We start from the raw sequence: 56,055 nt of genomic DNA, 5'->3' as shown, positions 1-56,055 counted from the left end.
GGCGACTTCTTCTTCCGGTGCGCGGACGAGCTCCTCGACGGCGCGAAGATCCCGACGCCGCGCGGCCGGGACCGCGGGCACCAGATCTCGGTGCTCGACGACGACGCGGCCGAGACGATGGCGGCCTTGATCGACCGCGGGGTGATCGGCGACTTCCGCCCGCCCAACGTCCTCAGGTTCGGGCTCGCGCCGCTCTACACCACCTATGGCGAGGTGCTCCGCGCCGTCACGACGCTGCGGGAGCTGAGGGCGGAGTGATACCCGGTGTGGAGAAAATGGTGAACCGCATTCGGAAATGGGTGGCAAATAGGTGATCGCCTCGCCCCGGCGGGGGAGATCCGGAGATCCTCCGCGAATTCGCTGTTAGGCTCGTCATTCGCTCTCGCCGCGAGTGTGACGTAGATCCTTCCTCTGTGGCGTAAGGAAAAGCCGCGCCGCCCGTCTCACCGGCGAGGCGCGGGCCACGGCGCCTGGAGAAGGAGGGGATCGTGTCGTTCGCCTATGTCGTCGTCGCCGTTTTCGGTGTCGCCTCCGGTTTTCTGCTCAACGAATTCGGCTCCCGGTACCCGATGGAGACGGTTCTCGTCGCGATCCTGATCTGCGGGGTGGCGACGCTGTGCTGGGCGGGTGTCCGGATGCTGCGCGACGCGTCCGGACGGGTCGAGGCGCTCATCGACGACGAGCTCGGCCGCGCCGAGGAAGATCATTTCGCCGATTCCCCGGTGATAAGCGTCGGTAATTCTCGATTCCGTGGCGCGAAGGGTGTTACGACGGCGTTCCTCCGCGGTGATGTCGTTCGCAAACCGAACGGTATGTGGAGCCCTGGTCCGAAAGCGTGAGCGACGTCACGGCGAGTAGTTTTCGTCGACTTTTTCGCTGAGACGCGGACCTCGCGAGGGGTGACTTGATCGTGTCCGAAGAGCGTCGATCAAGCCCCTGCCTGCGCTAAACCGCCAGGTGATCTACTGGTGGGTCACTTAGCCGGGCGCCCTGTCCCACGTGGTGGACTTTCCTGGTCCGGCCGCCTCTTGTCAGCAGGTCACGGCCATACGCGACTACCCTTCGCGTCCGGACTTGACTCACCCGTTTGGGTCTCCTAGCGTCTTCGCGGGCGGAGCGGACCACGCTGTGTTGATCCGGCTATCGGATCCCGCGGGTATGAGATCCCCGGCGACCCGACACCAATAACTGCCGGAAGGAAAACGGACCACGGTGAAGCAGATTTCCCTTCGACGAGGCCGCGGCTCTTCGATTCGTTCGCGCGTTCTGACGATCGCGCTCATTCCGAGCATCGCGCTGATGCTGGTCGGTCTGGCGATCGGCGGGTACCTGATCTTCGACGCGGTCAATGGTCGTGACTACGCGCAGCGGATCCGTGACTCGGAAGCCCCCTCTCTTCCCTTCTTCGTCCAAGTACAGGAAGAGCGGCGGCTGGCGCTGCGCGAGCTCGCCGGCGACCGCTCGCAGCACGCCACCCTCACCGAGCAGCGCGCCAAAACCGACGCCGCCGCCCAGGGTGTCGCCGCGCATCTGCAGAAGTTCGTCGGCGACTCGCCCGACAGCGTGCAGCGCAACATCGCCACGCTGAACGGGCTCCTCCAGAAGATGCCGCAAATCCGGCAGTCGGCCGACTCCGGCCAGCTTCCGCTGCTGGACGCCTTCACCTTCTACAACCAGATCCTCGACCAGTTCGTCGACGGTCTCACCGGGCTGGCCCAGGACGCGCCGAACGCCGAGAACGCGTATCAGCGGATCACGGCGGTCCCGCTGTTCACCGCGATCGACCAGATGCAGCGCGCGAACGCCCTCGCCGCCGCGGCCGTCGCGGGCGGAGGCTTCACCGACGAGACCTACCGCGCGTACGTCACGGAGGTCGGTTCCTACCGTTCGCAGCTGGAGTCTTCGGTCTCGCGGATGCTCCCGGACGTCAAGGCGAAGTTCGACCAGCTCGTCGCGAGTGATCCGTGGAAGGCCGTCAACACGGTCGAGAACACCTTCCTGCAGAACAGCAAGGCCACGCTCCCCATCCCCGAGCAGACGTGGCTGCAGGCCGCGCGCGGCGTCAGCGACGCGATGATGCGCGGCTTCGTCGAGCAGAGTGGTACGGCCACGACGCAGGCGGTCGATGACGCCGACCGGACGCTGATCACCTCGGCCATCGCCGCGGCCATCGCGCTGCTGGTGGCGATCGGCGTGTTCGTCGTCGCCCTGCGGCTGTCCAACCGGCTCATCGGGCGGCTGGCACGGCTGCGCGAGGACACCCTCGACGTCGCCGAGATCCGGCTGCCGGAACTGGTGGACCGGGTGCGGGCGGGCGAACCCGTCGATCTCGACGACAAGGGTCACTTCCTCGACCACGGCGACGACGAGATCGGCCAGGTCGCCGAGGCCTTCAACAAGGCTCAGCAGACCGCCATCGCGGCCGCCGTCGAAGAGGCGAGGACCCGTGAGGGCACCAAGACGGTGTTCCTCAACATCGCGCACCGCAGCCAGGTCATCGTGCACCGCCAGCTCAAGGTGCTCGACCAGGCCGAGCGCAAGCAGGAGGACCCGGAGCAGCTGGACACGCTCTTCCAGCTGGACCACCTCTCCACCCGCGCCCGCCGCAACGCCGAGAACCTGATCATCCTCGGTGGCGGCCAGCCCGGCCGTCAGTGGCGCAAGCCGGTGACGCTCGCCGAGCTGACCCGCGGCGCCTCGGCCGAGACCGAGGACTTCGCCAGGGTGAAGACGGCGAAGATGCCCGCGATGGCGGTGCAGGGCCCGGTCGTCGGCGACCTCGTGCACCTGCTCGCGGAGCTGATCGACAACGCGACCTCCTTCTCGCCGCCGCAGTCGCGAGTCGAGTTGCGGGGCAACGTGGTCGGCAAGGGTGTCGTCATCGAGGTCGAGGACCAGGGCCTCGGTATCGAGGCCGAGCAGGCCGCCGAGCTGAACGCGATGTTGGCCGATCCGCCGGACTTCGGCATCATGGCCTTGTCAGCCGAGCCACGGCTGGGCCTGTTCGTGGTCGCGCGCCTCGCCGCACGGCACGGGATCTCCGTGCACCTGCGCGAATCCGCGTACGGCGGCACCAGGGCCATCGTGCTCGTCCGCACCGACCTGCTCGCGCCGGTCCCGTCTGATGAGCCGGAGGACGAGGTGGACCCCGAGAGCACCGAGGTGCCGGAGGCCGCGCCGCTGCTTCCGGGCCGCCGTGCCCGCCACCGCACCGAGTTCCCCGCGGAGCGGCCCGAGCTGCCCGTGCCCATGCCGGTCGCGCCGCAGCCCCAGCCGCAGGCGCAGCAGGGTCCGGAGCAGCCTGGAGGCGCGTTGCCGCCGCTGCCCCCGCGCCCGCCGCGCGTGCCCCGGCCGGAGACGCCGCGGCCTGAGCCGATCCGCCCGGAACCGGCGCGTGCCGAGGCCCGTCCGCAGCCGGTGCAGCCACCGGCGTGGCCGCCCGCCGACACCCGGCCCCAGGACGGCCGTCCGCCGCAGACCCGGCGGCCCGGCCCCGAGGCGCCCGGCAGGCCACCGCTGCCGCAGCGCCGTCGTCAGGCGAACCTGGTCCCCCAGCTGATGGAGGACCGGCCCGCCGCCCAGCGCGAGGAGGTCCGCGAGGACACCCCCGAGCTGGCCAGGAACCGGCTCGCCGCGTTCCAGCAGGGCACGCGCCGCGGCCGGGACGCCGAACCCACCGACGACTACACCGACCTCGACATGTACGGAGATCGTGACTAGATGGCCAACGCGGGAGTCAGTGAACTCGACTGGTTGCTGGACGACCTGGTCAAGCGCGTCAGCGGGGCCGACAGGGCGGTAGTCCTGTCCTCCGACGGCCTGCTCATCGGACGGTCCGGGAACCTGTCGGAGCAGGACGGCGAGCACCTGTCCGCGGTCGCGTCGGCGTTCCAGAGCCTCGCGCGGGGCACGGGACGGCACTTCGGCGGCGGCAACGTCCGCCAGACCATGGTCGAGATGGACCACGCCTTCCTGTTCGTCACCGCGGCGGGCCGCGGCGCGTGCCTCGCGCTGCTGGCGAAGGAGGACGCGGACATGGGCCTCGTGGCCTACGAGATGAACCTGATGGTCAAGCGGGTCGGCGCGGTGCTCACCTCGGCGCCCCGCGCCGCGACTCCCACTTCGCCATGAGCGGGCGGCACGAGTCGTGGTTCGAGGAGGAGGCCGGGCCGCTGGTCCGGTCGTACGCCGTCACGGGCGGGCGCACCCGCTCGGACACGCTCGGCCTCGACCTGATCACCCTGGTCGTCGCCATGCGCTCCTCGCACGAGGTCGCGGGCTTCGAACCGGAGTACGGGCGGATCCTCAACCTGTGCCAGAGACCGACGTCCGTCGCGGAGGTCGCCGCGCGCATCGATCTACCGTTGCCGGTGGTGAAGGTGCTGCTGAGCGACCTCATCGAGCAGAACCTCGTGCTGTTCCGCACCGCGACCCCGGTCACCGACACCCCCAACAAACACGTACTCCAGGCGGTTCTTGATGGCATCCGGAAACTCTGAGCCCCGGCGATCCTTGACCGCGAACGCGGTCAAGGTCCTCATCGCCGGCGGGTTCGGGGTCGGTAAGACCACGATGGTCGGTTCGGTCAGCGAGGTTCCCCCGCTGCGCACCGAGGAGGTCATCACCGCGGCGTCCGAGGGCGTCGACGACCTCACCGGTGTCGAGAAGAAGACGACCACCACGGTGGCCCTCGACTTCGGTCGCATCACCATCAACCCCGAGCTGATCCTGTACCTGTTCGGCACGCCCGGTCAGGACCGGTTCTGGTTCATGTGGGACGAGCTGGCCGAAGGCGCGCTCGGCGCCGTCGTGCTCGCCGACACCCGGCGGCTCGACAGCTGCTTCGCGGCCGTCGACTTCTTCGAACGCCGTGGGCTGCCGTTCGTCGTCGCCGTCAACTGCTTCGACAACGCGTACCGCTACGGCACCGAGGAGGTCCGGCAGGCGCTCGACGTCGGCATGGACGTCCCGCTGCTGTTGTGCGACGCGCGGGAACGCGAGTCGACGAAGCAGGTGCTGACGGTGCTGATGGAGCACGTGCTGGCGCTTTCGGACCTGGCGGCCGGGTTGCCGCAGGGCCGCTGACGTTTTGCGCGTGAAGGCCCCCTTCCCTCGACTCAGCCGAGGGAAGGGGGCCTTCACGCGTTTCAGGACTTGCGGCGGCGGCGCAGGGTGTCGAGCGCGTAGGTGCCCGGACCCACCACCGCGAACAGCAGGAAGATCCAGGAGTACAGCGCGGCCGTCTCGCCCTTGTTCTGCAACGGCAGCAGCGCGTCGGGCTGGTGCACGACGAAGTACGCGTACGCCATCGTGCCCGAGAGAAGCACCGCGACCGGGCGGGTGAACAGACCCGCCAGGACGAGCAGCGAACCGACCGTTTCGATCACCCCGGCGTACCAGCCCGGCCAGGTGGCGAACGGGACGGCGGGCTTGTCGAAGAGTCCCATCTTCTGCAGACCGTGGCAGAGGAAGAGGAACGAGACCACGACGCGGACCACTGAGAGGGCCAGTCCCTGCCACTTGGGAGCGGCCGGGCCGATCTCCGTGGTCGTGGCGGCGGCTGTCTGGGTCATGACGCATCCTTCCGGCTCAAGGTGGTCTAAACCATTGATGCGATAGAGGATGCCGGATACCCCCATCGGTAGGGAACTTTCTTTCGGGGGGTAATTCCATGTTATGCCCGCGTTTATTGACAGCGAATCGACAGGTACGCGATAAAAAGGCCCCTTTCCTGGAATGAATCCAGGAAAGGGGCCTCGCGATTTTCGTTCAGCGGCGGCGCAGGGTGTCGAGGGCGTAGGTGCCCGGGCCGATCGCGGCGATCAGCAGGAAGATCCAGCAGTAGAGGGTCGACAGCTCGCCCATGTTCTGCAGCGGCAGCAGGCCTTCCGGCGCGTGCACGGTGAAGTAGGCGTAGGCCATGACGCCGGAGAGGAGCACCGCGACCGGCCGGGTGAACAGGCCGACCAGTACGAACGCGGCGCCGACGAGCTCGATCACGCTGCCGTACCAGCCGGGCCAGGAACCGAGCTCGACCGAGCCGCCCGCGCCGTCGACGCCGCCGAAGAATCCGAATCCCTGCAAACCGTGGCAGAGGAAGAGGAACGAGACGACGATCCGGACGGCGGACTGGATCGCGCCCTGTGCCTTGGCGGCACGCGGGGTGGTGGCGGTGGTCTTGGCGGGGGCGGTGGTCTGCGTCATGGTTCCGGTCCTTCCGGGAGTGTCTGTCGGGGCGGCTTCTGACAACGCGTCGGACGGGCTCGACGCGAATCGACAGCCACGCGGAAACTTTTTTCGCGGGCCGGTCACATCACCCGTTCGGAGCAAGGCCAGACTGGACGGCATGGCGGGTAAGACGAGTGCCGGGATCCTGCTCTTCCGCAGGTCGGGCGAGACGACCGAGGTGCTTCTCGGGCATATGGGCGGGCCGTTCTGGGCGAAGAAGGACGCGGGCGGCTGGTCGGTGCCCAAGGGCGAGTACGAGCCGGACGAGACGCCGGAGGCCGCGGCGCGGCGCGAGTTCCAGGAGGAGCTGGGGCTGCCGGCGCCGGAGGGGGAGTACCTGCCACTCGGCGACGTGAAGCAGTCCGGCGGCAAGGTCGTGACGGTCTGGGCGGTGGAGGGCGACCTCGACCCGGCTCAGGTCGTGCCGGGCGTCTTCGAGATGGAGTGGCCGCCGCGGTCGGGCCGGACACAGGAGTTCCCGGAGGTCGACAGGGTCGCCTGGTTCGGGCTGGCCGAGGCCGAGGAGAAGTTGCTCAAGGGGCAGCGCCCGTTCCTCGTCCGGCTGGGCGACCTGCTCGACGGCTGAGCCCTGTGGGCCGGGGTGGCACCGCACTCACGTGATCGAAGGCGTGAATCGCGTGATTGAAGCCGGAACTCGCGTGTTTGAAGGCGTAACTCGTGTGATCAGCGGCGGAACACCGCGTGCGGTGCTCAGCGGTTGAGTAGTTCGCCGAGTGGTTTGTCGGCCAGCGAGCCCAGCACGAGGTCGGCGTGGTCGAAGTTCAGCACCGCGGTGATCGCGTTCGGCACGGCGACGCATTCGAGCCCGGCGGCCTTCGCCGCGGTGACGCCGTGCGGTGAGTCCTCGAACGCGATCGCCTCGGCCGCGGGCAGGTCCAGCGCGGCGAGCGCGGCCAGGTACAGGTCCGGGCTCGGCTTCGCCTGGTGGAGGTCGCCGGTGAGCACGGCCTCGAACGTGTCCGTCAGGCCCAGCCGCTCCAGATGTGTGGTGACCCAGTCGCCGGTCGAGCTGGACGCGATGGCCAGCCGCAGGCCCCGCTCCTTCGCGTCCGCGAGGTACTCCTCGACGCCAGGACGCGGTCCCACGGTTTCCAATAGTTCGGTGACCCTGGCGCGGACGCCGGTGCGGACCGCGACCCGGTCGAGGTTCTCGTCGTTCTTCTCCAGCAGCTCGAACATCGCGACGGCGGTGTTCTGCGTGCCGATCACGGTGTGCCAGACGTCGAGGGGGAGTTCGTCGCCGCGTGCGCGGAAGGTCTCCTGCCAGGCCACGAGGACGGCCGCCTCGGTGTCGACCAGCGTCCCGTCGAAGTCGAAGATCAATGCGCCGGTCATGGGACGAGTCTACGTCTTGACTCACTGAGTGGTACGGATTACCGTACGCATTCGTTAGGAAACTTACCAAACGAACACGTGTACTCGAAGTGAACGCCGCGCACCCGTCCCTCTCAACCCGCCGCCACGGATTCCCGGGGAGATCGATGTGAAGGCCCGAACCCGACTACTGCCACTAGGCGCGGCAGCCATCCTGTTGCCGACGCTGCTCAGCGGCAACGCGCAAGCCGCTGATGTCCTTCTGTCCCAAGGAAAACCCGTCCTCGTCTCCTCGGTGGAGTCGTCGTCCTACGGCGGCCCGCTCGCCGTCGACGGCAAGACGAGCACCCGCTGGGCGAGCGCGGAAGGCGTGGACCCGCAGTTCATCCGCATCGACCTCGGCGGCCCGTCGGCCATCAACCGGGTCAAGCTGAACTGGGAAGCCGCGTACGCCTCCGCGTATCGCCTGGAAGTCTCCAACGACGGCTCGGCGTGGACCCCGATCAAGTCCGTGACCAACGGAAACGGTGGGACCGACGACCTCACCGGGCTGTCCGGCCGCGGCCGGTACCTGCGCCTCGTCGGCACCAAACGGGCCACCAGCTACGGCTACTCCCTTTGGGAGATGCAGGTTTACGGAACGTCGGACTCCTCCGGCGACACGCAGGCGCCCACCGCGCCGACCAATCTCAAGGCCGGTTCGGTCACTTCGTCCACTGTGGACCTGACGTGGACCGGTTCGACGGACAACGTCGGCGTCAGCGGCTACGAGGTGCTGCGGAACGGCCAGGTCGTCGGCACCACGGAAAGCGCTTCCTACACCGACAGCGGGCTGAGCGCGTCGACCGCGTACACCTACACCGTCCGCGCGAAGGACGCCGCCGGCAACGTCTCGGCGGCCAGCAACCAGATCCAGGCGACCACACAGGCGGGCGGCTCGTCGTTCGTCCTCGCCGCCTCCGGTGACATCGCCGAACAGTGCACCGCCTCCTCGTCCTCGTGCGTCCACCCGAAGACCGCCGCGCTGGTCGGCCAGATGAACCCGGCCGCGGTGATCACCATGGGCGACAACCAGTACGACGACGCCCACATCGAGGACTTCACGAAGTACTTCGACAAGACCTGGGGCAAGTACAAGAGCATCATGCACCCGGTCCCCGGCAACCACGAGACCTACGACCACACTCCGCTGGGCGCCTACAAGCAGTACTTCGGCAAGATCGCGACGCCGAACGGGAAGACCTACTACAGCTGGGAAATGGGCAACTGGCACTTCGTCGCCATCGACAGCACGGAGTTCTCACCCGGCCTGGCCGCGAACGCGATCAGCGACGAGCAGCTGAACTGGATCAAGCAGGACCTGAAGAGCAACACCAAGCCCTGCGTCGCCGCGTACTACCACCACCCGCGCTACACCTCGGGTGACCACGGCGACAACGACAAGATGGCCACGCTCTGGGAGACCCTCGTCCAGAACAAGGTCGACCTGGTGCTCAACGGGCACGACCACCACTACGAGCGCTTCCACCCGCAGAACGCCGACGGTGACAAGGACCCGGCGGGTCCGGTACAGATCATCGGCGGTGGTGGCGGGGCGACCCTCTACCCGGTCAAGACCGAACACCCGGCCACCGCGAAGGCGATCTCGACCTACGGCGTGCTCAAGCTGAACATGTCGGACAACGCCTTCTCGACCCAGCTGATCGGTCTCGACGGCAAGACGATCGACTCCTCGCCCACCTACACCTGCCACTGAGTCCCGTGAGGAGGTGCCGCGTCGCGCCGCGGCACCTCCTTCCGGCGCTGGAGGTCTCCCATGTACATCGCGACCAGTAGGGGAGCGGACGCCGCGGCGGATGTCCCGAAGAGCGGCGTGAAACGGGCCGTCACCGGGAACGTCGTCGCGCTCGGCCTGGTCAGCCTCGTCACCGACATCTCGTCGGAGATGGTGACCGCGGTCCTCCCGCTCTACCTCGTCCTCGGTCTCGGCCTGAGCCCGCTGCAGTTCGGTGTGCTCGACGGCCTCTACTCCGGTGTCACCGCCGTCGTCCGGCTGGTCGGCGGCCATCTCGCGGACCGCTGGCAGAAGCTCAAGGCGGTCGCCTGCTTCGGTTACGGGATCTCGGCGCTGGGCAAGATCGGCCTGATGCTGGCGGGTTCGTCCACCGTGGCGATCGGCGCCGTGCTCGCGGCCGACCGCACCGGCAAAGGCGTCCGGACCGCTCCGCGCGACGCGCTGATCACCTTGAGCAGCGACCCCGAACACCTCGGTCGCGCGTTCGGCGTGCACCGCGCGATGGACACCTTCGGCGCGTTCCTCGGCCCGCTGGTCGCGATGGCGGTGCTCTGGCTCAGCCTCGGCAGCTACGACTCGGTGTTCTTCACGAGCTTCTGCATCGCCGCGATCGGCGTGATCATCCTGGTGGTGCTGGTCAAGGACCACCAGCCGAAGCCGCGAGCCGAACGGCCCAAGGTCTCCTTGCGGGAGACCGCGGGCCTGATCCGGCAGGCGTCGTTCCGGCGGATCTGCGTCTGGGCGGCGCTGCTGGGCCTGGTCACCCTCAGCGACTCGTTCCTCTACCTCGTGCTGCAGCGCCGCTGGGAACTCGGCGCGGTGTTCTTTCCCTTGCTGCCGCTGGGAACCGCGGGGGTGTACCTGCTGCTAGCCGTTCCGCTCGGCAGGCTTTCGGACCGGATCGGCCGCTGGAAGGTGTTCCTCGGCGGGCACGTCGCGCTGGTCGTCGCGCTGCTGGCGCTGCTCGGCCCGGTGGACGGCGGCATCCTCGCGGTGCTGGCGCTCGTGCTGCACGGTGTCTTCTACGCGGCCACCGACGGTGTCCTGATGGCCGCGGCCGGGCCGCTGCTGCCCGAACACCAGCGGGCCGGCGGGCTGGCGCTGGTGCAGACCGGGCAGGCGACCACGCGGATGCTCGCGTCCGTCCTTTTCGGACTCGCCTGGACCACCTGGGATCTGCACGCCGCGGTCTTGGTCGCCGCGGGTGCGCTGACCGTGGTGGTCGTGGCGGCCGCCGTCCTCCGTCCGTTGCGGACCTACGCATGAGGGCGCGGATCCTGGGCGTGGTGGCGGCGGTGGTCGTCCTGATCGCGGCGGCCGTCGGCTACGGCGTCCTGTCCCGGGACCGCGGGCCGGACGTCAACTCCGTCGCCGTGGTGACCGGGCAGCCGGTTTCGGTGCAGGCCAAGGGACAACTGCTGTTCCGCAACACCGCCGAAGGCCCCGACTTCGGCCATCTGGCCACCGTCCCGGCCGATCGTCCCGGTGAACCGCGGAAGGTCTCCGGCCTCAGCTGCGACCGGTTCGCCACCTCGGCGGGGACGGCGTTGTGCCTGTCCGCGCAGCCCGGGGTGCTGCCGCCGATGACCGACGTGATCGTGCTGGACAAGGACCTCAAGGAGATCCGCCGAATCGAACTGCCCGGCACCCCCAGCCGCGGCCGGGTCTCGCCGGACGGGAAGCTCGCCTACTGGACGCTGTTCGTCAACGGGGATTCCTACGCGGAGACCGGGTTTTCGACCAGGGCCGGGATCTTCAACCTGAAGACCGGGAAGCTGATGAAGAGCATCGAGGAGATGGGGCTCCTGCTCGACGGCAAGCCGTACTACTCGTCCGACGTGAACTACTGGGGGATCACCTTCGCCCCCGACGGCAAGAAGTTCTACGCGACCGTGGGGACGAAGGGGAAGACGTACCTGGTCGAGGCGGACTACGAAAAGCTCGTCGCGAGGATGATCCGGGAGAACGTCGAATGCCCGTCGCTCTCGCCGGACGCGAAGCGGATCGCGTTCAAGAAGAAGGTCTCCGCCGATCTCGCGGCGCCGTGGCGGCTGGCCGTCCTCGACCTGGCGTCCGGCAAGGAGACCTTGCTGGCCGAGACGCGGAGCGTGGACGACCAGGCGGCCTGGCTCGACGACCGGACCGTGGCGTACGGCGTGGACTCGGCGGTGTGGTCGGTGCCTGCGGACGGGAGCGGGGCGCCGCGGGAGCTGGTCTCGCAGGCTGCTTCACCTGCCGGTGTTTAGTGGGTCGAGCACCGCACTCACGTGATCGAAGCCGGAACTCGCGTGATCAGGGGCGGAACTCGCGAGTGCGGCTTCCAGTCACGCGAGTCACGTCCCTGATCACGCGAGTCCCGCCTCCGCTCACGCTGCGCCCTGCCTTCATGTACTTGGGGAAGGTGTGAAGGTCGAGTTTCCTCGGCTGAGCCGGGGGATGGGGGCCTTCACGCGCCGCCGTGGTGGTCGTTGTGGTTGCTGGTGGCGATCTTTGAAGGTAGTGAAGGCCTCCTTCACTACCTTCAGGGTAGGCAAGGAGGCCTTCACGGACCCGACGCGCGATCAGCCGCCGCCAAAGTCCAGCAGGTACTCAAGGCCCGGCCCGAAACGCCACTCACGACCCGCCCAGGCCCATCGCTTGCGCCTGCTCCCGGAAAACGTCGTAGGCGGCGGTTCCGAACAGCACGAACCGCACCAGTTCCACCGAGCAAGACCCGGCCGAGAGCGTGTTCGTCACGGTCTCGAGGGCGATTTCCGCCGCGGATTCGAGGGGCCACCGGTAGATCCCGGTCGAGATCGCGGGGAACGCCACGGAGTGCGCGCCGAGGTCGGCGGCGACGTGCAGCGAGTTGCGGTGGCACGCCGCCAGCAGCGCCGAGCGGTCTTCGGAATCGGACCACACCGGCCCGACGGTGTGCACCACCCAGCGCGCCGGAAGGCGGCCCGCCGTGGTGGCGACCGCCTCTCCGGTCTTCAGTCCCTTGCCGTAGTGCCCCGCGCGCAGGGCCCGGCATTCGGTGAGGATCTCCGGCCCGCCGCGGCGGTGGATCGCGCCGTCCACCCCGCCGCCGCCGAGCAGTGACGAGTTCGCGGCGTTGACCACGACGTCGACCTGCTGTTCGGTGATGTCGCCTTCGACCAGTTCGATCATCGTGATCGCTCCGTCAGTCGGTGAAGTACTCGATCAGTACCGGTGCCACGGCCTTCGGTTTGAGCATATGCGTCTGGCCCTCGATCGTGCGGTACTCGGCGCCGGGCACCGCCTTCGCCAGCGCGGCGACACCGTTGCGGATCCAGGCGGGGCTCTTGCCGCCGTCCATCACCAGCGTCGGCACGGAAACGCTCGCCCAGCGGCCTTCGGGCAGCGGGGTGCCGTCGTGCAGGCCGTCGAACAGGGCGGCGTCGTAGCGCAGGGTCGGCGCGACCTTCTTGAGCTTCGGCCACGCGGGCATGAACTGCATCATGAAGACGACCGGCGCCGGGACGCGGACACCTTCCCGCATGAAGGTCTTGATCGCGGTGCCGGGACGCCCGTCGGCGATGGCCTTCTCCAGCCGCTCGTCGTAGTCGGCCGGGACCGGCGGGCGGGTGTCGTCGACGACCAGCGGGAATTCGTAGACCGCCAGTTTCGTGATCGGCAGCCCGGCTTTCGCGGCTTCGAGGGCGAGCGCGGCGCCGGACGAGATCCCGTAGACGTGGGCCGTCCCACCCGCTTCCTTGATCAGTGCCGCGATGTCCTCGACTTCGCGGGCGACGGAGAACGGCGCGGTGTCCCCGCTCTCGCCGCGACCGCGGCGGTCGTAGGTGTAGACGGTGAAGTGCGCGGCCAGTTCGGCGGCCAGCGGCTTGGCCGGGCCGAACTCGCGATGGCACATCGCGCCGTCGACCAGGATGACGGCGGGGCCGGAGCCGGTGCGGGTGTAGGCGATGGTGGTGCCGTCTTGCGAGGTCACGGTGCTCATGGCGGGAATTCTCCTGTAGTCGTTCAGCGGGTGGTGCGGAGGATGACGGCGGTGACCCAGCCCCAGGCCAGCATCACGGCGGCCCAGAAGGCGAGCATCACGACGGCGTTCGCGTTGCCGGAGCTCATCGTGGCGAAGGCGGCGAAGAACGCGATGCCGGTGGCGCGGGAGTAGACGGCCCAGCCGCGGTGGCCCTCACGGGAGAAGCGGCTGGCGAACACGAAGGTCGCGACGATCAGCGAGAGGAAACCGACCGAGCCGGCGGCCATGTGCAGGACGCCCGCGGTGCTGATGGTGGCCGGACCGGAACCGGCCGGGAAGCCGTTGCCGGGGTCGGCCTTGAAGACCGCGGCGAAGAGCAGGCTGACGCCGAAGACGCACAGCAGCCGCGGCCCCCACGTGCTGCCTCTGCCCGGTTCGAGCGTCCGGCTCAGCCCGATCGCTCCCGCGATCATCAGGACGCCGGTGACCAGGAAGTTCGTCACCTGGATCCACCCGGCGTCGCCGTTGCTCAGCATGCTCGCCGGGTGCTTCGTCAGGTCGAAGCCGTCGCGCACGGCGGCCTGGCTGAGTGAGGTCAGGAAGTACAGCGGGCCCGATACGGCGCCGCAGGCGAGCAGGGCGCGGGCCGGGAGCGCGATGTGGGCGCGGGTGGCGGTGATGGTCATCGGTTTCTGCCTTTCGGGGCGGCGGGTGCGTTGGCACAACTCTCGCTCCGAAAGCCTCGATTGTCAAGACAAAAAAATTTGTCGGTGGCGCCGATGGGACACCGTGAGGTGTCGCATCGGGGTGACTACTTGCCGTTTCGCAAGGTCAGGAGGGTGATCTCGCTCGGCGCGAAGACGCGCAGCGGCGGCCCCCAGAAGCCGGTGCCGCGGCTCGTGTAGAGCTGCGTGCGCTCGCCGTGGCGCGAAAGGCCGGCCAGTACTGGCTGGTCGAGCCGGACCAGGAGGTGGAACGGCCAGATCTGGCCGCCGTGCGTATGCCCGGAGATCTGGAGGTCGATACCGGCCTCCGCGGCCTGCTTGACCTGCTTCGGCTGGTGGGCGAGCAGGACCACCGGCGTGCTCGCGGCGACGCCGTCGAGCGCGGCGGGGAGGTCGGGGCCGTGGCCGGGCAGGCCGGAGGCGGCGCCGGTCGGGTCGTCGATCCCGGCGAAGACCAGCGTGTCGCCGCCTTGGCTGACCGGCAGATGCCGGTTGTGCAGCGGCTCCCAGCCGAGGTCGCGCATGTGGTCGAGCCAGGCCTGTGCCTCGCCGAAGTACTCGTGGTTGCCGGTGATGTAGAACTTGCCGAGCTTCGCCCGCACCTTCCCGAGCGGTGCGACCTGCTCCCGCCGCTTGGCGACGGTGCCGTCGGCGAGGTCGCCCGCGTGGGCGACGACGTCGGCGTCGAGTTCGTTCACCACTTCGACGACCTTCCCCGACCACTTCGTCCGGTTCAGCGGACCGAAATGGGTGTCGGTGATGATCGCGAAGCGGAGACCGTCGAGTCCCGCGCCGAGGCGGGGGAGCACGACGTCGAGTTCCTTGAGCCTCGGCACACGCCGGGCTTCGACCATCCCGTACGCCGCCAGCGCCGCGAAGGCCACCACGACGACGCCGGACACGATGCCCGCCGCACTGTCCACTCCGGACACGGCGAGCCCGAGCCGCAGCACGTTTCCGAGTACGGACAACGAGAACAGCAGCCAGATCAGCCCGAGGGAGAGGTCGCCGATCTTCGCCGCGAGGTCGCGCTGCCACGGCCCGTGACCGAGGACCATGCACGCGGGCACGGCGAGTACCGCGACGGCGAACACGATCGTTCCGAGGACTTCGAGCGCGGCCGGGAGTTCGGGGGAGCCGACGATCGTCCACCACGGCACACCGAACAGGAGGGCAAGGACGGCGATCAGCGCGGCGACGCGGACAAGGATGCGGGGCATGATGTCGGCCAGAGTAACAGCCCATTGGTCTCTACCGCCGTCTTCGCTGAGGGGCGTCTCAGGTACGTAGGCGGACGTACGCGAGATGTCGCCTCACGGCCGACGCTTTCCGCGTCGCCGCGAAAGACACTCGACGGCATGATTCGGACGATCGAACGCGTCGCCTACGCGACCGGGGCGCTCCTGTTCCTCAGCGGTCTCGTGCACGCGGTCGTGCTGGTCGCGTCCGGCGGCTCGTGGACCGGGCCGCTGTCGATGCGGAAGGCGGTCACGTTCGGCTTGTCGTTCGGGCTGACGCTGGTCACCGTCGCCTGGGCGACGTCGTACGTCGCGGTGCGGCCACGCGTGCGGAACGTGCTGCTCGGCGTCTTCACGGCGGCGAGTGTCGTGGAGACGGCGCTGGTGAGCATGCAGGCCTGGCGTGGGGTGCCGTCGCATTTCAACTTCGAGACCGGCTTCGACAACGCCGTGTCGACGACGCTCGCGGCGGGCGGTGGCGTGATCATCCTGACGGCGGTGACGTTCACGGCCGCGGCGATGCGCGGCGAAGGGGAGACGACGGCGAGCATGCGGCTCGCGGTGCGGTTCGGGCTCGTCGCGCTGCTGGTGGCGCTGGGCGCGGGCGCGGCGATGATCGCGAGCGGCGTCGTCGAGGCGCGGGGCGGGAACCCGCAGCTCGCGTACACCACCGCCGGCGCGCTGAAGCCGCTTCACGCGGTGGCGATGCACGCGATCCTCATCGTGCCGGGGCTCGCCTGGCTGCTGCGGTTCGCGGACTGGACGGAACGGCGGCGCGTGCGGCTGGTGTGGACGGCGATCGGTGCCTACTCGGTGCTGACCGCGGTGGTGGGGGTGGAGTCGGTGACCGGGGTTTCGCCGCTGGCGGCCTCGCCGGTGGAGATGGTGACTTCGGGGCTGGCCTTGGTGGTGCTGGGGCTTATCGGTGCAGCCGCTTTCCGTGAAGCGATTCGACGTCGGTCCCGCGTGCGATGACGTGGCGGGGTGATTGGACGGACGACACGGGTGATCAGGCGGACGACACACGTGATTGGACGGACGACACGAGCGTGGCCGCGAGTCGGCCGCTCAGTCACGTGTGTCGTCCATCCAGTCACGCGAAACCGCCACTCGCGCACGACCCTCTGCACCGGCCGCTTTCCGCCTCCGACGAGGTTGCGAAAGCCACTTTCGCAACCTTCAACGTTGCGAAAGTGGCTTTCGCAACACGCCAACCTCGCCAGAGGCGATCACACGCGCTAGCGGCCGACGTAGGTGCGAAGGTGCCGCGCGGTGAGCGTGTCACCCGAAGCGACCAGATCGGCCGGAGTCCCCGTGAACACCACCTGACCCCCGTCCGAACCCGCGCCCGGCCCGAGATCGACGATCCAGTCCGCGTGCGCCATCACCGCCTGGTGGTGCTCGATGACCACCACCGTGTTCCCGTCGTCGACGAGCCGGTCGAGCAGGCCCAGCAGCTGGTCGACGTCGGCGAGGTGCAGGCCGGTGGTCGGCTCGTCGAGGACGTAGGTCGCCGACTTCTCCGCCATCCGGATGGCGAGTTTGATCCGTTGCCGCTCCCCGCCGGACAGCGTCGTGAGCGGCTGCCCGAGCCCGAGGTAGCCGAGGCCGACGTCGGAAAGCCGGTCCAGGATCGTCCGCGCCTGCCCCGACGGGAAGAACTCGCGCGCCTCGGCGACGGGCATGGCGAGCACCTCGCTGATGTCCTTGCCCCGCAGCTTGTAGGTCAGGACCTCGGCGGTGAACCGCTTACCCTCGCATTCCTCGCAGACCGTCGCCACCCCGGCCATCATCGCCAGGTCGGTGTAGATCAGCCCGATGCCCTTGCACTTCGGGCACGCGCCTTCGGAGTTCGCGCTGAACAGGGCCGCCTTGACGCCGTTGGCCTTGGCGAACGCGGTGCGGATCGGGTCGAGCAGGCCGGTGTAGGTCGCCGGATTGCTCCGCCGCGAGCCGCGGATGGCCGACTGGTCGAGCACCACCACATCGTCCCTCGTGGACAGTGAGCCGTGGATGAGCGAGCTCTTCCCCGAACCGGCGACCCCGGTGACCACGGTCAGCACGCCCAGCGGGATGTCGACGTCGACGCCGCGCAGGTTGTGCCGGGTCGCGTTGCGGATCTCGATCTGCCCGCGGGCCGTGCGGACGTCGGTGCGCAGCCGCGCCCGGTGGTCGAGGTGCCGTCCGGTGAGCGTGCCGGACGCCCGCAGGCCGGCGACGTCGCCGGTGTAGCAGATCCGCCCGCCGTTCGGTCCCGCGCCGGGCCCGAGGTCGACGACGTGGTCGGCGATCTCGATCGTCTCCGGTTTGTGTTCGACGACGAGCACCGTGTTCCCCTTGTCCTTCAACAGCAGCAGGAGACCGTTCATCCGCTGGATGTCGTGCGGGTGCAGCCCGACGGTCGGTTCGTCGAACACGTAGGTGACGTCGGTGAGGCTGGAACCCAGGTGCCGCACCATCTTCACGCGCTGTGCCTCGCCGCCCGAGAGCGTCCCGGACTCACGGTCGAGGCTCAGGTAGCCGAGCCCGATCTCCACGAGCGAGTCGAGGGTGCCGCGCAGGGTCTGCATCAGCGGCCCGACCGACGGATCGTCGATCTTGCGGAGGAAGTCGGCGAGATCGTTGATCTGCATCGACGAGCAGTCGGCGATGTTCAGCCCCTCGATCTTCGAGGACAACGCCGCCTGGTTGAGCCGCGCGCCGTCGCACGCCGGGCATCGCCGGAAGGTGATCGCCCGGTCCACGAAGGCCCGGATGTGCGGCTGCGTCGCTTCCTTGTCCTTCGACAGGAAGAGCCGCTGCACCTTCACCAGCAGGCCCTCGTAGGTGGTGTTCATCCCGCCGAGCTTCATCTTGGTGGCGGGTTTGTGCATGAAGTCTTCCCACTGCCGCGGGGTGTAGTCCTTCAGCTTGACCGCCGGATCGACGAAACCGGACTCCGCCAGTCCCTTCCAGTACCAGCTGCCCGGCGCGAAGTTCGGGACGGTGATCGCCCCTTCGTCGAGCGAGAGCTCTTTGTCGACGAGCTGGTCGATGTCGATGCTGGAGACCTTCCCCAGCCCCTCGCAGTCGGGGCACATCCCCTCGGGAAGGTTGAAGCTGAACGCGCCCGACGTCCCGATATGCGGCGTTCCCAGCCTGCTGAAGACGATCCGCAGCATGGTGTGCGCGTCGGTCGCGGTGCCGACCGTGGAGCGGGAGTTGGCCCCCATCCGCTCCTGGTCGACGACGATCGCGGCGCTCAGGTTCCGCAGCGCGTCCACGTCCGGCCGCCCGACGGGGGCCATGAAGGACTGGATGAACGCGGTGTAGGTCTCGTTGATCAGCCGCTGCGACTCGGCGGCGATGGTGCCGAACACCAAGGACGACTTCCCCGACCCCGAGACACCGGTGAAGACGGTGAGGCGGCGTTTGGGGATGTCGACCGAGACGTCGGCGAGGTTGTTCTCTCTGGCTCCGCGCACCTGGATCATGTCGTGGCTGTCGGCGGCCGAAGGCATGGCTCTCCCCTGGTTGGAACTCTTTAGCCTGTAAAGTGAGGGTAGCAGAGGTTAGTTTATGCTGTAAGGAGTTGGCAAGTGGTCGTCTACGCGGCGCAAGGAGACCCCCGGCGGTCGATGGCCCTGCTGTGGCGGACCGAGCCCCTGGACGCCGAGCGGCCCGGCCCCAAACCGGGGCTTTCGGTGGATCTGATCGTCGAGACCGCCATCACCATCGCGGACGCCGAAGGCATGGCGGGCCTCTCGATGCGTGCGGTCGGGGACAGGCTCGGCCGCACGGCCATGGCGCTCTACACCTATGTCCCGAGCAAGAGCGAACTGGTCGACCTCATGTACGACAAGGCGCTCGCCGAGCTTCCGGCCACTTACGACGGAGACGGGTGGCGTGCGGAAGCGGCTCGCTGGGCAGAGGATCTCTGGGACTTCTACCTCCGGCACCCCTGGGTCCTGCAGGTCTCGCAAGCGCGGCCGGTGCTCGGGCCGAACGAATACGTCGTGCTGGAGGCGCTGGTGAGGATCCTGCGCCGGACCGGATTGCGCCCGGCGGCGTTGCGGCGGCTGGTCAGCGCGCTGTATTCGTGCGTGCGCGAGCCCGCCAGGACGGCTTCGGAGGCCAGGCTGGCCGAAAAGGTGACAGGGCAGTCGGACGACGAGTGGTGGTACGCGAGGTCCGCGCATCTGAAGGAGGTCTCGCCCGACTTCGCCGAGCGCTTCCCGACGCTGACCTGGATGGAGGCCGAGCTGGCGTTCCGGATGGAGGACGAGACGGTGTCCTATCTGGAGCAGGAGGCGAGGGAGGCCTTCGAGTTCTCGCTGTCCGTCTTGCTGGACGGAATCGAAGTCGCGACCAAAGCGGAGTAGCCTTCTCCGCATGCCCTCCGATTTCGCCTTGAAGACCATGAACGCCGTCCACCGCGTCATCCAGAAGGTCAGCGGCGGCCGCGCCGGCTGGCAGGTCGCCGGGATGACCGTGCTGGAACTGACCACCATCGGCCGCAAATCCGGCCAGCCGCGCACCGTTCTGCTGACCTCGCCGCTGCGCGAGGGCGACGCGTACGTCATCGTCGCCTCCCGCGGCGGCGACGACCAGCACCCGGCGTGGTTCCTCAACCTCCGCGACAACCCCGAGGTCCAGGTCACGCTGAAGGGTGAGGCCGCGCAGCCGATGGTGGCGAGCGTCGCCGACGCCGATCTGCGTGCCCGCCTGTGGCCCAAGATCACCGCGGATTTCAAGAACTACGCGCAGTACCAGACCAAGACCGAGCGGGAGATCCCCGTCGTCCTGCTCTCGCCCAAGGCGTAGGCGCGTTTTCGGTCCGGTGGGTCGTGAGTNNTCTAACCCGAATCGCCACTCACGACCCACCGGACCGGCATCCCCCGCACGGGCCGGGTCCATCGGCCCTACCGGCGAGTCGGTAAGCCGGGGACCGTGGACCTCGACGCAGTGGACTACGAGAACGCGGGGATGCCGATGTCCGACTCCTTGGGTCTCGAGACGCTCGACCGCGAGCAGTGCCTGGCGTTGCTCGCGCGTGCCGGGCTCGGCCGGGTGGTGTTCACCTCCCGGGCCATGCCCGCCATCCAGCCGGCGCGGTTCGCGCTGCACCACGGCGCGATCGTGGTGCGGACGCCGTCGCAGAGCGCGTTGTTCGCCGGAGTGCTCGACAGTGTGGTGGCGTTCTCGGTCGACGAGTTCGCCAAGGACCTCGGGGCAGGCTGGTTCGTCACCGTCGTCGGCCGTGCCTCCGAGGTGCGCGATCCCCTGGTGATCGCCGAACTCGAGACGTTGCCGCTGGGCTGCTGGACCGGCCGGAAGGACTCCCGGTATCTCAGGATCCCCATCGAGTCGGTAACAGGTCGAAGGATCCTCGGCGCTTGCAGTAACGAAGCACTGTCCGTGATCGACGCACCAGATGAGCGATCCGGGCGCGTTTGTCATTCCTGACCCCACTGCCCGGGGAGTTACTCCAGGACGGTGACGGCGGTGCGGCGGGTGAGTGCGGCGAGTGACGCCAAGGCGCCGAGGATTCTGGACGCGGTGGCGGGGATCGCCCACGATCTCAGCCTGTCCGACGTCCTGCGGCGGATGGTCGAATCCGCCTGTGAGCTGACCGGTGCCCCGTTCGGCGCGCTCAGCGTGCTCGATTCGGACGAGTTCATCCGCTTCGGTGATGCCTGGGAGCGGCCGCCGTCCGACGACGAGGCCCGCGCGGTGCCCATCCGGATGCGCGGCCGCATCTTCGGGATGCTGTACCTGGCCCGCAAACCGGACGGCGAGGAGTTCACCGAATCCGAGGACGACCTGCTCGTCGCGCTCACCGCGGCGGCCGGTGTGGTGATCGAGAACGCCGCGCTGTTCGACCAGGTGCAGCGGCGCGAGCGCTGGCTCGAAGCGTCCTACCACGTCACCGGGGCGCTCCTGGCCGACCAGGATCTGACCGCGACCCTCCGCCTGATCGCCGAACGCGCCCGTGTCGTCGCCGGTGGTACCGCGGGCGCGGTGGCCCGGCCGCGCGGCGACGGGCAACTGGTCTTCGAGATCGTCGAACCGCCGGGCCCGGACTCGGACCGGCTCGCCGGGATCGTCGTGCCGACCGAGGGCACCGCGACCGGGATGGCGTTCACCACCGGAAAGCCCGTCGTGGTCCGGGATTACGGCGAGAAGGTGGTCGAGTACCAAGGCGGTCGTGGCGCCGTGATGCCCGCGGCGGTCAAGGACCTCGACTCGACGGTCGCCGTCCCGCTGATCGTCGGCGAGGAGAAGCTCGGTGTGCTGCTGGTGGCGAAGTTCCGCGACCGGACCCCGTTCTCCGCCTACGACGTCCAGCTGGCCGAGACCTTCGCCGCGCACGCCGCGCTCGCGGTCGAATTCGCCCGCGCGCAACAGGACAGGCAGCGGCTCGCCGTCTTCGAAGACCGCGACCGCATCGCCCGCGACCTGCACGACCTGGTGATCCAGCGGCTGTTCGCGATCGGGCTCGGGCTGGAGGGGCTCAGCAGGCTCGCCGGCGAGCCCGCCGTCGCCGACCGGGTGACCGGTTTCGCGCACGAGATCGACCGCACCATCCGCGAGATCCGCAACAGCATCTTCTCCCTGCAGGAACCGGCGGAGGCGCAGGGCAGTCTGCGGTCGGAGCTGCTGCGGGTCGCGCTGGACGCGGGCTGCGCGTCCGAACCCCGGGTCGGGTTCGACGGGCCGCTCGACTCGACCGTGCCGGACACGGTCCGCTCGGATCTCATCGCGACACTGCGCGAAGCACTGTCCAATGTGGTCAGACATGCCGCGGCGACGACGGTCTCGGTCGACGTCGCGGTCGACCGCGACGGGCGGTGGCTCGAACTCTCGGTGGTGGACGACGGCGTTGGCATGCCCGCCGAACCCGGCCATCGCAGCGGGGTGGCGAACCTCGCCGAACGCGCGGCCCGCTGGAACGGGACGTTCCGGGTCGAAGCGCGCCCCGAAGGCGGCACGAGGCTCGACTGGTCGGTGGAACTGCCGGCCCGACAGGGGAGTGTGGGATGACGATTTCGGTGTTCCTCCTTGACGATCACGAACTCGTGCGCACCGGGCTCAAGACCGTCTTCGAGGCCGAGGACGATTTCACCGTGGTCGGCGAAGCGTCCACGGCCGCCGAGGCGTACGTGCGGATCCCCGCGGTCAAACCGCAGGTCGCGGTGCTCGACGTCCGGCTGCCGGACGGTGAGGGAGTGAGCGTCTGCCGGGAGATCCGGGCGTCCATCGACCCGCCGCCCGCCTGCCTGATGCTGACGTCCTATTCGGACGACGACGCGTTGTTCGGCGCGATCATGGCGGGCGCGGCGGGCTACATGCTCAAACAGGTCTCCGGCGGCGCGCTCGTCAAGGCCGTCCGCACGGTCGCCGCGGGCGGATCGCTCCTGGACAGCACGCTGACGGCGTCGGTGATGAACCGGCTGCGCGGCGAGACCGACCTCCCGGACCCGCGGTACGAACAGCTGAGCCCGCAGGAGCGGCGGGTGCTCGACCACATCGCCGACGGGCTGACGAACCGGCAGATCGCGGAAAAGCTGTACCTGGCGGAGAAGACCGTCAAGAACTACGTGTCGTCCCTGCTGCACAAGCTCGGTTTCGAACGGCGCACCGCCGCCGCCGTCTACGCCACCCAGCGCCGCAAGTCCACTTCCTAGAAGAAGGTGAACCCGCCGGCGAAACCGGGATCCTCGCGCAGCACGCGGCGCAGTTCGTTGAGGGCCCGGTGCTGGGTGACGCGGACCGCGCCCGCGCTCGCCATGCCCAGCGCGACGGCGGTCTCCTCGGCGCTGTAGCCGTGGATCACGCGCAGCACCAGCACGTCGCGCTGCTTCGCCGAGAGGACCTCGAACAGCCGGGACAGCCGTCGGCGGCGATCGGCCTTCTCGACCTCTTCGAACGTCGGGTTCCACGGTCCGTCCTGGTCGGGCTCCGGATCGGGCACCGGCGCGGACGGATCGCGCGCGAGGTTGCGGCGGACGTCGGCGACCTTGTGCGAGGCGATCCCGAAGACGTACGGCAGGAAGCTGTTGTCCTGGTAGCTGTAGCGCGGCAAGGCGACGAGGACGGCCATCAGGACCTCCTGCGCGCAGTCCTCCGCGTTGGAGACGCCGCGTACCGTCCCGCCCAGCCTGCCGGCGCAGTACCGGAACACGATCGGCCGGAGGAGGGCCAGCAGGCTCTCGACGGCGCGCCGGTCACCGCCGATCGCCGCGCGGATCAGTTCGCCGTCCGGTTCCCCCGGCCGGGGTACGTAGGTGGGGCGCACGGCTTCGGACACGGTCATCACGCCGGATCGCCCGTTCTCGGCACGGTCCTGTGCGTTCCCATCATCCCCACCTCCCGAAAGCCCCCAGCCCTCTTTGGCCGTTCCGACGTTACGGAGCGCGGCCGCGCGTCACACCGGTATAGGAGCCCGGAGTAGTCGGGTCTTTGGACCCTGGTGGGCCCGGGGTATGGACTTTCGCCAGATTGGTCTAGACAATTAGCCCAGCGCGGCGGCAGGCCGCCCTTTCACGGAGGAATCGCGATGAGGCGTTCCAGATCCATGGCATTTCTGGCCGTTTTGGTGCTCACCTTCACCGGCCTGATCACGGGCGGTGGCACCGCGAACGCGGCCAACCTGCTCCTCAATCCCGGTTTCGAGGCGGGCTCGACCTCCGGCTGGTCCTGCGCGGCGGGCGCGGCCGTGAGCACACCGGTCCGTTCGGGCGGTTACGCCGTTTCGGTCACGCCCGGCTCGACGATCGGCAAATGCGCACAGACGGTATCCGTCCGGCCGAACACGACCTACGCGGTTTCGGCCTGGGTGAACGGGAACCCGGTGTACCTCGGCGTCACGGGCGGGCCGTCGACCTGGACCGCGGCGACCTCGTACACGCAGCTGTCGCTCTCGTTCACGACGTCGGCCACGCAGACGACGGCCGAGGTGTACGTCCACGGCTGGTACGGGTCGGGCACCTACTACGCGGACGACATCAGCCTCGACGGACCCGGCGGTGGCACCCCCGGCGCGCCGCCGACGCCGGGCAACCCGGCCGTGGGCACGGTGACGAATTCGTCGATCGCGCTCTCGTGGGGCGCTTCGGCGGGGACGGTGACCGGCTATCGCGTGTACGAGGGCGGCACTGTGGTCGCGACGGTGACCGGGACTTCGGCGACGATCTCGGGACTGACGGCCTGTTCGTCGCACAACTACTCGGTGGCCGCGTACAACAGCGCGGGCGAATCGCCGAAGACCACCGAAGCGGGCGCCACGACCTCCGGCTGCGTCGACACCGGCCTGCCGAAGCACGCGCTGATCGGCTACCTGCACGCGAGTTTCGCCAACGGCTCCGGCTACACGCGGATGTCCGACGTCCCGGCGGCGTGGGACATCATCAACCTGGCCTTCGGTGAGCCGACTTCGGTGACCTCGGGCGACATCCGCTTCACGCGGTGCCCGGTCGCGGAATGCCCGACCGTGGAAAGCGACGCGGACTTCATCGCCGCGATCCGCGCGAAGCAGGCGCAGGGCAAGAAGGTGCTGATCTCCATCGGCGGCCAGAACGGTCAGGTCCAGCTGACCACGACCGCGGCGCGCGACGCCTTCGTCAATTCGGTGTCCGCCATCATCGACCGGTACGGGCTGAACGGCCTCGACATCGACTTCGAGGGACACTCGCTGTACCTCAACTCCGGGGACAACGACTTCCGCAACCCGACCACGCCGGTGATCGTCAATCTCATCTCGGCGCTGAAGACGTTGAAAGCCCGCTATGGCGCGGGATTCGTGCTGACGATGGCGCCGGAGACGTTCTTCGTGCAGACCGGATACCAGTACTACGGCGGTCTCGGCGGTGCCGACAACCGGACGGGTTCGTACCTGCCGGTGATCCACGCGATGCGGGACGCGCTGACCGTGCTGCACGTCCAGGACTACAACTCCGGGCCGGTGATGGGCCTGGACAACCAGTACCACTTCATGGGCGGCGCGGATTTCCACATCGCGATGACCGACATGATCAAGGCGGGTTTCACGGTGTCTTCGACCGGATTCCGGTTCCCGGGGCTGCGTGAGGACCAGATCGCGTTCGGCCTGCCCGCCGCGGTGAGCGCGGGCAACGGGCACACCGCGCCGGCGGCGGTGCATTCGGCGCTGAACTGCCTGGTGAAGAACTCCGGGTGCGGGTCGTATTCCCTGCGGGGCGGGGCTTCGCCGGCGTTGCGGGGGCTGATGACGTGGTCGATCAACTGGGACCGGTACTACGGGTGGGAGTTCCAGAACGCCCATGAGCCGTTCCTGAACGCCTTGCCCTGACCGCATTCAGAGGACTAAATGCGTCGGTGGTGAGTACGTGAAGGCCCCCTTCACTGCGCTAGACGCAGTGAAGGGGGCCTTCACGTACTTCAGGGCTTGTGGGCGTCGGCCACGGGGCCGGGGAGGCGTTGCGAAAGCCACTTTCGCAACGCTGAAGGTTGCGAAAGTGGCTTTCGCAACCCTCTCGCGCGGCCGCAAGACCCAGCGAAGCCCCACGCGGGCAAAGGGGCGGGCCCGCACCGTGCAGCATCGGTGCGGGCCCGCGGTTCGAAGGGGACGTCAGAAGCCGGCGGTGATCCGCGTGAAGTCCCAGTCGTTCTGTGCGATACCACTGCAGTTCTCGGCCACCCCGCCGTTCGGGCAGCCCCGGTCCCGGTTGGTCGACCAGAACGCCAGCCTGGCGGTCTTGTTGGTCTTCGACCAGTTCGTGATCCGGGTCCACGTGTCGAGACTCGTGAGTTCCCGCTGGTCCGAGAGACCGTTCATCCCGCTGATGCCCAGGTGGGCGTACGCCGTGGCGTCGTTCCACCCGAAGGTCGACTTCAGCTTGTCCCGCAGACCGTTCGCGGCGTTGATCGTGTTGCCGTACATGTCCGCGCCGCCATTGAAGTCGAACGGCATGATCGTGTAGACGTCGATCCCGGCGTTCAGCGCCTTCGACTGGTCGATGAGCCGCTGGCCCCAGAAGTTCGGGCCGGTGGTCGTCGTGCCGAAGGTGAGAATCGTCTGGATACCGGGGTTGTTCGCCTTCACGATCTTCAGCGCGTTCAGCACGCGGTCCTGCACGACCGCGTTCTCGAACTCGTCGGTGTTCTCGATGTCGATGTCGATCGCCTTGAGACCGTAGGCGTCGATCACCTTCTGGTAGGCGCCGGCGAGCGCTTCCGGCGTCGAGCAGTTCGGGCCGAGCTTGTTGCCGCTCCACCCGCCGAAGGACGGCACGATCTGCCCGCCCGCGGCCTTGATCTGCGCGATCGCGTTCGCGTCGACACCGCCCTGCAGCGGACGGCTGCCGTCCCAAGCCGGGTTGCAGCCACCGGACGACAGGATGAACGCCATCGTGAACCACTTGATCCCGGTCGCGTTCATGACCGTCTGGGGGTTCGGCGGGCTGCCCCAGCCCATGTACAGATACGGCGCGCCACGGCCGCCGGGCAGCGGCGGGTTGCTCGTGGTCGTCGTCGGGGACGATGTGGTCGTCGTGCTGGTGGGGATGGTCGGCGTCGTGGTCGTGCCGCCGCCCGGATCGCACGAACCACCGTTGATCTTGCAGTTCGCCGGGGCGACGTAGCCCCCGGAATACTTGACGTTGAACCCGAAACTGGTGCTGCCACCGTTGGAAAGGTTGCCGTTCCAGGTGTTCTTCACCGTCACGTGCTGTCCGGAGACCGAGTAGCTGCCGTCCCACAGCGAAGCGATCGAGTGCCCCGCGGGGAGGTCGAATTCGACCGTCCAGGCGGGAAGGCTCGAACCCGAGTTGTTGCTGATCGTGTACTTGCCTTCCCAGCCCGAGCCCCAATCGGAGCCTTTGCTGAAGGCGGCGCCGACGCCGCCGGCCGCGGAGGCCGGCGCGATCACGAGGACCGCGCCGGCCGTTGCGGCAGCGGCGGACAGGCCGATGGCCTGGATCCAAGTCCGCTTAGCCACTGTCAACCTCTCAGTTCAGGCCGTTTCGCATGGCCGTGACGAGCTCACCGTTGGAGGTGTCACCACTGAGTTCCCAGAAGAACGCGCCGCCGAGACCCTGGTTCTTGGTCCAGCCCATCTTTCCGTTGATGGTCGCGGGAGTGTCGTAGCTCCACCAGTTGTTGCCGCACTTCGCGTACGCGGTGCCCGCGATCGTGCCGGTCGACGGGCAGCTGTTCTTGAGGATCTTGTAGTCCTCGATGCCCGCCTCGTACGTGCCCGGTGCCGCACCGGTCGCGGTGCCGCCCGGGGCGTCCTGGGTGACGCCGGTCCAGCCTCGGCCGTAGAAACCGATACCCAGCAACAGTTTGCTCGCTGGGACACCCTTGGCCTTGAGCTTCTGGATGGCGTCGTCGGAGGTGAAGCCCTGCTGCGGGATGCCGGGGTAGGACGTCAGCGGCGAGTGCGGGGCCGTCGGGCCCTGCGCCGCCCAAGCGCCGAAGAAGTCGTACGTCATGACGTTGTACCAGTCGAAGTACGCCGACGCGGGGCCGTAGTCGGCGGCGTCGATCTTGCCGCCGCTGCTGGCGTCCGCGGTGATCGCGGCGGTGACCAGGAACGAGGAGCCGAACTTGGTGCGCAGCGCCTGTGCCACGTTCTTGATCGCGGCGGGGCCGCTGGTGTCACAGGTGAGACCGCAGGCGTTCGGGTATTCCCAGTCGATGTCGATGCCGTCGAAGACGTCGGCCCAGCGCGGGTCCTTGATCAGCTTGTAGCAGGATTCCGCGAAGGCGGCCGGGTTCTTCGACGCCTGGCCGAAGCCGCCGGACCAGGTCCAGCCACCGAACGACCACAGCACCTTCAGGCCCGGGTACATCTTCTTGAGCTTGCGCAGCTGGTTGAAGTTACCGCGTAGCGAACCGGCGTCCCACGAGTCCGCGACACCGTCCACACTGGACGCGGCGTCGTAGAACTTGTCGTAGTCGGCGTAGGTGTCGTCGTTCGCGGTGCAGGAACCGTTGGTGACGTTGCCGAACGCGTAGTTGATATGCGTCAGCTTGGCCGCGGAACCGGAAGTGTGAATGTTCTTCACGTGGTAATTACGGCCGTAGACGCCCCACTGCACGAAGTAGCCGAGGTTCTTCTTCGCGCCCGGGTTCGGGTTCGAAGTCGTGGTGGTCGGCGGGTTGCTCGTGCTGGTCGACGTCGGGGGATTGGACGTCGTGGTGGTCGGCGTCGTGGTCGGGTTGCCGCCGCCCGGGTCGCAGGAGCCGCCGTTGATCTTGCAGTTGGCGGGCGCGGTGTAGGCGCCGGAGTACTTGACGTTGAAGCCGAAGCTGGTGGACGCGCCGTTGGAAAGGTTGCCGTTCCAGGTGTTCTTGACGGTCACGTGCTGGCCGGAGACGGTGTAGCTGCCGTCCCACAGCGAAGCGATCGAGTGGCCCGCCGCGAGGTCGAACTCGAGGGTCCAGGAGGTCAGGCTCGATCCCGAGTTGTTGGTGATCGTGTACTTGCCTTCCCAGCCGGACCCCCAGTCCGAACCCTTGGTCAGGGTGGCTCCGACCCCGCCCGCCGCGTTCGCGGGCACGGTCACCAGACCGACGGCCAGCGCCGCGACGGCCGTGAACAGGCCGACCAGATGCCATCTTTTTCTCGACATTTCACTCCTTACAACCCGGTGCCGGGAAATGATCTTGGAGATGATTTCGTCAAAGGGAAATCGGCGACATCGCGTTGCCTCGGCCGAAACCGGGCAGGCGGGGATGAGTCTTCATCGACCACCTCCATGCGGAACGCTTTGTTGCGGGAGACGGTACGTGGTCTGGACCAATATGGGAAGCATCACTACGTAGAGTGGTGATTTTCCTGCGAACGGCCTAATACGTTCGACAGCGTTAATCGTTCACTGGTTCACCGCCGGTCAGCGGCGGAATTCGTCCATTTCGCCGAGCCGGGCGATATTCGCGGATTCGTCGGGGTCGGGCACGACACCGGAAAGGAACACGTCGGTGATTTCGACGGCCACGTCGGGGGCGAGCCGTTTGAGGCTCAGTGCCAGCACGTTCGCGTCGTTCCACTTGCGCGCGCCCGCGGCGATCCAGGTGTCCCAGGCCAGCGCCGCGCGGACCCCGGGCACCTTGTTGGCCGCGATGGCCGTGCCCGTCCCGGTCCAGCACATCACCACGCCGAAATCGGCCTCGCCGTCCGCGACCGCCCGGCCCACCGCCGCACCGAGTTCGGGCCAGAGGTCCGACGCCGCCGGGCGGAGCACCTCGTGGCCGGCCTCGGCGAGATAGGCCTGGACGGCGTCCGTGGTGGCGTTCCGGTCGTCGGCGGCGAAGGCGATCCTCATGTCCGGATCGTAACGCCGCGTCGACGGGTGACGAACCGGAAGTCATGGGAGGATCGCGCCGTGGACTCGTCTGCGGAGGAGCACCAGGTCCAGCGTGACCAGGAGATCGCACGGACCCGGATTCTCGAAACCGCCGCCCGCCTGATCGGCGAGGCAGGTTTCGCCCGGCTGAAGATCGGCATGATCTGCGCCAGGACCGGCTATCCCAGCGGCGTCGTCTACCAGTTGTTCGGCTCGAAGGAGACGCTGGTGCAGCGGCTCGTCGAGTTCGCCGCGGAGAAGTTCGCCGACGTCTTCAGCGCCGCCGTCGCCACGCGGACGGGCGGGCTGACGCCGAGCCCGATGGACATGCTGCGTGCCCTGCTGGACATCTTCTTCGAGCTGCTCACCGACATGCCGCCGCTGAACCGGGCGTTCGTGGTGCTCTGGACGGACGCGACCGTCGGCGATCCGGCGGTGCGGTCGGCGATGACCGAGGCCGATCGGCGCTACCGGTTCGCCATCGCGCAGACCGTCGCCGCCGGACTCGCGGACGGGTCCATCACCGGCGTCCGCGACCCGGACGCGTACGCGGCGGCGCTGGTGGGGCAGCTGCGGGGGATCGCCGTGGCCTCGATCATCGACCCCGGCGGAATCGATCTACGCGCTGTTCGCGCGGAGATGGAATACGCCGTGGACCGCCTCGCCTAAACGGTTTTGGCCAGCTCGGCCGCGCCGAAGGACACGTTGAACCGGTCGCACCAGATCGTCACGCTCGAATAGCGCGCCAGATCGGTGCCCGCCGGCAGCGTGTAGTTCTGGCTTCCCTTGTTGCCCTTGAGTTTCCCGGCGCTCACGTACGCACCGTCGTCGAACACGGACCAGCCTGCCTTGCCGGGGATCACCGGCGCGTCGGTGAGCCAGACCCGCAGATCCGGGCCGTTGCTCGTGTCGAGGTTCTCGAGGCGCAGCACCAGGGATCCGTCGGCCGCGCGCAGGATCCGGACGTCGCCGGTGGTCGCGTGCTCGTGGCTGATCAGCGCGCCGGTCGCCACGACCGTGGGCTCTTTCGGGGCGGGCGTGGCACTTCCGGTGGCTTGGGTGGTGGGCTGGGCCGTCGTTTCGGCGACGGGTAAGGCCTCTTGAACCGTTTCGTTCACCCAGAGCTTCCAGGGCTGGAACCAGTAGAGGCCGGCGGCCACCGCCACCACCAGTCCGGCCGCCACGACGGCGAGCACCCGCTTGCGTTTCATGCCTACATTGAACCCCGCGCGGGGCCCGAAGCGCGGTTACCGAACTCTTACGGGTCACGTCTGGGTTTCGGTGGCTTGACCGGGTTCACGCCGCTTGACACGATTGCCGATCTGAAAAGGGCATATCGGACGGAGGCCCGCGATGGGTTCGGCGATGTTTTCCATCCTCCTGCCGGTAGCGCTGGCGCTCGTCATGTTCGGGCTGGGGCTGACCCTGACCGTCGGCGACTTCACGCGCGTGCTGAAGTACCCGAAGGCCGCGGTCATCGCGCTGGTGTGCCAGATGATCGTGCTGCCCGTGATCTGCGTCGGCCTCATCGTCCTCTTCGGTCTCGAAGGCGTCCTCGCGGTCGGCATGATGCTGCTCGTCGCGTCGCCCGGCGGGACCTCGGCGAACCTCTTCAGCCACCTCGCCGGCGGCGACGTCGCCCTCAACGTCACACTGACGGCGATCAACTCGGTGCTCGCCGTGTTCACCCTGCCACTGGTGGTGAGCCTGGCGATGGCCGAATTCCTCGACGGCGGCGCCTCGGTCGGGCTCCAGCCCGCGAAGTTCGTGCAGGTCTTCGCGATCGTGCTGATCCCGGTCGTGCTCGGCATGATCGTGCGGAGCCGGTTCACCGGCTGGGCCGAGCGGATGCGCAAACCGGTCAAGATCGGCTCCGCCGTGGTGCTCGTGCTGGTGATCGCGGCCGCGATCGCGCAGGAGTTCCGGACGCTGGTGGACAACATCGGCACGCTCGGGCCGGTGGCGCTGGCGCTTTCCGTGCTCAGCCTCGCGATCGGGTACTACGTGCCGCGGCTGTTCCGGGTGGACTGCGGGCAGGCGATCGCTTCCGCCATGGAGATCGGTGTCCACAATGCCACCCTCGCCATCGCCGTGGCGTATTCCGTGCTCGGCGACAAGGCGATGGCCGTGCCCGCCGGGGTCTACGGCGTGCTCATGTTCTTCCCCGCCGGGATCGCGGCTTTCCTGTTGTCCCGCAGCAGGGAGAGCGCGCCGGTCTGAGCTAGTTTGGGGGCGTGGCTCGTTCTCCCATCGGTGACATCCTCGACGTGAACGGTGTCGCCGTCCATGTGCGTCAGGACGGCGCCGGGCCGCCGGTGGTGCTGCTGCACGGGTATTGCGGGTCGGTGCACTGGTTCGACCGGCTCACCCTCGGGCTGTCCGCGGCGCATCACGTGATCCGGGTGGATCTGCTGGGGCACGGATGCACCGGTGGTTCGTCCGGGCTCGACGCGGCGTCGCAGGCGCACATGGTGGCCGGTGTCCTCGATGCGCTGGGCGTCGAGGATGTCTTGGTCGCCGGTCACTCCTTCGGGGCGGATGTCGCCTTGGCGCTGGCCGAGATCTCGCCGCGAGTGGGTTCGGTCGTGGTGATCGGGCAGGCGCCGGATTACAGCTACGCGTCCTTTCCGCCGGGGAGTCCGGTTCTGCTGCCGATGGTCAGCGCGCTCGTGCGGCTCGTGGCTCACCGGCGGTGGGTCCGATACGTTTCCCGGTTCCGCCGCACGGGCTGGTTCGGCGATCCCTTGCAGGACCTGGCCGATCACGCGGTCACCGCGCCCGCGATGGCGCGCGTGGTACTCGTGGACCGCGCGCGACTGCTCGCATTTCGTCCTCTGGATGCGCAAGTGGCGGCCCTGGGCTTGCCGTGCCTGGTGATTCTCGGCCGCCGGGACCGTTTTTACGACTGTGACAAGACTTCCGTGCGGTATTCGGCGGCCGGGGCGCGGGTGGAGGTCGTGGAGGGTGCCGGGCACTCGCCGTTCTTGGAACGGCCGGGTGAGGTCGTCCGGTTGCTTCGGGAGTTCAGGGGGTCGTGAGTGGCGTTTCGGGTTAGAACCCGAAACGCCACTCACGACCAGCGCGCCCCAAGACCGGCTTGCCTTTTACGCGCTTGCGTCCCCGATCGCCTTGTCCAGCACCTCAAGCCCCTCCGCCAGTTCGTCTTCGGTGGCCGTCAGCGGGGGAGCGATCCGGAAGACCCCGCCCATCCCCGGCAACTGCACGATGTTCATGTGCAGCCCCAGTTCGAGGCAGCGTCGCGTGACCAGCGCGCCCAGTTCGTCGGAGCTGCGTTTCGTGGCCCGGTCCGCGACGAGTTCCACGCCGACCAGCAGCCCCCGTCCCCGGATGTCGCCGACGACGGGATGACGGGCGGCGATGTCGTCGAGGCCGCGGCGGAGGAAGGCGCCCAGGTCAGTGGCGCGTTCGTCGAGCCGGTCGCGGGTGAGGACGTCGAGCACGGTGTTCCCGACGGCCGCCACCAGCGGGTCCGCGACGTGCGTGGTGAAGAACAGATAGCCGCGGTCGTGCGCTTCCTGCTCGATTTCCGCGCTCGTGATCACCGCCGCCAGCGGGAGACCGGCACCCAGCGTCTTGGACAGCGTGAGGATGTCGGGGACGATGCCGTCGCGTTCGAAGGCGTACCAGTTTCCCGTGCGGCACAAGCCGGTCTGCGCCTCGTCGAGGATCAGCAACATCCCGCGCTCACGGCATTTCTCTCGCAGGGCGGCGAAATACCCCACCGGCGGCTCGATGATCCCGCCCGAGCTGAGGATCGGCTCGACGATGCACGCCGCGAGACTGCCGACGGACTGGGCGTCGATCATCTCGAACCCGAAGTCCAGCTGGCGTTTCCAGTCCAGTTCCCCGTCCGGGCCGACGAAATCCGGCCGATACGAGTTCGGCGCGGGAATGGCGAAGTTGCCGGGCGCGGTCGGGCCGTAGCCCTTGCGGCCCGCGCTGTAGGTCGCGTTCGCCGCCGCTTGCGTCATGCCGTGCCACGACCGGGCGAACGACACGATCTCGTGCTTCCCGGTCACCAGTTTCGCCATCCGGATCGCGGCCTCGTTCGACTCCGCGCCGGTGGTCAGCAGCAGCGCCTTCTCCAGCGGCGACGGCAGGGTCTCCGCCAGCCGTCGCGCGAGGTCGACGACGGGGCGGCTCAGCATCCCGCTGAACAGATGGTCCAGCGAGCCGATCTGCCGCCGCACGGTCTCGACGATCTCCGGATGCGAATGCCCGAGGATCGCGCTCATCTGCCCGGAGGTGAAGTCGAGGATCCGCCGCCCGGACTCGGTGAACAGGTAGCTCCCGGCGGCGTGGTCGATGATCTCGCGGGTGAAATCGCCGGCCCCGGCGTAGCGCACGAGGTGCCGGTCGGCGTCGGCCCAGAAACGGTCGGCGGTGGACAGGTCGGTGAGGGGAGCAGCCATGTTCCGACGGTAAGCCGGTGCCGAGCGACACGTCCAGCTCACGATTCCGGCTGTGCTGTTCGGCTGATCCGTACAACAATGGGTGCCATGCTCAACCCGTGGAGGCTCAGCCTGCTGAGCAGGCTCGACACGCTCGGCACCGTCCGCGCGGTCGCGAAGGCGGCCAACCTGAGCGCGTCGAGCGTGTCCCAGCAGCTCGCGGTCCTGGAGGCCGAGACGCGTACGCAACTGCTGGAACGCACCGGCCGCCGTGTCCGGCTGACTCCGGCAGGACGCATGCTGGCGCGCCGAGCGCGAGCGATCCTCGACCACATGGACACCGTCGAGGCTGAGTTGCGCGGCCTCGGCGAGGGGCCCGCAGGGCACGTCCGCCTCGGCGCCTTCCAGAGCGCGATCCACACCATCGCCGTCCCCGCGGTGAACCGGCTGGCCCGGTCGCATCCGAGCCTCCAGATCGAACTGCTCGAACTCGAACCGCACGTCAGCATGCCCGCGCTCCGGGTCGGCGACGCCGACGTCATCATCACGACCACGGATTTCGTCGAGCAGCCGCTCGGGCCGGACATCGACCTGGTACCACTCGCGACCGACCCGATCGTGCTCGTCGTCCCGCCCGGTCATCCGGCCGCGGGCCGGGGTCCCGCCGACCTCGCGGCCTACGCGAGCGAGCCCTGGGCGTTCGACATCCCACAGTCGTACATGGCGAACCTCGCCACCCGGCTCTGCCGTGAAGCCGGTTTCGAGCCGCGCGTGATCGCCCGGTTCAGCAACTACATGATGACCTTGCAGCACGTCGAGGCCGGGCTTTCGATCGCGCTCCTGCCCGGCCTCGCCGTCGACAAGCGCTACCGCGTCGCCACCCGCGAGCTCGCGACGCCGGTCGATCGCTCCATCACCGCGGCGATCAGGCGCGGGTCCGCGCCTCGCGCCGCGGTCGACCTGGTTCTCGAGGCGATCCGGAGCCATCCGGAACTGCCGCTGTGAACCCGTGCCGTCGCGCCACCAGCACCACGGCCAACGTCGGCACGAGCAGCACCAGGACACTCCAGGGGAACGACTCGGCACCGAAACCGTCGAGGAGGACGCCACCGGCGATCCCGCCGCCCGCCATCGCCGCGTTCCACAGGGTGACCAGCATGGCCTGTGCGATGTCCGCCGCACCGCCCTTGTCGCCCGCCCGCGCGGCGGCGGTCTGCAGCAGTGTCGGCACACCGCCCCAGCCGAGCCCCCACAGCGTCGCCGCGACGTAGACCAGAGCCGGATTTTCGCCCAGTAGAGCCAAAATGGTCGCCCCGAGCGCTACGAGCACGGTGCCCGCGACGGTCAATGCCCGCAGCCGCCGGTCGATGTGGACGCCGACGAGCCAGATGCCTGCCATCGAAGCCAGCCCGAACACCAGCAGGAACCGATCGACCGAGCCGCCCATCGACACGTGTTCGAGGAAGGTGGCGATGTAGGTGTAGAGGATGTTGTGCGCCAGCACGAACGTCAGCGTCACGAACAGCACCGCGGCGACGCCGGGCACGGTTAGGGTCTTGCGCACCGGGAGCCTGCCGCTCTTGTCCTGCCCGGGGAAATCGGGGACACCCACCGCGATCCAGCCCAGCACGCCGAGCGCGAGCACCGACATCAGGGAGAACGTCACCTGCCAGCCGAAGACGCCGCCCAGGAACGTGCCGGCGGGGATGCCGAGCGAGAGCGCGAGCGGGATACCGGTCATCACGATGGCGATCGCCTTGCCCCGCACCGGCTCCGGCGCCAGCCGCCGGGCGTAACCGGCCAGCAGCGCCCACACGACGCCCGCCGCGATCCCGGCGACGAACCGCGCGCCGAGGGTCAGGGGATAGTTCGTGGACAGCGCCGTGACCGTGTTGGCGACGGCGAACCCGGCCACTCCGGCCAGGAGCAAGCGTTTGCGCCGCCAGCCCGCGGTCGCGGCGGAGAGCGGGATGGCGGTCAGTGCGGTGCCGATCGCGTACACCGTCACCAGCTGCCCGGTCGCGGCTTCACCGACGCCGAGCCCGGCGCTCATCGCGGGCAGCACACCGGCGGGCAGTGCCTCGGTCAGGACGGTGACGAACGCCGCCGTGGTCAGCGCGAGCAGCGCGCCGAGCGGGAGTTTCGAAGTCATGGTCCGTATGCTCGAACCATCACATAGATGTGAAGGTCAAGTCGGCCGGGGTGAGGTGGCGCACATGCGGATCGGGGAGCTGGCGGAGCGGACGGGGACGTCGCGCCGTCTGCTGCGGTACTACGAAGAGCAGGGTCTCATCGTCTCGGAGCGGCTGGCCAACGGCTACCGCGACTACGCCGAACCTTCGGTCGACCGGGTCATCCAGGTCCGCGGCCTGCTCGACGCCGGCCTGCCGACCAGGATCATCAAGCAGATCCTGCCGTGCCTGGACAAACCCCGGCAGATCTACTTCCCGGACGCGACCGCGGAGATGCTCGAAACCCTGGAGGCCGAGCGGGACCGGATGACCCGGCGGGCCGAATGCCTGCTCCGCAACCGGGACGCCATCACCGAATATCTCGACGCGGTCCGCGCCTACGATCCCGCTTCCTGAGCCGGAAGGGACTTTCCTCGCATCGGTCTTGACAGGTCGAGAAAGCGCTTTCAGGATGTGGGCAGGAAAGCGCTTTCAAAGGAGAACGGATGACCACGCGGAAACTCGGCGTCGTGATGAACGGCGTCACCGGGCGGATGGGCTATCGGCAGCACCTGGTGCGCTCGGTCCTGGCGATCAGGGAGGCCGGCGGGGTCGAGCTGGCCGACGGTTCGCGGGTCCAGCTGGAGCCGGTCCTGGTGGGGCGCAACGCGGACAAGCTCGAAGAGATCGCCACCCGGCACGGGCTGACCCGCTGGACCACCGACCTCGACGCCGCGCTCGGCGACGAAGACCTCCCGCTCTACTTCGACGCGCAGCTGACCGCGGTCCGCGAGAAGTCGATCGTCCGCGCCATCGACGCGGGCAAGCACATCTACACCGAGAAGCCGGTGGCCGAGTCGGTCGAAGGCGCGCTCGCGCTGGCGAAGCACGCCGAGGCGGCCGGGGTCAAGAACGGCGTCGTCCACGACAAGCTGTACCTGCCCGGTCTGCTCAAGCTGAAGCGACTGATCGACAGCGGATTCTTCGGCCGGATCCTCTCCGTGCGCGGCGAGTTCGGTTACTGGGTCTTCGAGGGCGACTGGCAGGCGGCGCAGCGTCCCAGCTGGAACTACCGCGCCGAAGACGGCGGCGGCATCGTGGTCGACATGTTCTGCCACTGGAACTACGTGCTGGAGAACCTCTTCGGCGCCGTCAACGCCGTGACCGCGAAGGCCGTCACCCACATCCCGGAGCGCGTCGACGAGAAGGGCGACCGGTACGCGGCCACGGCCGACGACTCCGCGTACGCGATCTTCGAGCTCGACGGCGGGGTCGTCGCCCAGCTCAACTCGTCCTGGTGCGTGCGGGTGCACCGCGACGAACTGGTGGAGTTCCAGGTCGACGGCACCAAGGGCAGCGCGGTCGCCGGTCTGCACAAATGCGTCATCCAGCCGAGGGAGGCCACGCCGAAGCCGGTGTGGAACCCGGACCTCGCGGAGACCCGGTCCTATCGGTCGCAGTGGCAGGAAGTGCCGGACAACGAGGACTTCGGCAACGGTTTCCGCGCCCAGTGGGAGCAGTTCATCCGCCACGTCGTGGACGACGCACCGCACCCCTACGACTTCATGGCCGGGGTGCGCGGCATCAGGCTCGCGGAAGCCGGCCTCGAGTCCTCACGCGAGGGCCGCCGGATCCCGCTGGCCTAGCGGCCGAAGACCGCGCCCGGGTCTTCCGCGATCAGCACCGAGATCTCCCGGATCTTGCGGTTCGTGTGCTGTGACGCCTCGGTGAGCCAGCGGAAGGCTTCCTCGGCGTTCAGCTCCAGACGTGCCATCACGATTCCCTTCGCGGTGGCGATGGCGTCCCTGGTCTCCAGCGCGGCGACCAGGGTCTCCGCCTGCCGTTCGGCGGCGGCCCAGCGTGACGCGGTCAGGATGATCGCCGAGATCGCCGAGGTGAACATCGCGACCAGGGCCGCCTCCACCGGATCGAAGGCGTTCTCCTGGAAGCTCCAGATGTTGAGCGCGCCGGACAGCGGCTCGGTCTCACGCCGCTTGAAGTGGGACTCGTCCGGGACGAACAACGGGCAGGACAGCGAGGTCCGCACGCCGAGCAGGTCGGCGGTGGTGGTGAAGTCCGGCCAGCGGGCGGCCGCGTCGGCGTCCAGCAGGGTCCGGACGATCGTCCCGCTTTCGGCGGCTTTCAGGCAGGGGCCCTCGTCCGCGCTGTACTGCGCCTTGTCCAGGGGGAGCAGGGACTCGTCGGTGGAAGCGACGGTGCTCGGTTCGCCGTCGGAGTACAGCGTCACCGTGGCCGCGTCCGCTCCGGGGAGCAGGCCGACCACCTTCTTCGCCACCCGTTCCAGCAACTCGTCGCGGGGCTCGTCGAGCCGCATCGACTCCGTGAGTTCCCGCAACGCCGAAGCGGTGTCGCGAAACTGATCCATCGTGGCCCTTTCCCTCGGACGGCGGATTTCGCCGTCCATCAAGAACGTACTCGTTCCGGCTAGCCGGGTATTGGCCGATTCGGGCTAACCCCGGGCCGGTAGCCCGCCGGTTCGGTGGTCATCAGGCCTTCGCCGTGGGTGAGCCCGGGCAGGTGCTGCTCGAACCGGGCGACCTCGCCGAGCGGAAGCAGGCCCGTCAGCTCGGCCCGGTCACCGCGCACCACCGAGCCGGTGACGGTCCCGCCGCCTTCGACCAGCCGGGAAAGCGTCGCGGTCACGGAGCCGGCCGGCAGTTCCACCTCGATCCGGCTGACCGGTTCGAGCACCTCGGTGCCCGCGTCCCGCAGCGCCTCTTCCAGTACGAACGGGGTGACCTTGCGGAAATCGCCCGCCGCGCTGACAGGGCTGAAGTAACCGGTATGGGTGACGGTCACGACGCAGTCGATCACCTCCCTGCCGGACCGGCCCCGCCGCAGTGTCGCGTCGACGGTCTCCTCGATGGCCTTGTGGAAGGCGAGCGGGAGGGAACCGAGTTCGACGTCGAGGCCGAAGGTCAGGCCCGATCCGGGGGCGCCGGGGCCTACCCGGAGCCCGACCGTGGCGAAGTGCGGATTCCGCTTCTCCGTGATGAGCCACACCGAATGCCCCGTGCCGATCGGCCGCTCGACGCAGACTGGCCGGGTGAGGCTGAAGCCGACGTCGAGGCCGTGCTCGATGGCGAGTGTCTCCGCGATGATCTCCTTCTGCACTTCGCCGTAGAGCCGCACCGAGATCCGGCGGGTCTCGTCGTCCTGCCGGACGGTGATCAGCGGATCCTGCTCCGCCAGTTCCTGCAGAGCGGTGAACACCGCCGCCGTCTCGGCGGGTCCGGCCGGGATGACCACGGTTTCCAAGGCGGGCGGCGGGAACTGCGTGGACGCGCGCTCGTCATCGGGGACACCGACGAGGTCGCCGATCCGGATCTCCTTGAGCCCGGTGACCTTGGCGATCTGCCCGGCCCTCGCGCGGCCCTCGACGGTCTCGTCGCCGAGTTCGAAGACGCGCACCGCGCTCACCTTCGCCTCCGCGGTGAACGTCCCGCCAGGGCGGTGGAACGGGACGTGGTCCCGTGCGCCGAGCTCGCCGGAGAACACGCGGACATAAGCGATCTTCTCGTGCGCGCGGCCGCGTTCGATCTTGAACACCGCGGCGCGCAACCTGTCGTCGGGCGCGGGTTTCCCCGCTCCTGCAAGGAATTCGCGGATGCCCGAAGTCAGCTCGGCGATTCCTTCGCCGCTGCGCGCGGAACCGAAGTAGACAGGGGAGACGACGCCGAGCCGGGTCTGGCGGACGATCTCGTCCTGGTAGTCCTGGGCCGTCAATGTGTCTTCGAGATACGCGGTGAGGAAGGCGTCGCTGTGCTCGGCGAGCTGCTCGGCCTGCCTGGACGACGGCGAGAGCGGCCGCACCTTCGCGCTCGCCGTACCGATGCCGTCGACTTCGGACATCGGCACGCAGGCGACGCCGAGGCGTTCGGCGAGATCGCCGAGGAGGCCGTTGTCGCGGGCGCCCGCCCGGTCGATCTTGTTGACGAAGATCAGCACGGGGATCCGCAGCCGTTTGAGCGCGCGCATGAGCACCCGGGTCTGTGCCTGCACACCCTCGACGGCGGACACGACGAGGACGACACCGTCGAGCACACGCAGCGCGCGTTCGACCTCGGCGATGAAGTCCGGATGGCCGGGGGTGTCGATCAGGTTGACGCGCAGGTCGCCGACGCGGAAGGCCACGACGGCCGAGCGGATGGTGATGCCGCGACGGCGTTCCAGGTCCATCGTGTCGGTGCGGGTGTCCCCGGCGTCGACGCGGCCGAGGGTGCCGATGGCACCGGTGTGATGGAGCAGGCGCTCCGTCAGGCTCGTCTTACCGGCGTCGACATGGGCGAGGATTCCGAGGTTCAGGTACTCCATGGATGAACGGCTCCAGGGCTGTCGAAAGGTCCATACGGCTCGGGGACTCGACAGCTCGGCGCACGCCGTTCTCCTTCTTTCCGGGAAAGCACCTGGTCGGGCCGGACGTTAGCAGCGGGTTTCCGGCCGGTCACGCGATTTTGCCCCGGCCGTTGACTTGCGGCGTCCCATGGGCTGTAATTCTTGAACATTTCAGCGCAAGAACATGACAAGAGTCAGGAAGATTCCGCTCAGTCCCCTCCCGGAACAGAGGAATGTCATGAGAACGAAGCGCCCACTGATGCGCGCGGTGACCTTTGTCGCCTTGTCCATGCTGTTGGCTCCACCCGCCATGGCCGCGAGCGAAGCCCCAACGGCTCTCGCGACTCCTGCCGCCGCCGAAGCGGCCGACGCGACGTACACCGCCAGCAGCCAGCTGCCCGGTTACGCCGTTTCGAACGTCGGCGACGGGAGCCAGGCCACCTACTGGGAAAGCACGAACAACCAGTTCCCGCAATGGATCCAGGCCGACCTCGGCGCGGCCACGAATATCGCCCGGCTCGTGCTGAAACTGCCTTCCGGCTGGGAAGCCCGCACGCAGAAGTTCTCGGTGCAGGGCAGTGGGAACGGCGCGAGCTTCAGCGATCTCGTCCCGTCGGCGGGCCACCGGTTCGACCCGGCGACGGGTAACACCGTCACCCTCGACGTCACCGGGAACACCCGGTTCGTACGGCTGAACATCACCGCGAACACCGGCTGGCCCGCGGCCCAGCTCTCGGAGTTCGCGGTGCACGGTCCGGCGGGCGGTGACACGCAACCGCCGTCCGCGCCCGGCAACCTCGCCTACACCGAGCCGTCGAGCGGCAAGATCCGGCTGACGTGGTCGGCTTCGACCGACAACACCGGCGTCGCGGGGTACGACGTCTACGCCAACGGGCAGCCGCGCGGCAGTGTCGCCGGAGACGTCCTGACCTACACCGACGATCAGCCGGAGAGTGCGACGGTCGCGTATTCCGTGCGGGCCCGCGACGCGGCGGGCAACCAGTCGCCGAGCAGCGGCACGGTGACCAGGACGGGAACGCGCGCCGGGACGAACCTCGCGCTGGGCAAGCCGATCACGGCGTCTTCGGTGCAGCATTCCTACGTCGCGGCCAACGCCAACGACGACTCCGTGACCACCTATTGGGAGGGCGCGGCGTATCCGAACCTGCTGTCCGTGGCGCTCGGGTCCAACGCCGACCTCGACCGTGTCGTGGTCAAGCTCAATCCGGACCCCGCGTGGGCACAGCGCACGCAGACGATCGCGGTCGAAGGACGTGACCAGGGCGCGGCCGCGTTCACCACGCTGGTGCCCGCGCAGACGTACACCTTCACCCCGTCGAGCGGCAACGCCGTGACGATCCCGGTGAGTGGCCGCGCCGCCGACGTCCGGCTGCGGATCACCGCCAACTCCGGTGCACCCGGCGGCCAGGCCGCGGAGTTCCAGGTCTTCGGTGTCCCCGCCCCGAATCCCGACCTCACGGTGTCGGGTGTTTCGTGGTCGCCGGAGAACCCGGTGGAGACCGACTCGATCACGGTGTCGGCGACCGTCCGGAACGCCGGGACCGCGGCGTCGGGCGCGACGAACGTGAACCTCTACCTCGGCACGGCGAAGGTCGGCACGGCACCGGTCGGCGCGCTCGCCGCGGGAGCGTCGGCGACGGTCTCGGCGGATATCGGCCCCCGGGAAGCGGGCAGTCACCAGATCACCGCGAAGGTCGACGAGGCCAACGCCGTCGTCGAACAGGACGAGGCCAACAACTCCTACACCGGTGCGACGGCGCTCGTCGTCAGCCCGGTCCAGAGCTCCGATCTCGTCGCGGCCACCGCCTGGTCGCCGAACAACCCGACGCCGGGTAGCACCGTGACCTTCTCCGCGACGGTGCGCAACCAAGGCACGGTCGCCTCGGCGGGCGGGGCCCACGGCGTGACGGTGACGATCACCGACCAGAACGGCGCCGTCGTCAAGACGCTCAGTGGCTCGTACTCCGGCGCGATCGCCGCCGGGGCCACCGCGCCGCCGGTGACCATCGGCACCTGGACCGCCGGGAACGGGCGGTACACGGTCAAGACCGTCGTCGCGAACGACGCCAACGAGTTGCCCGCGAAGCAGGGCAACAACACGAGCACGCAAGCGCTGTTCGTCGGCCGGGGCGCGAACATGCCCTACGACATGTACGAAGCCGAAGACGGCGTGGTCGCCGGCGGCGCGTCGGTGATCGGCCCGAACCGGAAGATCGGCGATCTCGCGGGGGAGGCGTCGGGCCGCAAGGCGGTGACGCTGAACTCGACCGGGGCGTCCGTCGAATTCACCACCCGTGCGGCCACGAACACCCTGGTGACCCGGTTCTCGATGCCGGACGCCGCGGGTGGCGGCGGCCAGAACTCGACGCTGAACGTCTACGTCGACGGCACGTTCCTGAAGGCCATCGACCTGACTTCGCGCCACGCCTGGCTTTACGGCCCCGAAGCCTCTCCGCAGAACTCGCCGGGAGCCGGTCCCGCGCGGCACATCTACGACGAGGCCAGCATGATGCTCGGCACGACCGTGCCCGCCGGGCACAAGATCAAGCTGCAGAAGGACGCGGGCAACGGCTTGAACTACGCGATCGACTTCGTGAACTTCGAGCTGGCAACGGCGGCCGCGAACCCCGACCCGGCGCGCTACGCCGTCCCGGCCGGGTTCACCCAGCAGGATGTGCAGGCCGCGCTGGACAAGGTCCGCCAGGATCCGAACCTCACCGGCGTCTTCCTGCCGCCGGGGCAGTACCCGATGACGAGCAAGGTCACCGTGTACGGCAAGCCGATCACGGTGGTCGGCGCCGGGCCGTGGTTCACGAGGTTCACCGCGCCCGCCGGGCAGGAGAACACCGACATCGGGTTCGACGCGCAGGCGAGCGCCAGTGGTTCGACGTTCCGCGGATTCGCCGTGTTCGGGAACTACACGTCCCGGATCGACGGGCCCGGCAAGGTCTTCAACTTCACGAACGTCACGAACATGACGATCGACGACATCTGGGTGGAGCACCAGATGTGCTTGCTGTGGGCGACCAATGTGGACAACACGACGGTGAAGAACTCGCGGATCCGCGACATGTTCGCCGACGGGCTCAACTTCACCAACGGCAGCACGGGGAACCGGGTCACCAACAACGAGGCCCGCTCCACCGGTGACGACAGTTTCGCGCTGTTCGCCGCCACGGACCTCAACGCGGGCAACCAGTACGACAACGTGTTCGAGAACCTGACCGTGCTGCTTCCTTGGCGTGCGGCCGGGCTGGCGGTGTACGGCGGGTACGGCAACACCTTCCGGAACCTGTACATCGCGGACACGTTGACGTACTCGGGGATCACGATCAGTTCGCTCGACTTCGGCTATCCGTTCCTCGGGTTCGGCCCGCAGCCGACGACCGTCCAGAACGTCTCACTGGTCCGCACCGGTGGTCATTTCTGGGGGCAGCAGACGTTCCCCGCTATCTGGATGTTCTCCGCCTCCAAGGAGTTCCGGGGTATCCGGGTGTCCGATGTGGACATCCAGAGCCCGACATACAGCGGCATCATGTTCCAGACCAAGTACACCGGGAACCGTCCGGAGAACCCGGTCGAGGACACGGTGCTGACGAACGTGTCGATCACCGGCGCGCACCGCAGCGGTGACGAGTTCGACGCGAAGTCGGGGATCGGGATCTGGGTCAACGAGCTGCCGGAACCGGGTCAGGGCCCGGCCGTCGGCTCGGCGACGTTCACCGGGCTCACCCTGAGCGACAACGCCGAAGACATCCGGAACACGACGAGCACGTTCACCATCAACCGCGACTGAGCGCGTGACGCCCGCCGGGAAGCAGGTTCCCCGGCGGGCGGCCCGGGTATGCGGGTGCTGCCCGATACTCGAAGAGAGAGGACATGCCGTGCCTGACGCCGGGTATGACGCGGTGATCGTCGGCGCCGGACCCGCCGGGTTGAGCGCCGCGCTGGTGCTCGGCCGGTCGCGGCGCAGCGCGCTGGTGATCGACGGCGGCGCGGGCCGGAATTCGGCGGCCGCGGGGGTGCACGGGCTCTTGGCCTGCGACGGGATGAGCCCGGACGCGTTACGGGCCGCCGGGCGCGAGCAACTGACGGAGTACCCGGAGGTCCACCTGCGTGAGGGCCGGGTGCGAGGCGTGGAGGGCGAATGCGGCGGGTTCACCGTCGAGTTCGAGGACGGTGATCCGGTGAACGCGCGCCGGATCGTGCTGGCCACCGGGGTGATCGAGGAGCTGCCAGGAATCGCAGGGCTGGCCGAGCGCTGGGGGAAGAGCGTGCTCGGCTGCCCGTACTGCCACGCCTGGGAATTCCGGGATCGGCCCTTGGCCGTCCTGGCCACCGAGGGACGGCAGGACGCGGTGTTCGCCGCCCAGCTGACCCGATGGAGCCGGGACGTCACCTTGTGCGCCAACGGTTTCCCGTTGTCCGCCGAGGACGACGCGCTCCTGCGCGAACGCGCTGTCCGCGTGCGCCGGGAGCCGGTGCGCGCTGTGGAAGGACCCGACGACGAGGTCGAACGGGTCACCTTCCGCGAAGGCGGCCCGGTGGACTGCGCGGCCGTGTTCCTGCACGCCACCACGCGGCAGGCCGACCCGCTGGCCGGGAAGCTGGGCTGCGTGCTCCAGGACGACGGCACCGTGCGGATCGACGATGTCGGATTCACCGGCGTACCGGGGGTATACGCCGCGGGTGACCTGGCGCGGCGGGAGTCGTGCCCGCCGGGAATGACGTTCGTGGTGACCGCGGCCGCCATGGGTTTCGTGACGGCCACCGCGGTGGATCGCGCACTGTTCGAGGAAGAGCTGGACTGAAGAGCGGAATCCGTGCTTCACTCCTTGGCATGCCGTACCGACGGACCCCGAAGACGCAGGCCAGGCTGGACTCGCAGCGCGGCGAGATCCTGGCCGCGGCCATCGCGCTGCTGGCCGAGACCGGCTACGCGGGCTGCTCCATGGCCGCGGTCGCGACCCGGGCGGGCGTGGGCACCGGCAGCGTGTACCGGCAGTTCCCGTCCAAGGCCGACCTCGTCGTCGAGGTCTTCCGCGAGGTCGTCTCGAGGGAGGTCGACGCCGTCGAGGCCGCCGCTTCCCAAGGCGACGTCCGCGAGCGGGTGGTCGCCGTGATCGAGACGTTCGCCGGGCGGGCGTTGAAGGCGCCGAGGCTGGCGTACGCGTTGCTGGCCGAGCCGGTCGACGCCGTGGTGGAGGCCGAACGGCTGGTCTTCCGCCGCGCGTTCCGCGAGGTCATCGCCAGGAACATCGCCGACGGGGTGAGAAGAGGGCTGCTGCCTTCGCAGGACGCGGAAGCGACCGCCGCGGCGCTGGTCGGCGCGGGCGCGGAAATGCTGGTCGGCCCGCTGGCAGGCGAGAGCGGGCCGGACACCATCCCGCATCTGGTCACCTTCACCCTTCGCGCGCTGGGAGGCTCCGATGGTGTTTGAGACGCTCACGTATCGCGTCCAAGACCGGAAGGCCTACCTGACCCTGAACCGCCCCGAGCGGCTCAACGCGATCAACGACGTCATGCCCGGCGAGATCCGGCAGGCCGTGGAACTGGCCAACGAGGACGACGCCGTCCGCGTGATCGTGGTGCGCGGCGAAGGCCGCTCGTTCTGTGCCGGCTACGACCTCAAACAGTTCGCCGAGGGAGACGCGGAAGGCCGCTGGAACCAGGGCCCGGTCTGGGATCCGATCAAGGACTACCGGGTGATGAAACGCAACACCGACGACTTCTTCACCCTGTGGCGGTCGCTGAAACCCACCATCTGCCAGGTGCAAGGACACGCGATCGCCGGCGGCAGCGACATCGCGCTTTCGTGCGACGTGCTGATCATGGCGACCGACGCGCGCCTCGGCTATCCACCCGCCCGGGTCTGGGGTTGCCCGACGACCGCGATGTGGGTCTACCGCGCCGGTGCCCAGCGCGCGAAGCGGATGCTGCTCACCGGCGACACCATCGACGGCGCCACCGCGGCGGAATGGGGGCTCGCGCTCGAGGCGGTGGAACCCGAACGGCTCGAAGCCGCCGTCGAGGAACTGGCCGACCGGATGGCGGGCGTGCCGACGAACCAGCTGGTGATGCAGAAGCTGATGATCAACCAGGCCTACGACAACATGGGCCTTTCCGGCACCCAGACACTCGCCACGCTTTTCGACGGCATCACCCGGCACAGCCCGGAAGGCCGCTGGTTCCGCGAATTCGCCGAACGCGATGGTTTCCACGAGGCGGTGGCCTACCGCGATTCCGGGCAGGTCATCCCGGACGGCGGCGGACCGCTGCCGGAGCACACGGATCCGAGGAGGTCGTCTTGACCGCGAACACCGAAAGCGAACGGGTCGCCGAGCGTCTGCAGCGCTCCTCCGCGCGACACTCCTACGACCCGGACGTCGACGTCGACTGGCAGGCGCCGTTGGTCGACGGCGCGTACGGCAAGGCGCCGGAGCGCTGTTCCTTGTACGGCACCGCTTTGTGGGAGCGGCTCGACGACGGGCAGCGTGCCGAGCTGAGCCGTCAGGAGGCCGCGGCCGCCGCCGCGTCCGGCATCTGGTTCGAGCTGATCCTCATGCAGGGGCTCGTGCGTCACGTCTACAACAGCGACCCGACGACCCACAACGCGCAGTACGCGCTCACCGAGATCGCCGACGAATGCCGTCACAGCACCATGTTCGCCCGCTCGATCGAGAAGAGCGGCGGTGTCGTCCGGCGGCCGAGCCGCACGGCTCACCGCTCGGGCAAGATCTTCGGCGCGATCTGCGGTCCGGCGTTGCTGTTCGCCGGCGCCATCTACGTCGAAGAACTCGCCGACGGCATGCAACGCGAGATGATGCGCGACGACAGCCTGCAGCCGATGATCCGGATGATCTCCCGTATCCATGTGATCGAAGAGGCGCGCCACATCAGCTTCGCCAAGGACGAACTGGGCCGGGCCTGGGCCCGTCACGGCCGCGTCGGCCGCGAACTGATCCGATGGGCGATCGCCGGGATGGCCTACGTCGCGACGTCGGAGTTGTTGCATCCCAAGGCATACACCTCCGTCGGCCTCGACCCGCGCGAAGCCCGCCAGATCGCCACCGCGAACCCGCACTGGCGCCGGACCAAGGCGGCGTGGGCGGCCAAGGCCGTCGACTATTTCACCGAGATCGGCCTCATCGGCGGCCCGAGCCGCCGCCTCTGGCGCCGCGCCGGCGTCCTCGACTGAACAGGGAAGGCACTCCATGTCCAAGCTCCTCGGCCTCGGCATCGCCGCGACCGGTCTCGCCCACTTCGCCGCTCCGGCCGCCTTCGAGCCCGTGACGAAGATGGCGTTCGCCGACGACATCCGTAACTGGACCTACCGCAACGGCGCCACCGAACTCGTCATCGGCCTGGCGATCGCGGCCCGTCCGACCCGGAAGGCCGGGGTCGCCGGGCTGGCCGTCTACGCCGGATGGCTGGGGAAGCGGGTCCTCACCCGGCGCTGATACCGGGGTAGGGGTCCGCTACCCCGGCGATACCCGGGTAGCGGGACCAAGACGGTTCCGCCGGGCGATGTGCCGCGGCCTCGGACCGGAGATCGTTCTCCCCATGGTTCGGATCAACGCCCCGCGCGTCAACGCGACGGTGCTCGCCGTCGGCTTCGCGGTCACCGTCCTCGTCGCGATCGCACTGATCCGGTGGCTTTCGGGCACGCCGCTCGGCGTCGACTCGGCCGTCTACCGGGCCGGCGGATCCGCGGTGCTCCACGGGGAGCCGCTGTACGACCACCTGACCGCGCTGCCCGGCTGGGTGCCGGAACTGCCGTTCACCTATCCGCCGTTCGCCGCGTTGCTCTTCGTCCCGCTGACCGCCCTGCCGTCGCAAGGGTGCTGGGGGCTGCTGGCGATCGCGGCGGCGCCCTCGCTCCATGTCGCGCTCCGGCCGTTCACCGAACGCGCGTACCTCCCGCTCCTGTTGCTCGGAGCGTTCGCCCTGCAACCGGTTTGGCAGACGATCGGACTCGGCCAGGTCAACCTCCTCCTGATGGCCGTCGTGGTCGCGGATGTGCTGCTGCTGCGCGAATCGCGGTTCCGCGGGATCGGGATCGGGCTCGCGGCGGCGGTCAAACTGATCCCGCTGATCTTCATCGTCCACCTCGTGCTCGTCCGGCGGTTCGCCGACGCGGCCCGTGCCCTGGCGGCCTTCCTCGGTGCGACGACGCTCGCGTTCGTGGTGCTGCCTAAGGATTCCGTGCGCTACTGGACGTCCGCGATCTTCAACGGCCACTTCGCGGAGATGAAAGGCTGGGTGGGAAACCAGTCGTGGCAAGGATTCGTCGCCAGGACGCTGCCGGAGGGCCGCGTCGCGACAGTGCTGATCGGCTGCTTCGGCGTCCTCTGCGCGGTGGTGATGATCTGGCTCGTCCGGCGTCTTCACCGCGCGGGCGACGACCCCGGCGCTCTGCTGGTGACGGCGGGTTGTGCCTTGCTGGTCAGCCCGATCTCGTGGACGCACCACTGGGTATGGGTGGTGCCCGCCCTCGGCTACCTGTGCGCCAGGCGGCCCGCGATGGGTATGGCCGCCGTCGTGTTCACGGGCTGGACCGTCGCCGTGGTTCCCGGTGGCGGCGGCGCCGAACGCACGTGGAACCTCGGACAAGCCGTCGTCGGCAATGCCTATCCGATCGCGGCGCTCGCTTTGCTGTTCGTGCTCGGCCGCCGCTCATCCGGTGAATCCGCCGAGGGACAGGACGATCTGGGCCAGCAGGGCCGAGGTGAAGAAGGAGCCGGCGAAAACGAGCAGGGTGACGACGACCGCGCGCCAGCTCAGCGTCCGCAAGATCCTCAGCTGCCGGATGGTCACGCACAGTCCGACGCAGCTGAGCACGGCCGTGGCCAGCGTCAGCAGGTCGACAGCGGACAGGATGGGCAGCATGGTCGCGGACCAAGGAAGTCCCGGAACGGTCAGCACCGCGCCGGCGAGCGCCGCCCACAGCACGGTCGGCACGAACCGGCTGGTCCGGTCGCCGAGCATCCGCACCCCGAAGGCGAGGGCCAGCAGCAAGAGCATTCCCGGCGCCGCGTGCCATCCCGAGGTGACGAGAAGAAGTCCGGTCACGGCCAGGCCGATCACCAGCCGAGAGGGGGCGACGACCGCCTTCGGCTCGACCGTGTCCCCGGATACCAGCCGATTCCGCACCGCGGTGGGGGAACGGTACAGCCGCTCCAGCACCGGAAGGACGACGAAAGCGCCGAGCAGCACGGTGGTGACGTAGGTCAGCACGTCGCTGGCCGTCGCCAGCGCGAGGATGTCGTCCTGGGGCAGGTCACGGGAACCGTGCGCGAGTGAGCCCGCGCAGGAGATCGTCATGCCGCCGCTGCCGACGCCGCAGGCCATCGCCAGCGCCGTGGAACTGAACAGCGGAATCGTCGACCCGATGCCCGCGAGCACGGAGAAGAACAAGGACCCGAAGAGCGTGCCGCTGATGTAGGTGGCGAGCACGCCGGAACCTTCCGGTCCGGAGATGCCGTACCGCTCGGTCACCAGGGCGATGCTGGGTTCGCGGCCGATCGAGAAGGTGGCGCCGATACTCGCGCGTCCGAAGCCGAGCAGCAGGGCCGCCGGGAAGGCCAGCAGCACGGTCCCCGCCTTTCCGAGGCTCTGCACGAGGATCGCCGGCCCGGCGTCGACGATCGTGGGAAGCGCCGTCCCCAGCACGACCCCGGCCCGCACCACGAAGACCACCGTCAGCAGTTGCAGGAGTCGCCCGGCGCAGGACCAGATCGGCGCGGCCGCGTCCGGACGCCGCCAGGACAACGACAGATTGAGGGCCACCGTGATCACGAAGGCGAAGAAAAGCGGAAGCAGGACGAGCGCGAAAGAGCCGATCCGTAATTCCAGCGCGCCCGCGTACTCGGTTCCCACCGTGACCAGCGCGCACAACGCGGTGACCCCGATGACGACCGCCGTCCCGGTCTTGGCGCTCGACCACTCGGACATGACCACCCCCCGGAACCCACCATGCCCGATTCCCGGCGGGCGTGGTCGGAGCAAGCGTCGTCAGCCGTCCGCGGCGGCCAGGACGCCGCGCCCGGCGGCGGTGCGCGGCACGATCGTCGCGGTGATGAACTCCGGCCCGGACGGGATGTGGCCGATGTTCCCGCTACTCGTGGCGAGGATCGCCGCGGATCGCCGAAGTGGTGCGGAGGTGACCATGGCTCAGCCCAGCAACGCGGCACCCATCGGCGTGAGATTGTGCAGCACGACGGCTCCGTGGCGACGGCTGGCGATGAGCCCGGCGTCGCGGAGCACCGTGGTGTGCCGCGAAACCGCGGCCGCCGAGATGCCGAGCCGGTCGGCGAGTTCGCCGCTGGTGGGGCGGCCCGCGACCGCGTACAGGACGGCGGCGCGGGTCCGGCCGAGCAGGGTGGCCAGGTGTTTCGGCAGGGGAGCGGGCTCGTGCTCGTGGGACACCGGGAAGACGAGGACCGGTGGAAGGTCGTCGTCGGCCAGGGCGACGGGGGTGTCCCAGCAGAAGTAGGACGGTACGAGCCGGATACCGCGACCGTCGAGGTGGAGGTCGCGGTCGACGGGGTAGCGCACGGTCAGGACCGGCGCCTCCCAGCGGAAGGCGGGCCGGAGCGACTCGAGCAGGCCGAGGGTGCCACTTTCGCCGGCGAGGCGTGACCGCAAGGCACGGTCGATGTCGACCTGGGTCCGCACGGTCGCCCATTGTGGAGCGACGAGGGTGTCGTGGGCGAGCTGGAGCGCTTCGGCGACCTGATCGAGCGCCGCGCTCGCACCCGCCGCCAGCCCGTGTGTCCAACCGGGCAGACAGTGTTGCTTCGCCATAAGCCCGACTTCGCGCTCGAGCCGATCCGCCGGCGTCCCACGAAGCGCCGCCAGCCCCGCCTTCAGCCCGCACGCGGACTCGGCGGGGGTGAGGAAGTCCGGGAAGTACCGGGCAGGCGGCGCGATCGTCTGCAGGAACCGCACCGCGGTCCGGGCATCACGCTCCCGCAGGCCTTCCCGCACCCGCCGCCGCCAGCGCGCGAAGGCGGGAACGCCGTCGAGCGTGAGCTTCTGCATGGCCAGAACCGTTTCCCACAGCGGATCCGGTGCGGCCGCGACGCGGACACGGGCCAGGTCACGGTCGGTGAAGTGAATACGAAGCATGACGCCTCCCCCATGGAGTCGTCATTCATTTATCACATCTGAGGGGACCATGAAGGGGATTCCGGGCAGAAACCTGCGGCGGCACTCGCGTTCACGTGCCTGAAGTACAACCGCTGGGTCGCAGACCGAACCGGCCGCACATGTGAACAAAGCGCACCCACGGCATCCGAGATGAACCGTTGCTGGGCTTCGTTCCGGAACCATCGATTCGGGGCATCACCGCTCATCGGTCGTTTTGGCCGATCGGCTCAAGCGCTTGGACCTGCTTCACGAGATCGACCAGCTCCGCTACGAAGTCGTGGACTTCGTCGTCGCCCGGGTACCATTCGGCGACCGCGGGCAGGAGCGATTCCCGGATAACGGCCATGATCTCTTCAGCTTGCTTGCTTGCTTGCTTGCTTGTGTATGCGCTCAGAGAAAAGTAGCCGTACTCACCTTCGGTGAAGTGGCGCAGCTCTTCGGAAAGCTTGTCGTCCGCAACCTCGCCGGCGATGAAATCGACTACGCGGAGCAGTAGTCGCCGTGAGGGCATCCATGACAGCATCCGCGGCGGCTGAACGCGCCCCCGAGGGGCCACGATGAAATCTCCGGACAACTCATTTCACCTTAGGAACTGCGCATTGATCAGGTTCGTCGGCGAAGGTCGCTTCGGCGTCGCCCGTCGGCCTCCCCTGTTCGGTCCGTGATCAACTCCCGGTATCGAGGGTCGTCTCGGGCTGTGACGGCGTTGTCGTGAGTTCCGCCCGCCGGGCCCATGATCCACAATCTTTTCGTCTGGTCGGAGGCTGTCCGTAGTGTCGTGGTGTGTCGCCTGGTGTCGGACTGTTTCGGCCCTCTCGGGCGCGTCTCGGGCTCGTGTGTGCCGAATCGTGTCACGTCGTCCAGCCTCAATCGCGATCGCCCGGACCGCGAGCTGTCGGCATCGGGACGTCCAGACACGAGACGCCGAACTGCCGTGAGATGCTGAGAGAGCGGACGCCGTGCGCGAAGCGGTGCGGAACCTGTCCCTGAAGTCGCGTTTACCCGGCCTCTGGCCAGCATCCGGTCACTGTGGCGGTCAGCTGCCCTGAGTGGTCACTGCGATATGGCTGTGCATGCTCCATAACCGAGACCGGATCTGCTCCCGTGGATAAGGTGAATGCGCATGCGGGAGGGGTGGGATGGAGGCAGTTCGGCGTGGTGACAGGTGGACCGAGGAGGAAGAAGATCACCTTCTGTGCAAGCTGTTCGATCAGGAAGAACCCGAGGCGATCGCGGCTGCACATCAGCGCTCGGTGGTTGCGATCCTGTTGCGGGTCGAGCAGTTGGTCGACGGCCCGGCTGATCTTGAGGACAATCTAGCTGTTTTCGAATGGGCCAGAAGTGAACTTCTCAAAGGACAGGCAGGCAGCCTGGCCTCCATGCTCGACAGGGTCACTTCGGCAGCCGCTGAGTGGACACCACCTCCGCCACGTTCCACGTCCGGGAGCCCTGCGCGACGATCGCAATCGCGGCCACGGCAAGCACCTTCGGTGGGACAGTCGGAAGTAGCCTTACTGTGGTCTTCGATCACCGGATTGCCTTCGGAACGCCTGACCAGCGGCCCGGAGCTATCGGTGCTGGCCCGGCATGATGCGACCGTGCTCGAGGCAGTGGGCATCCGATTGTTCCAGCGGTACGGGACGCTGGAGCTGTCTGACTGGGTGCTCGATTGTGACTGGCCTGACGTCGAGCGGCTGACTCTCACTCCGGAGCAGATCATCGACGGGTCGGACGAGGTGTCGTGGATCGGTGTCGAGTTGCTCCGAGCAGCGCTCGTGAAAGTACCTGTCGGTGACAGGGACATCCTCCTGAGGCGCATGGGCCTTGACGGCGAGTCTGTGACTCTGTCCTCAATCGGTGAGTACTTCGAGGTCAGCCGTGAACGGATCCGGCAGCGGGAGGTCCGCGGGCTACGAAGAGCTGCCGTCACGTCTTCGCCGGGCGCGGTCTTCCGATCGTGGGATCACGTTCACGGGGTTCTTCGGAAGGCGTTGTGCGCCGAAGATGGCCAGCTCGACACGCGGCTTCTGCTCTCGTTCGTCGAAGCAGTCGTCCCCGCTGCGCCGAGGCGCCCGGTTCTACAGCTGGTCGCGGGGCTTTGCGGATTTCTGGAGGACGAGGTGGCCGGCCTCGAACTGCGGATTCGGAGCCTCGAAGCCGAACGTGCGCGAGAACGCGCTGAGCGGCAGCGTGCCGAACGCGCACTCGGCAAGCTGAATGACAAGCTCGCGAAGGTGATAGATGGCGCGTCGTGGCCCGCAGGAACTGGCATAGTCGCTGTGGCGTTTCCGGTCGACGGGCCACAACGCACGCCCCGTGAGCCAGATGACCGCAGCAACTCCGGATACCTGGACTCAGCGCGGCTAGGCAGGCGGGTCGGCTATGACTCGGATGCTGAGCGGGCCATGATCACCTTGGTGGAGGAAGCTGGCCTCGTCACGACCTACTGTGAGCAGCCGCTCGTCATTCCCTACGAGATGGACGGGCGCACCCACAGCTACTACCCCGATCTCATGGTGGAACTGGCCGACGGCCGTCGGCTGGTGATCGAGGTCAAAGCCAGCAACATCGAACTCGCGGAGTATCGGAACATTCGCAAGATTGTGGCCGCGACCGAGTTCTGCCATCGACGGGGCTGGGGTTTCACGGCCGTCGATAGCCGCTGTCACACTGCTGCAGACCTGGTTGAGCGCGACGTCGACCTCGCACAGGAAGCAGTGGTACGTGCACGGCTCCAGGACGGTCCGGTCGACTGGCCGGAGCTACGCAGTGTGCTGTTACGGCATCAGATCAGCCGCGCTGATCTTGCCACGATGATCGTGCGCAACGGATGGTGCCTGTACACCCGCCCTTACATCCTGTCGTTGATGCCTCTCGGGGACGATCGGCGGTGACGCCCCAGAAGCATCTCGGGTACACCCGACGACGGTTCGGTCGATGACGACCGTGCCTGATGCCCTCCTTGAAGGCAAGTATGGCGTTTGAGATGGAAATTGACGGCGATGTCTGCTCAGTCTCGACTGCAGGCCGGGATCGGCTTGACCAGCTCACAGTCGCGGATGGCGTAGGCGCGGGGTACGCGGTGCACGATCCCCGCGTCGTCAAAGAAGCGACACAGTGTTCCCATCCACTTCGAATGCCGCGGTCGGCCCGGCTCGCGTTGACAGTGCAGCTTCAGGCTGGGCAGGCTTTGAGGGCAGCGAAGACGAGCAATCAGGAGAGTGCGGGTTCAGATGAGTCGAGAGCGGATCGCCAGGAGGTTGCTGAAGTCGTCGGCCGAGCGATCCTACGACCCTGAAGTCGATATCGACTGGTGTGCGCGGGCCAACGAGGACAAGCTGTACTTCCCGACGCATAGGCTGCCCTTGTACGGCACTCCCTTGTGGGAGTCGCTGTCTCCCGAGCAGCGGATCGAGCTGGCGCGGCAGGAAACGATCACGTTGTTGTCCGTGATCATCCACGCCGAGCTCAGCCTCATGCGGTCACTGCTCCGCGCTGTGCAGGAAGGTGCTCCGGGGGCCGACTCGGGCCTTTACGCGCTGACAGAAGTCGCTGACGAATGCCGGCACTCGACTATGTTCGCCAAAGCCATAACCTGGCTCGGCGGTTCGGTGGTACCCCAGTCGAGGCTTGTCACCAAGCTGGTCAACGTCGTATCGGCGGTGATCCCGCAGGGACCGTTCTTCTGGGCCAGCGCGTTGTTCTTCGAGGAACCGGTGGATCGTTTGCAGCGTGAGGCGATGGGCGATGAGCGCATCGAGCCATTACTTCGGATGGTCTACCGAATCCACGTGCTGGAGGAGAGCCGACACGTGACGTACGCCCGTGAGGCCGCACGGCGCACGATGGAGGAAACCGGGCCGCTCTCACGCAGGCTGAACCGACTCGGGGTGGCGTTGCTGGCGTGGTCGCTGGGGCGCACGTTGCTCCGACCGGCGACCTACCGGAGAGCCGGACTCGGCTCAAGGGCCGCATACCGCGCGGCCCTGACCAATCCGCGCTACCACGAGACCTTGCGCTGGATGTCCGAGCGGCTGGTCGCATTCTGCGGCGACGCCGGCTTCCTCCGGGGCAGGTTGACCTTGGCCCTCTGGCGGAGATCCCACCTCCTCTGACAGAGATTTCGCAACCCTGGCGCATGGTCAACTGTCCGACACTTGGGCGTGTACGAATCCGCCGAAGAACCAGATCGGTCCTTGCACCGACCCATCAGTGCGTTTCAGGTACCGATGTTGCGCCTCGGTACCTTCCAGGTCTTCAACCAGGTCGAGCCGGTACGCGGCGAGCAGTTCATTCGCACGGCCCCTCCGGATACCCCACCGCCAGGGCTCACCGCGCGCGGCGACATCCTGCAGGACCGTCTGAGCCTCG

Annotated in this window: 53 protein-coding genes and 1 pseudogene (2 of these 54 cut by a window edge); 32 read left to right on the top strand and 22 right to left on the bottom strand. The window is 68.3% G+C overall.

The genetic code is table 11. The features are described 5' to 3' along the window. From AVR91_RS20975 to AVR91_RS20950, 6 genes are all read left to right on the top strand, one after another. Window positions 1-258, top strand: partial view of a kynureninase gene (locus tag AVR91_RS20975; protein ID WP_063272244.1) — the 3' portion only. The gene continues 927 nt to the left of window position 1, outside the view; 258 of the gene's 1,185 nt are visible here — the last part of the coding sequence; its start codon lies off the left edge, out of view; it ends in the stop codon at window positions 256-258. A 230-nt stretch (window positions 259-488) separates the two neighbouring features. Further along, on the top strand, window positions 489-839 hold the full coding sequence (locus AVR91_RS20970) for a hypothetical protein (protein WP_063272245.1): 351 nt from the start codon (window positions 489-491) through the stop codon (window positions 837-839). 373 nt (window positions 840-1,212) lie between these two features. Further along, window positions 1,213-3,720, top strand: a complete 2,508-nt coding sequence (locus AVR91_RS20965; RefSeq protein WP_063272246.1) for a sensor histidine kinase — start codon at window positions 1,213-1,215, stop codon at window positions 3,718-3,720. Then, a complete protein-coding gene (locus AVR91_RS20960) occupies window positions 3,721-4,131 on the top strand; it encodes a roadblock/LC7 domain-containing protein (protein WP_037341577.1) in 411 nt (136 codons plus the stop codon). It begins immediately after the preceding gene. After that, complete coding sequence (locus tag AVR91_RS20955; RefSeq protein ID WP_016336739.1) at window positions 4,128-4,499, top strand: DUF742 domain-containing protein; 372 nt, start codon at window positions 4,128-4,130, stop codon at window positions 4,497-4,499. The genes AVR91_RS20960 and AVR91_RS20955 overlap by 4 nt, the downstream gene beginning before the upstream one ends. Beyond that, complete coding sequence (locus tag AVR91_RS20950; RefSeq protein ID WP_026466899.1) at window positions 4,480-5,085, top strand: GTP-binding protein; 606 nt, start codon at window positions 4,480-4,482, stop codon at window positions 5,083-5,085. Before AVR91_RS20955 ends, AVR91_RS20950 begins: the two co-directional genes overlap by 20 nt. A gap of 62 nt (window positions 5,086-5,147) precedes the next feature. Here AVR91_RS20950 and AVR91_RS20945 read toward each other — a convergent pair whose 3' ends face one another. Both AVR91_RS20945 and AVR91_RS20940 read right to left on the bottom strand, forming a co-directional pair. Continuing rightward, window positions 5,148-5,573 carry a DoxX family protein gene (locus tag AVR91_RS20945; RefSeq protein WP_063273435.1) on the bottom strand — a complete coding sequence of 142 codons (426 nt, stop codon included), beginning with the start codon at window positions 5,571-5,573 and terminating at the stop codon, window positions 5,148-5,150. Between the two features lie 196 nt (window positions 5,574-5,769). After that, window positions 5,770-6,204, bottom strand: a complete 435-nt coding sequence (locus AVR91_RS20940) for a DoxX family protein (protein ID WP_063273436.1) — start codon at window positions 6,202-6,204, stop codon at window positions 5,770-5,772. 142 nt (window positions 6,205-6,346) lie between these two features. On the opposite strand from AVR91_RS20940, the gene AVR91_RS20935 reads away from it, so the two are divergent. Next, window positions 6,347-6,814 carry an NUDIX domain-containing protein gene (locus tag AVR91_RS20935; RefSeq protein WP_063273437.1) on the top strand — a complete coding sequence of 156 codons (468 nt, stop codon included), beginning with the start codon at window positions 6,347-6,349 and terminating at the stop codon, window positions 6,812-6,814. Window positions 6,815-6,939: 125 nt separating this feature from the next. Here the strand turns inward: AVR91_RS20935 and AVR91_RS20930 are convergent, their stop codons facing one another. Beyond that, window positions 6,940-7,584, bottom strand: coding sequence for an HAD-IA family hydrolase (locus AVR91_RS20930; protein ID WP_063273438.1), 645 nt, complete (start codon window positions 7,582-7,584; stop codon window positions 6,940-6,942). A 148-nt stretch (window positions 7,585-7,732) separates the two neighbouring features. Here AVR91_RS20930 and AVR91_RS20925 point away from each other — a divergent pair, with 148 nt between their 5' ends. Genes AVR91_RS20925 through AVR91_RS20915 form a run of 3 tightly spaced genes read left to right on the top strand, consistent with a single transcriptional unit; the run spans window position 7,733 to window position 11,604 of the window. Further along, a complete protein-coding gene (locus AVR91_RS20925; protein ID WP_170064560.1) occupies window positions 7,733-9,319 on the top strand; it encodes a discoidin domain-containing protein in 1,587 nt (528 codons plus the stop codon). A gap of 60 nt (window positions 9,320-9,379) precedes the next feature. Beyond that, a complete protein-coding gene (locus AVR91_RS20920) occupies window positions 9,380-10,624 on the top strand; it encodes an MFS transporter (protein WP_063273439.1) in 1,245 nt (414 codons plus the stop codon). Beyond that, window positions 10,621-11,604 (top strand): PD40 domain-containing protein, encoded by a 984-nt coding sequence (locus AVR91_RS20915; RefSeq protein ID WP_063273440.1) that lies wholly within the window; start codon window positions 10,621-10,623, stop codon window positions 11,602-11,604. The genes AVR91_RS20920 and AVR91_RS20915 overlap by 4 nt, the downstream gene beginning before the upstream one ends. Before the next feature lie 367 nt (window positions 11,605-11,971). Here AVR91_RS20915 and AVR91_RS20910 read toward each other — a convergent pair whose 3' ends face one another. The 4 genes from AVR91_RS20910 to AVR91_RS20895 form a co-directional block, all read right to left on the bottom strand. Beyond that, the gene (locus AVR91_RS20910) at window positions 11,972-12,508 is read right to left on the bottom strand and encodes an O-acetyl-ADP-ribose deacetylase (protein WP_172843575.1); all 537 of its coding nucleotides are present in this window, start codon (window positions 12,506-12,508) and stop codon (window positions 11,972-11,974) included. 13 nt (window positions 12,509-12,521) lie between these two features. Beyond that, window positions 12,522-13,319, bottom strand: a complete 798-nt coding sequence (locus AVR91_RS20905; RefSeq protein WP_063273442.1) for an alpha/beta fold hydrolase — start codon at window positions 13,317-13,319, stop codon at window positions 12,522-12,524. A 23-nt stretch (window positions 13,320-13,342) separates the two neighbouring features. Continuing rightward, window positions 13,343-13,987 (bottom strand): DUF998 domain-containing protein, encoded by a 645-nt coding sequence (locus tag AVR91_RS20900; protein ID WP_063273443.1) that lies wholly within the window; start codon window positions 13,985-13,987, stop codon window positions 13,343-13,345. A gap of 125 nt (window positions 13,988-14,112) precedes the next feature. Then, window positions 14,113-15,246 carry a metallophosphoesterase gene (locus AVR91_RS20895; protein WP_063273444.1) on the bottom strand — a complete coding sequence of 378 codons (1,134 nt, stop codon included), beginning with the start codon at window positions 15,244-15,246 and terminating at the stop codon, window positions 14,113-14,115. A 138-nt stretch (window positions 15,247-15,384) separates the two neighbouring features. Here AVR91_RS20895 and AVR91_RS20890 point away from each other — a divergent pair, with 138 nt between their 5' ends. Then, window positions 15,385-16,239: a hypothetical protein gene (locus tag AVR91_RS20890; protein ID WP_063273445.1), complete on the top strand. Its 855-nt coding sequence runs from the start codon at window positions 15,385-15,387 to the stop codon at window positions 16,237-16,239. A 263-nt stretch (window positions 16,240-16,502) separates the two neighbouring features. On the opposite strand, the gene AVR91_RS20885 is transcribed toward AVR91_RS20890, so the two are convergent. Beyond that, complete coding sequence (locus AVR91_RS20885; protein WP_063273446.1) at window positions 16,503-18,764, bottom strand: ATP-binding cassette domain-containing protein; 2,262 nt, start codon at window positions 18,762-18,764, stop codon at window positions 16,503-16,505. Between the two features lie 78 nt (window positions 18,765-18,842). On the opposite strand from AVR91_RS20885, the gene AVR91_RS20880 reads away from it, so the two are divergent. From AVR91_RS20880 to AVR91_RS20860, 5 genes are all read left to right on the top strand, one after another. Further along, window positions 18,843-19,625, top strand: coding sequence for a TetR/AcrR family transcriptional regulator C-terminal domain-containing protein (locus AVR91_RS20880; RefSeq protein ID WP_063273447.1), 783 nt, complete (start codon window positions 18,843-18,845; stop codon window positions 19,623-19,625). A 10-nt stretch (window positions 19,626-19,635) separates the two neighbouring features. Further along, on the top strand, window positions 19,636-20,067 hold the full coding sequence (locus AVR91_RS20875; RefSeq protein WP_063273448.1) for a nitroreductase family deazaflavin-dependent oxidoreductase: 432 nt from the start codon (window positions 19,636-19,638) through the stop codon (window positions 20,065-20,067). 162 nt (window positions 20,068-20,229) lie between these two features. Continuing rightward, the gene (locus tag AVR91_RS20870; protein WP_063273727.1) at window positions 20,230-20,709 is read left to right on the top strand and encodes a pyridoxamine 5'-phosphate oxidase family protein; all 480 of its coding nucleotides are present in this window, start codon (window positions 20,230-20,232) and stop codon (window positions 20,707-20,709) included. A gap of 30 nt (window positions 20,710-20,739) precedes the next feature. Beyond that, window positions 20,740-22,287, top strand: coding sequence for a sensor histidine kinase (locus tag AVR91_RS20865; protein ID WP_063273726.1), 1,548 nt, complete (start codon window positions 20,740-20,742; stop codon window positions 22,285-22,287). Then, on the top strand, window positions 22,284-22,931 hold the full coding sequence (locus tag AVR91_RS20860; RefSeq protein WP_016336721.1) for a response regulator: 648 nt from the start codon (window positions 22,284-22,286) through the stop codon (window positions 22,929-22,931). Before AVR91_RS20865 ends, AVR91_RS20860 begins: the two co-directional genes overlap by 4 nt. On the opposite strand, the gene AVR91_RS20855 is transcribed toward AVR91_RS20860, so the two are convergent. After that, a complete protein-coding gene (locus AVR91_RS20855; protein WP_063273725.1) occupies window positions 22,928-23,560 on the bottom strand; it encodes a sigma-70 family RNA polymerase sigma factor in 633 nt (210 codons plus the stop codon). The genes AVR91_RS20860 and AVR91_RS20855 overlap by 4 nt on opposite strands. A 261-nt stretch (window positions 23,561-23,821) precedes the next feature. On the opposite strand from AVR91_RS20855, the gene AVR91_RS20850 reads away from it, so the two are divergent. After that, window positions 23,822-25,573, top strand: a complete 1,752-nt coding sequence (locus AVR91_RS20850; protein WP_455577839.1) for a chitinase — start codon at window positions 23,822-23,824, stop codon at window positions 25,571-25,573. Window positions 25,574-25,852: 279 nt separating this feature from the next. Here the strand turns inward: AVR91_RS20850 and AVR91_RS20845 are convergent, their stop codons facing one another. From AVR91_RS20845 to AVR91_RS20835, 3 genes are all read right to left on the bottom strand, one after another. Beyond that, window positions 25,853-27,193 carry a cellulose binding domain-containing protein gene (locus AVR91_RS20845; protein ID WP_394329960.1) on the bottom strand — a complete coding sequence of 447 codons (1,341 nt, stop codon included), beginning with the start codon at window positions 27,191-27,193 and terminating at the stop codon, window positions 25,853-25,855. Between the two features lie 37 nt (window positions 27,194-27,230). Then, window positions 27,231-28,859, bottom strand: a complete 1,629-nt coding sequence (locus AVR91_RS20840; RefSeq protein WP_063273722.1) for a glycosyl hydrolase family 18 protein — start codon at window positions 28,857-28,859, stop codon at window positions 27,231-27,233. A gap of 261 nt (window positions 28,860-29,120) precedes the next feature. Continuing rightward, on the bottom strand, window positions 29,121-29,552 hold the full coding sequence (locus AVR91_RS20835) for an RpiB/LacA/LacB family sugar-phosphate isomerase (protein WP_063273721.1): 432 nt from the start codon (window positions 29,550-29,552) through the stop codon (window positions 29,121-29,123). Window positions 29,553-29,612: 60 nt separating this feature from the next. Between AVR91_RS20835 and AVR91_RS20830 the strand changes: the two genes are divergently transcribed. Further along, a complete protein-coding gene (locus tag AVR91_RS20830) occupies window positions 29,613-30,242 on the top strand; it encodes a TetR/AcrR family transcriptional regulator (protein ID WP_063273720.1) in 630 nt (209 codons plus the stop codon). On the opposite strand, the gene AVR91_RS20825 is transcribed toward AVR91_RS20830, so the two are convergent. Beyond that, entirely contained in the window at window positions 30,239-30,784 is a 546-nt protein-coding gene (locus AVR91_RS20825) for a DM13 domain-containing protein (protein ID WP_063273719.1), read from the bottom strand. The genes AVR91_RS20830 and AVR91_RS20825 overlap by 4 nt on opposite strands. Before the next feature lie 154 nt (window positions 30,785-30,938). Between AVR91_RS20825 and AVR91_RS20820 the strand changes: the two genes are divergently transcribed. Further along, window positions 30,939-31,793, top strand: coding sequence for a bile acid:sodium symporter family protein (locus AVR91_RS20820; protein ID WP_267284123.1), 855 nt, complete (start codon window positions 30,939-30,941; stop codon window positions 31,791-31,793). Window positions 31,794-31,807: 14 nt separating this feature from the next. After that, the gene (locus AVR91_RS20815) at window positions 31,808-32,611 is read left to right on the top strand and encodes an alpha/beta fold hydrolase (RefSeq protein WP_063273717.1); all 804 of its coding nucleotides are present in this window, start codon (window positions 31,808-31,810) and stop codon (window positions 32,609-32,611) included. A 66-nt stretch (window positions 32,612-32,677) separates the two neighbouring features. Here the strand turns inward: AVR91_RS20815 and AVR91_RS20810 are convergent, their stop codons facing one another. Further along, on the bottom strand, window positions 32,678-34,006 hold the full coding sequence (locus AVR91_RS20810) for an aspartate aminotransferase family protein (protein ID WP_063274410.1): 1,329 nt from the start codon (window positions 34,004-34,006) through the stop codon (window positions 32,678-32,680). Window positions 34,007-34,093: 87 nt separating this feature from the next. On the opposite strand from AVR91_RS20810, the gene AVR91_RS20805 reads away from it, so the two are divergent. After that, window positions 34,094-34,990: a LysR family transcriptional regulator gene (locus AVR91_RS20805; protein ID WP_063274459.1), complete on the top strand. Its 897-nt coding sequence runs from the start codon at window positions 34,094-34,096 to the stop codon at window positions 34,988-34,990. Here the strand turns inward: AVR91_RS20805 and AVR91_RS20800 are convergent. Continuing rightward, window positions 34,911-36,137 carry an MFS transporter gene (locus tag AVR91_RS20800; RefSeq protein ID WP_063274411.1) on the bottom strand — a complete coding sequence of 409 codons (1,227 nt, stop codon included), beginning with the start codon at window positions 36,135-36,137 and terminating at the stop codon, window positions 34,911-34,913. The genes AVR91_RS20805 and AVR91_RS20800 overlap by 80 nt on opposite strands. Window positions 36,138-36,201: 64 nt before the next feature. Here AVR91_RS20800 and AVR91_RS20795 point away from each other — a divergent pair, with 64 nt between their 5' ends. Both AVR91_RS20795 and AVR91_RS20790 read left to right on the top strand, forming a co-directional pair. Further along, on the top strand, window positions 36,202-36,573 hold the full coding sequence (locus tag AVR91_RS20795) for a MerR family transcriptional regulator (protein WP_016336707.1): 372 nt from the start codon (window positions 36,202-36,204) through the stop codon (window positions 36,571-36,573). Window positions 36,574-36,662: 89 nt separating this feature from the next. Next, a complete protein-coding gene (locus tag AVR91_RS20790; RefSeq protein WP_063274412.1) occupies window positions 36,663-37,802 on the top strand; it encodes a Gfo/Idh/MocA family protein in 1,140 nt (379 codons plus the stop codon). Here the strand turns inward: AVR91_RS20790 and AVR91_RS20785 are convergent. Continuing rightward, a complete protein-coding gene (locus tag AVR91_RS20785) occupies window positions 37,799-38,542 on the bottom strand; it encodes a GAF and ANTAR domain-containing protein (RefSeq protein ID WP_063274460.1) in 744 nt (247 codons plus the stop codon). The genes AVR91_RS20790 and AVR91_RS20785 overlap by 4 nt on opposite strands. Window positions 38,543-38,601: 59 nt before the next feature. Continuing rightward, window positions 38,602-40,491: an elongation factor G gene (locus tag AVR91_RS20780; protein ID WP_063274413.1), complete on the bottom strand. Its 1,890-nt coding sequence runs from the start codon at window positions 40,489-40,491 to the stop codon at window positions 38,602-38,604. A gap of 259 nt (window positions 40,492-40,750) precedes the next feature. Here AVR91_RS20780 and AVR91_RS20775 point away from each other — a divergent pair, with 259 nt between their 5' ends. The 7 genes and pseudogenes from AVR91_RS20775 to AVR91_RS42465 form a co-directional block, all read left to right on the top strand. Beyond that, window positions 40,751-44,329 (top strand): CARDB domain-containing protein, encoded by a 3,579-nt coding sequence (locus tag AVR91_RS20775; protein WP_063274414.1) that lies wholly within the window; start codon window positions 40,751-40,753, stop codon window positions 44,327-44,329. Between the two features lie 88 nt (window positions 44,330-44,417). Then, the gene (locus tag AVR91_RS20770) at window positions 44,418-45,344 is read left to right on the top strand and encodes an NAD(P)/FAD-dependent oxidoreductase (protein WP_063274415.1); all 927 of its coding nucleotides are present in this window, start codon (window positions 44,418-44,420) and stop codon (window positions 45,342-45,344) included. Window positions 45,345-45,373: 29 nt separating this feature from the next. After that, entirely contained in the window at window positions 45,374-45,973 is a 600-nt protein-coding gene (locus AVR91_RS20765; protein WP_016336701.1) for a TetR/AcrR family transcriptional regulator, read from the top strand. Further along, window positions 45,963-46,844: a crotonase/enoyl-CoA hydratase family protein gene (locus AVR91_RS20760; RefSeq protein WP_063274416.1), complete on the top strand. Its 882-nt coding sequence runs from the start codon at window positions 45,963-45,965 to the stop codon at window positions 46,842-46,844. The genes AVR91_RS20765 and AVR91_RS20760 overlap by 11 nt, the downstream gene beginning before the upstream one ends. Further along, window positions 46,841-47,731 carry an AurF N-oxygenase family protein gene (locus AVR91_RS20755; protein ID WP_063274417.1) on the top strand — a complete coding sequence of 297 codons (891 nt, stop codon included), beginning with the start codon at window positions 46,841-46,843 and terminating at the stop codon, window positions 47,729-47,731. The genes AVR91_RS20760 and AVR91_RS20755 overlap by 4 nt, the downstream gene beginning before the upstream one ends. 16 nt (window positions 47,732-47,747) lie before the next feature. Beyond that, window positions 47,748-47,993: a hypothetical protein gene (locus AVR91_RS20750; protein ID WP_063274418.1), complete on the top strand. Its 246-nt coding sequence runs from the start codon at window positions 47,748-47,750 to the stop codon at window positions 47,991-47,993. A gap of 67 nt (window positions 47,994-48,060) precedes the next feature. Beyond that, a pseudogene (locus AVR91_RS42465) lies at window positions 48,061-48,927 on the top strand (glycosyltransferase 87 family protein); the annotation flags it as partial. Window positions 48,928-49,209: 282 nt separating this feature from the next. Here the strand turns inward: AVR91_RS42465 and AVR91_RS20740 are convergent. The 4 genes from AVR91_RS20740 to AVR91_RS20730 all read right to left on the bottom strand — a co-directional run bounded on the left by AVR91_RS20740 (window position 49,210) and on the right by AVR91_RS20730 (window position 52,258). Beyond that, entirely contained in the window at window positions 49,210-50,487 is a 1,278-nt protein-coding gene (locus AVR91_RS20740; protein ID WP_063274420.1) for a DUF3100 domain-containing protein, read from the bottom strand. A 60-nt stretch (window positions 50,488-50,547) separates the two neighbouring features. Then, window positions 50,548-50,703, bottom strand: a complete 156-nt coding sequence (locus AVR91_RS43185; protein ID WP_157376288.1) for a hypothetical protein — start codon at window positions 50,701-50,703, stop codon at window positions 50,548-50,550. 3 nt (window positions 50,704-50,706) lie between these two features. Next, complete coding sequence (locus AVR91_RS20735; RefSeq protein WP_063274421.1) at window positions 50,707-51,663, bottom strand: ArsR/SmtB family transcription factor; 957 nt, start codon at window positions 51,661-51,663, stop codon at window positions 50,707-50,709. A gap of 223 nt (window positions 51,664-51,886) precedes the next feature. Continuing rightward, window positions 51,887-52,258 carry a hypothetical protein gene (locus AVR91_RS20730; protein ID WP_143254043.1) on the bottom strand — a complete coding sequence of 124 codons (372 nt, stop codon included), beginning with the start codon at window positions 52,256-52,258 and terminating at the stop codon, window positions 51,887-51,889. 565 nt (window positions 52,259-52,823) lie between these two features. Between AVR91_RS20730 and AVR91_RS20725 the strand changes: the two genes are divergently transcribed. Together AVR91_RS20725 and AVR91_RS20720 are read left to right on the top strand one after the other, a co-directional pair. Beyond that, window positions 52,824-54,578: a TnsA endonuclease N-terminal domain-containing protein gene (locus AVR91_RS20725; protein ID WP_083737670.1), complete on the top strand. Its 1,755-nt coding sequence runs from the start codon at window positions 52,824-52,826 to the stop codon at window positions 54,576-54,578. 339 nt (window positions 54,579-54,917) lie between these two features. Beyond that, complete coding sequence (locus AVR91_RS20720) at window positions 54,918-55,799, top strand: AurF N-oxygenase family protein (RefSeq protein WP_063274424.1); 882 nt, start codon at window positions 54,918-54,920, stop codon at window positions 55,797-55,799. A gap of 27 nt (window positions 55,800-55,826) precedes the next feature. On the opposite strand, the gene AVR91_RS20715 is transcribed toward AVR91_RS20720, so the two are convergent. Further along, window positions 55,827-56,055: the end of a class I SAM-dependent methyltransferase gene (locus tag AVR91_RS20715; RefSeq protein ID WP_063274425.1), read on the bottom strand. Its footprint extends 644 nt past the window's final position; 229 of the gene's 873 nt are visible here — the last part of the coding sequence; the start codon falls outside the window, past its right edge; it ends in the stop codon at window positions 55,827-55,829.

Source organism: Amycolatopsis keratiniphila subsp. keratiniphila (assembly GCF_001620365.2).
GTDB lineage: Bacteria > Actinomycetota > Actinomycetes > Mycobacteriales > Pseudonocardiaceae > Amycolatopsis > Amycolatopsis keratiniphila.
This window is presented reverse-complemented; position numbering and strand designations above follow the sequence as displayed.

Coding starts and splice junctions, on each gene's coding strand:
- AVR91_RS43185 (WP_157376288.1), bottom strand. CDS start 50,703: ATGGTCACCTCCGCACCACTTCGGCGATCCGCGGCGATCCTCGCCACG.
- AVR91_RS20825 (WP_063273719.1), bottom strand. CDS start 30,784: ATGAAACGCAAGCGGGTGCTCGCCGTCGTGGCGGCCGGACTGGTGGTG.
- AVR91_RS20910 (WP_172843575.1), bottom strand. CDS start 12,508: ATGATCGAACTGGTCGAAGGCGACATCACCGAACAGCAGGTCGACGTC.
- AVR91_RS20905 (WP_063273442.1), bottom strand. CDS start 13,319: ATGAGCACCGTGACCTCGCAAGACGGCACCACCATCGCCTACACCCGC.
- AVR91_RS20900 (WP_063273443.1), bottom strand. CDS start 13,987: ATGACCATCACCGCCACCCGCGCCCACATCGCGCTCCCGGCCCGCGCC.
- AVR91_RS20785 (WP_063274460.1), bottom strand. CDS start 38,542: ATGGATCAGTTTCGCGACACCGCTTCGGCGTTGCGGGAACTCACGGAG.
- AVR91_RS20810 (WP_063274410.1), bottom strand. CDS start 34,006: ATGGCTGCTCCCCTCACCGACCTGTCCACCGCCGACCGTTTCTGGGCC.
- AVR91_RS20870 (WP_063273727.1), top strand. CDS start 20,230: ATGCCGATGTCCGACTCCTTGGGTCTCGAGACGCTCGACCGCGAGCAG.
- AVR91_RS20735 (WP_063274421.1), bottom strand. CDS start 51,663: ATGCTTCGTATTCACTTCACCGACCGTGACCTGGCCCGTGTCCGCGTC.
- AVR91_RS20890 (WP_063273445.1), top strand. CDS start 15,385: ATGATTCGGACGATCGAACGCGTCGCCTACGCGACCGGGGCGCTCCTG.
- AVR91_RS20920 (WP_063273439.1), top strand. CDS start 9,380: ATGTACATCGCGACCAGTAGGGGAGCGGACGCCGCGGCGGATGTCCCG.
- AVR91_RS20740 (WP_063274420.1), bottom strand. CDS start 50,487: ATGTCCGAGTGGTCGAGCGCCAAGACCGGGACGGCGGTCGTCATCGGG.
- AVR91_RS20895 (WP_063273444.1), bottom strand. CDS start 15,246: ATGCCCCGCATCCTTGTCCGCGTCGCCGCGCTGATCGCCGTCCTTGCC.
- AVR91_RS20960 (WP_037341577.1), top strand. CDS start 3,721: ATGGCCAACGCGGGAGTCAGTGAACTCGACTGGTTGCTGGACGACCTG.
- AVR91_RS20885 (WP_063273446.1), bottom strand. CDS start 18,764: ATGCCTTCGGCCGCCGACAGCCACGACATGATCCAGGTGCGCGGAGCC.
- AVR91_RS20915 (WP_063273440.1), top strand. CDS start 10,621: ATGAGGGCGCGGATCCTGGGCGTGGTGGCGGCGGTGGTCGTCCTGATC.
- AVR91_RS20930 (WP_063273438.1), bottom strand. CDS start 7,584: ATGACCGGCGCATTGATCTTCGACTTCGACGGGACGCTGGTCGACACC.
- AVR91_RS20835 (WP_063273721.1), bottom strand. CDS start 29,552: ATGAGGATCGCCTTCGCCGCCGACGACCGGAACGCCACCACGGACGCC.
- AVR91_RS20840 (WP_063273722.1), bottom strand. CDS start 28,859: ATGTCGAGAAAAAGATGGCATCTGGTCGGCCTGTTCACGGCCGTCGCG.
- AVR91_RS20945 (WP_063273435.1), bottom strand. CDS start 5,573: ATGACCCAGACAGCCGCCGCCACGACCACGGAGATCGGCCCGGCCGCT.
- AVR91_RS20860 (WP_016336721.1), top strand. CDS start 22,284: ATGACGATTTCGGTGTTCCTCCTTGACGATCACGAACTCGTGCGCACC.
- AVR91_RS20805 (WP_063274459.1), top strand. CDS start 34,094: ATGCTCAACCCGTGGAGGCTCAGCCTGCTGAGCAGGCTCGACACGCTC.
- AVR91_RS20850 (WP_455577839.1), top strand. CDS start 23,822: ATGGCATTTCTGGCCGTTTTGGTGCTCACCTTCACCGGCCTGATCACG.
- AVR91_RS20955 (WP_016336739.1), top strand. CDS start 4,128: ATGAGCGGGCGGCACGAGTCGTGGTTCGAGGAGGAGGCCGGGCCGCTG.
- AVR91_RS20820 (WP_267284123.1), top strand. CDS start 30,939: ATGTTTTCCATCCTCCTGCCGGTAGCGCTGGCGCTCGTCATGTTCGGG.
- AVR91_RS20935 (WP_063273437.1), top strand. CDS start 6,347: ATGGCGGGTAAGACGAGTGCCGGGATCCTGCTCTTCCGCAGGTCGGGC.
- AVR91_RS20855 (WP_063273725.1), bottom strand. CDS start 23,560: ATGACCGTGTCCGAAGCCGTGCGCCCCACCTACGTACCCCGGCCGGGG.
- AVR91_RS20765 (WP_016336701.1), top strand. CDS start 45,374: ATGCCGTACCGACGGACCCCGAAGACGCAGGCCAGGCTGGACTCGCAG.
- AVR91_RS20725 (WP_083737670.1), top strand. CDS start 52,824: ATGGAGGCAGTTCGGCGTGGTGACAGGTGGACCGAGGAGGAAGAAGAT.
- AVR91_RS20750 (WP_063274418.1), top strand. CDS start 47,748: ATGTCCAAGCTCCTCGGCCTCGGCATCGCCGCGACCGGTCTCGCCCAC.
- AVR91_RS20800 (WP_063274411.1), bottom strand. CDS start 36,137: ATGACTTCGAAACTCCCGCTCGGCGCGCTGCTCGCGCTGACCACGGCG.
- AVR91_RS20790 (WP_063274412.1), top strand. CDS start 36,663: ATGACCACGCGGAAACTCGGCGTCGTGATGAACGGCGTCACCGGGCGG.
- AVR91_RS20940 (WP_063273436.1), bottom strand. CDS start 6,204: ATGACGCAGACCACCGCCCCCGCCAAGACCACCGCCACCACCCCGCGT.
- AVR91_RS20775 (WP_063274414.1), top strand. CDS start 40,751: ATGAGAACGAAGCGCCCACTGATGCGCGCGGTGACCTTTGTCGCCTTG.
- AVR91_RS20780 (WP_063274413.1), bottom strand. CDS start 40,491: ATGGAGTACCTGAACCTCGGAATCCTCGCCCATGTCGACGCCGGTAAG.
- AVR91_RS20950 (WP_026466899.1), top strand. CDS start 4,480: ATGGCATCCGGAAACTCTGAGCCCCGGCGATCCTTGACCGCGAACGCG.
- AVR91_RS20875 (WP_063273448.1), top strand. CDS start 19,636: ATGCCCTCCGATTTCGCCTTGAAGACCATGAACGCCGTCCACCGCGTC.
- AVR91_RS20760 (WP_063274416.1), top strand. CDS start 45,963: ATGGTGTTTGAGACGCTCACGTATCGCGTCCAAGACCGGAAGGCCTAC.
- AVR91_RS20720 (WP_063274424.1), top strand. CDS start 54,918: ATGAGTCGAGAGCGGATCGCCAGGAGGTTGCTGAAGTCGTCGGCCGAG.
- AVR91_RS20795 (WP_016336707.1), top strand. CDS start 36,202: ATGCGGATCGGGGAGCTGGCGGAGCGGACGGGGACGTCGCGCCGTCTG.